At 37.6% G+C, this 57,671-nt stretch carries 47 protein-coding genes, 1 tRNA gene and 1 pseudogene (1 of these 49 running past the window's edge); 23 read left to right on the forward strand and 26 right to left on the reverse strand.

What is annotated here, in order from left to right:
- Window positions 1-432: 432 nt before the first annotated feature.
- A complete protein-coding gene (locus tag AC07U8_RS14555; RefSeq protein WP_494738175.1) occupies window positions 433-753 on the forward strand; it encodes a pyrimidine/purine nucleoside phosphorylase in 321 nt (106 codons plus the stop codon).
- An 80-nt stretch (window positions 754-833) separates the two neighbouring features.
- Window positions 834-1,065: pseudogene (locus AC07U8_RS14560) on the forward strand (hypothetical protein).
- A 36-nt stretch (window positions 1,066-1,101) separates the two neighbouring features.
- Here the strand turns inward: AC07U8_RS14560 and AC07U8_RS14565 are convergent.
- The 4 genes from AC07U8_RS14565 to AC07U8_RS14580 form a co-directional block, all read right to left on the reverse strand.
- On the reverse strand, window positions 1,102-2,004 hold the full coding sequence (locus AC07U8_RS14565; protein ID WP_262781154.1) for a hypothetical protein: 903 nt from the start codon (window positions 2,002-2,004) through the stop codon (window positions 1,102-1,104).
- A gap of 97 nt (window positions 2,005-2,101) precedes the next feature.
- Window positions 2,102-2,335: an AlpA family phage regulatory protein gene (locus tag AC07U8_RS14570; protein ID WP_494738176.1), complete on the reverse strand. Its 234-nt coding sequence runs from the start codon at window positions 2,333-2,335 to the stop codon at window positions 2,102-2,104.
- Between the two features lie 154 nt (window positions 2,336-2,489).
- Window positions 2,490-3,491: a hypothetical protein gene (locus tag AC07U8_RS14575; RefSeq protein ID WP_494738177.1), complete on the reverse strand. Its 1,002-nt coding sequence runs from the start codon at window positions 3,489-3,491 to the stop codon at window positions 2,490-2,492.
- Window positions 3,492-3,796: 305 nt separating this feature from the next.
- Window positions 3,797-6,139 carry a hypothetical protein gene (locus AC07U8_RS14580; protein ID WP_494738178.1) on the reverse strand — a complete coding sequence of 781 codons (2,343 nt, stop codon included), beginning with the start codon at window positions 6,137-6,139 and terminating at the stop codon, window positions 3,797-3,799.
- Window positions 6,140-6,334: 195 nt separating this feature from the next.
- Here AC07U8_RS14580 and AC07U8_RS14585 point away from each other — a divergent pair, with 195 nt between their 5' ends.
- On the forward strand, window positions 6,335-6,697 hold the full coding sequence (locus AC07U8_RS14585) for a hypothetical protein (RefSeq protein ID WP_494738179.1): 363 nt from the start codon (window positions 6,335-6,337) through the stop codon (window positions 6,695-6,697).
- Entirely contained in the window at window positions 6,684-7,136 is a 453-nt protein-coding gene (locus AC07U8_RS14590; RefSeq protein WP_494738180.1) for a hypothetical protein, read from the forward strand. The genes AC07U8_RS14585 and AC07U8_RS14590 overlap by 14 nt, the downstream gene beginning before the upstream one ends.
- A 211-nt stretch (window positions 7,137-7,347) precedes the next feature.
- Here the strand turns inward: AC07U8_RS14590 and AC07U8_RS14595 are convergent.
- Window positions 7,348-7,437: transfer RNA gene (locus AC07U8_RS14595), tRNA-Ser, on the reverse strand.
- A gap of 98 nt (window positions 7,438-7,535) precedes the next feature.
- Window positions 7,536-9,569, reverse strand: a complete 2,034-nt coding sequence (locus tag AC07U8_RS14600) for an NADPH-dependent 2,4-dienoyl-CoA reductase (protein WP_004823046.1) — start codon at window positions 9,567-9,569, stop codon at window positions 7,536-7,538.
- A gap of 263 nt (window positions 9,570-9,832) precedes the next feature.
- On the opposite strand from AC07U8_RS14600, the gene AC07U8_RS14605 reads away from it, so the two are divergent.
- On the forward strand, window positions 9,833-10,657 hold the full coding sequence (locus AC07U8_RS14605) for a hypothetical protein (protein ID WP_494738181.1): 825 nt from the start codon (window positions 9,833-9,835) through the stop codon (window positions 10,655-10,657).
- 127 nt (window positions 10,658-10,784) lie between these two features.
- On the opposite strand, the gene dld is transcribed toward AC07U8_RS14605, so the two are convergent.
- From dld to AC07U8_RS14630, 5 genes are all read right to left on the reverse strand, one after another.
- A complete protein-coding gene (dld, locus tag AC07U8_RS14610; RefSeq protein ID WP_034618112.1) occupies window positions 10,785-12,482 on the reverse strand; it encodes a D-lactate dehydrogenase in 1,698 nt (565 codons plus the stop codon).
- A gap of 321 nt (window positions 12,483-12,803) precedes the next feature.
- Window positions 12,804-13,949 (reverse strand): FMN-dependent L-lactate dehydrogenase LldD, encoded by a 1,146-nt coding sequence (gene lldD / locus AC07U8_RS14615; RefSeq protein WP_494738182.1) that lies wholly within the window; start codon window positions 13,947-13,949, stop codon window positions 12,804-12,806.
- Between the two features lie 2 nt (window positions 13,950-13,951).
- On the reverse strand, window positions 13,952-14,695 hold the full coding sequence (gene lldR, locus AC07U8_RS14620; protein ID WP_034618110.1) for a transcriptional regulator LldR: 744 nt from the start codon (window positions 14,693-14,695) through the stop codon (window positions 13,952-13,954).
- Window positions 14,696-14,725: 30 nt separating this feature from the next.
- The gene (gene lldP / locus AC07U8_RS14625; RefSeq protein WP_171066882.1) at window positions 14,726-16,396 is read right to left on the reverse strand and encodes an L-lactate permease; all 1,671 of its coding nucleotides are present in this window, start codon (window positions 16,394-16,396) and stop codon (window positions 14,726-14,728) included.
- 571 nt (window positions 16,397-16,967) lie between these two features.
- A complete protein-coding gene (locus AC07U8_RS14630) occupies window positions 16,968-17,885 on the reverse strand; it encodes a DMT family transporter (RefSeq protein ID WP_239045254.1) in 918 nt (305 codons plus the stop codon).
- Between the two features lie 152 nt (window positions 17,886-18,037).
- On the opposite strand from AC07U8_RS14630, the gene AC07U8_RS14635 reads away from it, so the two are divergent.
- Together AC07U8_RS14635 and argG are read left to right on the forward strand one after the other, a co-directional pair.
- On the forward strand, window positions 18,038-18,889 hold the full coding sequence (locus AC07U8_RS14635; RefSeq protein WP_004724903.1) for a LysR family transcriptional regulator: 852 nt from the start codon (window positions 18,038-18,040) through the stop codon (window positions 18,887-18,889).
- A gap of 436 nt (window positions 18,890-19,325) precedes the next feature.
- Window positions 19,326-20,669, forward strand: a complete 1,344-nt coding sequence (argG, locus tag AC07U8_RS14640) for an argininosuccinate synthase (protein WP_004724905.1) — start codon at window positions 19,326-19,328, stop codon at window positions 20,667-20,669.
- 80 nt (window positions 20,670-20,749) lie between these two features.
- On the opposite strand, the gene AC07U8_RS14645 is transcribed toward argG, so the two are convergent.
- The 4 genes from AC07U8_RS14645 to icd form a co-directional block, all read right to left on the reverse strand.
- Complete coding sequence (locus AC07U8_RS14645; protein WP_004724907.1) at window positions 20,750-20,980, reverse strand: hypothetical protein; 231 nt, start codon at window positions 20,978-20,980, stop codon at window positions 20,750-20,752.
- 274 nt (window positions 20,981-21,254) lie between these two features.
- The gene (locus AC07U8_RS14650; RefSeq protein ID WP_034616240.1) at window positions 21,255-21,611 is read right to left on the reverse strand and encodes a hypothetical protein; all 357 of its coding nucleotides are present in this window, start codon (window positions 21,609-21,611) and stop codon (window positions 21,255-21,257) included.
- Window positions 21,612-21,777: 166 nt separating this feature from the next.
- Window positions 21,778-22,269, reverse strand: a complete 492-nt coding sequence (locus tag AC07U8_RS14655) for a DUF2867 domain-containing protein (RefSeq protein WP_494738183.1) — start codon at window positions 22,267-22,269, stop codon at window positions 21,778-21,780.
- Between the two features lie 193 nt (window positions 22,270-22,462).
- A complete protein-coding gene (icd, locus tag AC07U8_RS14660; RefSeq protein WP_419263239.1) occupies window positions 22,463-23,719 on the reverse strand; it encodes an NADP-dependent isocitrate dehydrogenase in 1,257 nt (418 codons plus the stop codon).
- Window positions 23,720-24,523: 804 nt separating this feature from the next.
- Here icd and AC07U8_RS14665 point away from each other — a divergent pair.
- Together AC07U8_RS14665 and AC07U8_RS14670 are read left to right on the forward strand one after the other, a co-directional pair.
- Window positions 24,524-25,816 (forward strand): MFS transporter, encoded by a 1,293-nt coding sequence (locus tag AC07U8_RS14665; protein ID WP_419278275.1) that lies wholly within the window; start codon window positions 24,524-24,526, stop codon window positions 25,814-25,816.
- A gap of 373 nt (window positions 25,817-26,189) precedes the next feature.
- The gene (locus AC07U8_RS14670) at window positions 26,190-26,978 is read left to right on the forward strand and encodes a pseudouridine synthase (protein ID WP_004823066.1); all 789 of its coding nucleotides are present in this window, start codon (window positions 26,190-26,192) and stop codon (window positions 26,976-26,978) included.
- Window positions 26,979-27,237: 259 nt separating this feature from the next.
- Here AC07U8_RS14670 and AC07U8_RS14675 read toward each other — a convergent pair whose 3' ends face one another.
- Entirely contained in the window at window positions 27,238-29,469 is a 2,232-nt protein-coding gene (locus AC07U8_RS14675; protein WP_151802745.1) for an NADP-dependent isocitrate dehydrogenase, read from the reverse strand.
- Between the two features lie 685 nt (window positions 29,470-30,154).
- Here AC07U8_RS14675 and AC07U8_RS14680 point away from each other — a divergent pair.
- Window positions 30,155-32,611, forward strand: a complete 2,457-nt coding sequence (locus tag AC07U8_RS14680; RefSeq protein ID WP_494738184.1) for an acyl-CoA dehydrogenase — start codon at window positions 30,155-30,157, stop codon at window positions 32,609-32,611.
- Between the two features lie 158 nt (window positions 32,612-32,769).
- The gene (locus tag AC07U8_RS14685; RefSeq protein WP_004823072.1) at window positions 32,770-33,156 is read left to right on the forward strand and encodes a carboxymuconolactone decarboxylase family protein; all 387 of its coding nucleotides are present in this window, start codon (window positions 32,770-32,772) and stop codon (window positions 33,154-33,156) included.
- Window positions 33,157-33,220: 64 nt separating this feature from the next.
- Here AC07U8_RS14685 and AC07U8_RS14690 read toward each other — a convergent pair whose 3' ends face one another.
- Entirely contained in the window at window positions 33,221-33,475 is a 255-nt protein-coding gene (locus tag AC07U8_RS14690) for a hypothetical protein (protein WP_303576244.1), read from the reverse strand.
- Between the two features lie 305 nt (window positions 33,476-33,780).
- Between AC07U8_RS14690 and AC07U8_RS14695 the strand changes: the two genes are divergently transcribed.
- The 4 genes from AC07U8_RS14695 to AC07U8_RS14710 all read left to right on the forward strand — a co-directional run bounded on the left by AC07U8_RS14695 (window position 33,781) and on the right by AC07U8_RS14710 (window position 36,802).
- Window positions 33,781-34,134: a hypothetical protein gene (locus AC07U8_RS14695; protein ID WP_494738185.1), complete on the forward strand. Its 354-nt coding sequence runs from the start codon at window positions 33,781-33,783 to the stop codon at window positions 34,132-34,134.
- A gap of 1 nt (window position 34,135) precedes the next feature.
- Window positions 34,136-35,854 (forward strand): PepSY-associated TM helix domain-containing protein, encoded by a 1,719-nt coding sequence (locus AC07U8_RS14700; protein WP_494738186.1) that lies wholly within the window; start codon window positions 34,136-34,138, stop codon window positions 35,852-35,854.
- On the forward strand, window positions 35,851-36,189 hold the full coding sequence (locus AC07U8_RS14705) for a DUF3325 domain-containing protein (RefSeq protein WP_034616221.1): 339 nt from the start codon (window positions 35,851-35,853) through the stop codon (window positions 36,187-36,189). Before AC07U8_RS14700 ends, AC07U8_RS14705 begins: the two co-directional genes overlap by 4 nt.
- A gap of 88 nt (window positions 36,190-36,277) precedes the next feature.
- Window positions 36,278-36,802 (forward strand): tetratricopeptide repeat protein, encoded by a 525-nt coding sequence (locus AC07U8_RS14710; protein WP_494738187.1) that lies wholly within the window; start codon window positions 36,278-36,280, stop codon window positions 36,800-36,802.
- Window positions 36,803-36,851: 49 nt separating this feature from the next.
- Here the strand turns inward: AC07U8_RS14710 and AC07U8_RS14715 are convergent, their stop codons facing one another.
- The 3 genes from AC07U8_RS14715 to AC07U8_RS14725 form a co-directional block, all read right to left on the reverse strand.
- Window positions 36,852-37,790, reverse strand: a complete 939-nt coding sequence (locus AC07U8_RS14715) for a DUF4424 family protein (protein ID WP_494738188.1) — start codon at window positions 37,788-37,790, stop codon at window positions 36,852-36,854.
- 176 nt (window positions 37,791-37,966) lie between these two features.
- Window positions 37,967-39,385, reverse strand: a complete 1,419-nt coding sequence (locus AC07U8_RS14720) for an amidase (RefSeq protein WP_494738189.1) — start codon at window positions 39,383-39,385, stop codon at window positions 37,967-37,969.
- Complete coding sequence (locus tag AC07U8_RS14725) at window positions 39,375-39,557, reverse strand: hypothetical protein (protein WP_004823087.1); 183 nt, start codon at window positions 39,555-39,557, stop codon at window positions 39,375-39,377. Before AC07U8_RS14725 ends, AC07U8_RS14720 begins: the two co-directional genes overlap by 11 nt.
- A gap of 1,063 nt (window positions 39,558-40,620) precedes the next feature.
- Here AC07U8_RS14725 and AC07U8_RS14730 point away from each other — a divergent pair.
- Complete coding sequence (locus tag AC07U8_RS14730) at window positions 40,621-41,103, forward strand: AmiS/UreI family transporter (RefSeq protein ID WP_494738190.1); 483 nt, start codon at window positions 40,621-40,623, stop codon at window positions 41,101-41,103.
- Between the two features lie 123 nt (window positions 41,104-41,226).
- On the opposite strand, the gene AC07U8_RS14735 is transcribed toward AC07U8_RS14730, so the two are convergent.
- On the reverse strand, window positions 41,227-41,691 hold the full coding sequence (locus tag AC07U8_RS14735) for a hypothetical protein (RefSeq protein ID WP_494738191.1): 465 nt from the start codon (window positions 41,689-41,691) through the stop codon (window positions 41,227-41,229).
- Between the two features lie 508 nt (window positions 41,692-42,199).
- Between AC07U8_RS14735 and ahcY the strand changes: the two genes are divergently transcribed.
- The 6 genes from ahcY (at window position 42,200) to AC07U8_RS14765 (ending at window position 52,088) form a co-directional block, all read left to right on the forward strand.
- Window positions 42,200-43,582, forward strand: a complete 1,383-nt coding sequence (gene ahcY, locus AC07U8_RS14740; RefSeq protein ID WP_004823092.1) for an adenosylhomocysteinase — start codon at window positions 42,200-42,202, stop codon at window positions 43,580-43,582.
- 152 nt (window positions 43,583-43,734) lie between these two features.
- Window positions 43,735-44,571, forward strand: a complete 837-nt coding sequence (gene metF, locus AC07U8_RS14745; protein ID WP_034616209.1) for a methylenetetrahydrofolate reductase [NAD(P)H] — start codon at window positions 43,735-43,737, stop codon at window positions 44,569-44,571.
- A 36-nt stretch (window positions 44,572-44,607) separates the two neighbouring features.
- Complete coding sequence (locus AC07U8_RS14750) at window positions 44,608-45,327, forward strand: 16S rRNA (uracil(1498)-N(3))-methyltransferase (protein ID WP_209827187.1); 720 nt, start codon at window positions 44,608-44,610, stop codon at window positions 45,325-45,327.
- A gap of 136 nt (window positions 45,328-45,463) precedes the next feature.
- Window positions 45,464-48,325, forward strand: a complete 2,862-nt coding sequence (locus AC07U8_RS14755; RefSeq protein ID WP_494738192.1) for a sensor domain-containing protein — start codon at window positions 45,464-45,466, stop codon at window positions 48,323-48,325.
- Between the two features lie 137 nt (window positions 48,326-48,462).
- Window positions 48,463-50,733: an NADP-dependent malic enzyme gene (locus AC07U8_RS14760; protein ID WP_004717035.1), complete on the forward strand. Its 2,271-nt coding sequence runs from the start codon at window positions 48,463-48,465 to the stop codon at window positions 50,731-50,733.
- A 113-nt stretch (window positions 50,734-50,846) separates the two neighbouring features.
- The gene (locus tag AC07U8_RS14765) at window positions 50,847-52,088 is read left to right on the forward strand and encodes a multifunctional CCA addition/repair protein (protein ID WP_239045241.1); all 1,242 of its coding nucleotides are present in this window, start codon (window positions 50,847-50,849) and stop codon (window positions 52,086-52,088) included.
- A gap of 48 nt (window positions 52,089-52,136) precedes the next feature.
- Here AC07U8_RS14765 and AC07U8_RS14770 read toward each other — a convergent pair whose 3' ends face one another.
- The 5 genes from AC07U8_RS14770 to sthA all read right to left on the reverse strand — a co-directional run bounded on the left by AC07U8_RS14770 (window position 52,137) and on the right by sthA (window position 56,944).
- Entirely contained in the window at window positions 52,137-52,478 is a 342-nt protein-coding gene (locus AC07U8_RS14770) for a hypothetical protein (protein WP_333667684.1), read from the reverse strand.
- A gap of 30 nt (window positions 52,479-52,508) precedes the next feature.
- Window positions 52,509-52,982, reverse strand: a complete 474-nt coding sequence (locus AC07U8_RS14775) for a hypothetical protein (protein WP_494738193.1) — start codon at window positions 52,980-52,982, stop codon at window positions 52,509-52,511.
- 100 nt (window positions 52,983-53,082) lie between these two features.
- Entirely contained in the window at window positions 53,083-54,057 is a 975-nt protein-coding gene (gene epmA, locus AC07U8_RS14780) for an EF-P lysine aminoacylase EpmA (RefSeq protein ID WP_494738194.1), read from the reverse strand.
- Window positions 54,054-55,121: a 4-phosphoerythronate dehydrogenase gene (locus AC07U8_RS14785; RefSeq protein ID WP_239045239.1), complete on the reverse strand. Its 1,068-nt coding sequence runs from the start codon at window positions 55,119-55,121 to the stop codon at window positions 54,054-54,056. The genes epmA and AC07U8_RS14785 overlap by 4 nt, the downstream gene beginning before the upstream one ends.
- 407 nt (window positions 55,122-55,528) lie before the next feature.
- A complete protein-coding gene (gene sthA / locus AC07U8_RS14790; RefSeq protein WP_004717049.1) occupies window positions 55,529-56,944 on the reverse strand; it encodes a Si-specific NAD(P)(+) transhydrogenase in 1,416 nt (471 codons plus the stop codon).
- Between the two features lie 202 nt (window positions 56,945-57,146).
- On the opposite strand from sthA, the gene lipA reads away from it, so the two are divergent.
- A protein-coding gene (gene lipA / locus AC07U8_RS14795) for a lipoyl synthase (protein WP_494738195.1) crosses the window boundary here: on the forward strand, window positions 57,147-57,671 show its 5' portion. It continues 489 nt past the right edge of the window; only the first 525 of its 1,014 coding nucleotides appear in the window; its start codon is at window positions 57,147-57,149; its stop codon lies off the right edge, out of view.

The raw sequence follows: 57,671 nt of genomic DNA on the forward strand, positions 1-57,671 counted from the left end.
AGTACGCATGGCGGACTCCTTGTGTGTATTAAAGAGTTCTACCAAATTACTGTCAAATAATGGTGGCAGAACGAGAAAGGGTTGACAGACTGACACACAAGAATCAGCACGCACAAGGCGTCCCTCCCTCGCCCTACCGCAACGGAGGAGGAACGAACGAGTTCGCCACCAAAAAAATGAATTTTTTGATGTACTTGTGTGTAAACGGTCTGTCAAAACCGACTGGCAAATGTAGACCAGCAAGCCAAGGATAATCAGTGCATTAAAGGGTGTCAATACGTTTAGATACAGATAGACTATTCTACATGCCGCAATACACGTGAAGATCAACAGTAAACTGTTTTAAATTCGCCTAGTTTTAAAATCTTGAAACGAGTGAATGCTATTTATTAAAATAGGCTCAGTCCATTATAAAAATTTAGGAAGCAACCTGTGACAGAAAAATTCGATTTTATTTCGATAAAAAAGAAAGCCAATGTTCATTTTAATGGCGCATCGATTAGCCATGCTATTGAATTAAAAGACGGAACTAAAAAAACTCTAGGTGTAATTCTTCCATCCGAGGATCCCTTAACCTTTAAGTCTCATTTAGCTGAACGTATCGAAATCATCTCTGGAGAATGTAGTGTGCAAATTGGTCATGCGCCTGAGATAAAAATCTATAAATCTGGTGAATCATTTCAAATCCCAGCCCATAGTCAATTCAAGATTAAAACCAGTGAAGTCGTAGATTATATTTGTCATTTTGAATGACGAATAGATTTGATATGTCCAAAATCATAGTCTTCTATTCTGATCTATAATGTACTGCTAGCAAAACTTGATGGAAATAAATGTTGCGACTCAAATGTATTGGTGGTCCACTCTATGGGCAAGAATATTCCCACCCATATAACGAATTGACCTTTCTTGATCAGCATATAGGCAAAAAGATTGTATATCGCAAACACACTTTAGACTTTAAACCACCTCAAGATTTTTTTTGTGGCTGAATCTATTTCCATTAATTTTGCACATCAACTAGCTTTACAAGTATTGCACTCACAATATTTGAGTAAAAATTAAAGGATGGCGGATTGATTCCATCCTTTAATTTCAATGTCATTTCCCTGACGTTCCAATAAAGTGCTTAAAACCTATCGGCCATACTCGAACCCCCATTGAGTCTTTGCTGGTATTGACAATATCGCGCTTGAGTAAACTATCAAGATCATGCTGATCATCAAATTCGGTAAACAATTGATTGACCAATTCATGGCTATAATTACTCTCATTATTTAAGTCAATCACCATTCCCTGAAAACCTGTTGAGAAATTCCATAACGCAATCAATCGATCTACATAATAAGAAGTATCTGAATAAATTCTTGCATTGACCGTAATCGATAAAAGCATGATGTATTGATTGGTTTCTGGAATACGAACTATTCGTCGATACCAATACAAATAATTTACTGGAAAATATTCCTGTTGCTTAAGATGTTTATTGAAGTGTTGAATATGTTTATTCATCTCTAAGATAGAAATTGTTTCTGCAAGTTCAGGTTGATATGCACAAATCAGATTAATTTTATTCAAATCAAAACAGTACTGAGTGACTTTGTCATACTCATCTTGATATCGTTGTACTTGTTTAACATGTCTTTCATTTTGCTCTTTAAGGATTTCCAAAATATCCGCACTTTGGAAAACACGTTCTAATTTTGCTAGTGTTAAAGCTACAAGCTGACTCGCTTGATCTTTGTCACTCACACATAGTATTCCTGATTCAAATTGGCTAGCTCGATAACAATTCATCAAGGTCTCTAGCCAGAAACCATAACGATAGTCATTGGTTGCGAAGATTAAATGCCAATTTTGGATATCTTCTAAGAGTCGTTTGTTCCAGTCATTAACATCATATTCACCACGTTTGCTTCGTATACTCAAAAATAGTTCATGAACATCACGTTCCAGACGTGGGGCAATTAGGTGTTCGAGAGAGGGGAAATTCATTGGTTGCATGTATGTCTTCCTATTGTTAAATTCATAGGAAGACCAATGCAATTATTTTTAATTTTTTTGAAAAAAATATTCCATAGGTTTGATTCATTGTGACAAATCAATTCGCTCTCTGGTTAATTTTTAGTTGAATCCATTCATGAATTTCCTGAGCAATCCAGCCGACTCGATTAGTGGATAAAATGATTTGTTTGGGAAACGTCGCATCATGGTATTTAGATTTAGGATCAAGTATTGAGTAAATTGTTGCTCGACTTAGTCCTGTAATTTGAATCACTTGTTTGATATTTAAGATTTGGTTGATCTGAAAAGTTTGGGGATTTAACGCATTCATCTGATTGGTTCCTATTCGATATGAAGGCGTGCTTTCTGCACATAGCATGTGCAACCCAATAAAAAATAAATGCCGAAGCAAAAATTTAAAGATCTAAAGCATAGTGAGACCAGAGCGCTATAAGCGCCCTAGTCTGTAATAGTGTGGTGTAAGCTTAGAAAGGTAATTCGATCTCATTTGATACCATCCGCGATTGACGTAACATGTAAGGACTGAGTTTAAATTGCCCACATCCAAATGTTCGCATTTTAGGTACTTTCGCCCGCAAACGCTGATCATACTTTTCAGGTTGAGTGAGATACATTGCAAGGTAAAAGGAATTGGCAATTTTACTCACATCCTTTCGCTCAACTAGACCCAATCCATCTCTTCCTGTTGCTTGATAAGTCGCCCTATATTTAGCATCCTGTAGGTTATACGCCGTACCCAATCCATCTGTCATGCTCTCCCATAATGCACAAACCTCACTTGCAATCTTCCACTCACCCTCTCTTAAAGATCCATTGTAAATAAGCAGTAAATGCACATGATAGGCACCAGTTTCACTCCCCTGTTCCAATGCCCAGACAAATCCAACTAAGCCCCTAAAACAGGTATCTTTATCTGATATACGTTTACGAAAGGCTTTGAAATGTCGATCAACATCTAGAATGGAAATTTCATCCAAACTTTCACTAAAATACTTAAGCTCGACCCTCACCCAAAGGGTTTTACGATGCTTTTGAATTAAATTACCTAGATACTCCTCCAGCTTAAATTTGTTGCAACACTCCTGATCGTGGAACTTCTTCTGATCTCGTTGATAGGCGCCAGGTGATACATACATCGCCTGACAAATTTCGATATATTGATCCACATAAGGAATTTCCTGTACAGTTAAACCATATTTGAGATAAAGCCTATTCGCGATATCGAGGACACGCTTAAAACTGTCTATAGGGAACATCAGTTGAATATCTTGGGAAATAAGCTGCTTAAAGGCCGGGATCAAATCACAGCATTGCCGAGCATAAGCGCGTAGTTTGTGTTCATTTCGTCTATGAGTTAAACGCTCACCATCTAGCGTCTGGCTCACTTCCAGAATCAGTTGCTCTATTGCAATTAGAGTTTCGGTTTCATTCATCATTGGATTGTCTACCATGCTATTAAGTTTCATAGGTAGCGCATCCAAATATTTTTTAATTTTTATTATTCTAGTTAATCAATAACTCTATCTATCTTGTAGTGATGAGACTACAAGATAGAAATATTTAATTAATATTATGATTCTATTAAACTTCATAATGTAAATGGATAACGAGAGATAGTATGAATTAAATATCTAATCTAATGATATATATAGTTTAGATAACATCATTTTACCTAGGACCTAATCTAAAAAGTCCTCCCGTATTTCCGACAAGTCTTCAATTCAAAATATCGCCATAGCTTTGATTTCTGTGTATTAGCCCTAAGCGGAAGTTAAGCCTCTTTCTTTTCCTTTTTTTTAGTTCTTTTTTTGTAGCCATTTCTCCCGCGAATCAAAATTTGTTTCTGGAGGATAGCAGTATGCATCCAGTATAAATCACGATGAATCAAGGCAAATAAGTGACTGGAGACATAACGTTTAGGGTGAATTTTTTTAATAAATCGTGACTGAAAAGACTCGATGTACTCAACAATGCCGTCTTGAAAAAGAATTTGTTTCACCTTTATTTCATCAATATTCAATGCATTCATCTTTTTACCCAGACGAGACTCAGCCTGAAGCTTGAGCTTTTCAAACCAACTTTCTGGTCCTATCGTTTCTATATAACGTTCATCCAAATAAAATGTGAGGGTCGCAATATATTTAATCTTCTGCTCATCTACCTGCTGAAAACTCCAATATCCAATATACCCCATAAGCTCCTCATGAGTTTTGTTAAAATAATCAATAACATTTCTCAAAAGGGTATCGATTGGTTTTAAAGATTGAGAATTTTGAACGGTAATCGTAAATTCTACATCTCTGTAAATATTCTGTTTGATTTCCAGTTTTTTTACGTAGCTCTCAACCGCGAGAAATGATCTTTTTTTGACTCGCTCCTGCACCATTAACCAGTCTTGTAATGATTCTGTGTGAAGCCGTCGGCTAGTCAGCAGGCTATCTAATTTGGTAAAAGCAGCAGCGGGCATCAAATGCTCATCTACCAAGCCCTTTATTTGTTCCTTAAACATTTTAAGGGGTAAAGCCATTAGTTCACGAATCTTCTGATGTAATGCAGTTTTATACAAACTAAAACCATAAACATGAGAATCTTGTTTTGGGAGCATTAAAAAAGCAGCGATAAAGCATAGAACCCGTGGACCAATAAAATCAACATACTGAAGTAAAGTTTTAATATTCTTGTGTTCTTGTACATCATCCTGGATTAAACCGCCCCAATCGTTTTCCTTAATTTCTTTACCGACATTCATAACTGGATCTCTTTTCCAGACAGGGGCTAAAAGCACTGCGACTTCCATCCGGATCATTGCCGGTGTGAAGTTCAGAATAATCTGGCTGTATGACTGATCAATATAGGGGATGTGTTCATAACACAGCCCAATATCCAGGATATCCTTTTGCAAAGGCTTAAAAACATTTTTTAATTTTAAAGCTTGTAGAAGAGATTGATTTCCCTGATGATGTTCCATTTTTTTTGGTTTTCTTAGCCTAATGGCCTTTTTAGGGATTTCTCTAGGTTTGTCAGCACAGTCATACGGCTCCTTTTCTATCAAACCATAGTTCCTATAAAATATTTGTAAGAGATGTGGTACGTTAACAATATAAGCAAGTGTTGTTCTTATAAATTGATTATAACTCTGACTCCTTCTAGAAATGACTCCAGCTTGTAAAGTCGCAGTGCGATAAAGCTTCGTATTGAGCAACTCTGACAAATGATCTAAAGGATCAGTTTCTAAACTATGATTTCCCATACATATGGCTTGCCAAACAGTAGCAATATTTTTATATAACTCATCTATCGCAATACTTTTAAAATTTTCAAAAACCACTACACAAAAGTAAAAAAATTGCCCATTAATACCATATTCAAGTTTATAAAACAGACCAAGATAGTGTTCTTGCTTACCCATTTGATTACGAAGTTTTTTTAAAGCTTCATTTAAAAATTGAATTGGAGCTTCACCATAGTGTTCGGGAACAAATAAATTAACACAGAGTATTTTTACACTGTTTTTTGAACCTAACATTTGATCAAACTTAGATTGCAATTCTGTGATCCGTTTATCTCTTAACTTCCAAATGTCTGACTTAAAATTCTCTAGAATAGATAAACTTTTCTGCAAAATAATTTTATTTCTTTTTTTAATGATATCAGTAAAACTTTCTTTGCGAGTCCCTACTGAAATGTTTTCGGGCCATATACAATAAAGTTGATAAAGCGCCTTCGTATAATCGGCGTCAACTATGATCTTAGCAATACAATGAAGTTGACCAAATAGCACAACGTTTTTCGCATCAATCTGAGGCTCTGTCTGTCCCATATTCAAAGTGGATTTTTTTTCTAACTCAAAACGCCCTGGTCCTTGTTTATATATGTCTTTGAGTAAAACAATAATATCTTGCTCTTCTTTATGTTCTAACTTCCCGTTATACACAAATTTTAAAATGATTTTTTCAATCTGAGAAATGAGTTTTAGATAACCCATTACAGAATAATATTCATCATGCAGACACATCTCTTTCATGCTAAGGGGCTTAATCTGCATCTGATAAAAATTCAAAAGAATTTCTAACTCTTGGATACGCTGTGTATACTCAATATTTGATAGCTTCATCTAGTAAATTCTATCCCTAAAGCGATGTTCCATCGTGCTTCAATTTTACAAATAAAAAAATAGCACATTTTTTCATGAAGTATAAAACTAAAAATTATCTTACAAAGCACATTTTATATGTCTTTTAGCTTAAAGTTGAATCACTTTATCTGTATAGTCGCTCAACACAGAAACTCATTTTAAACAGAATTAAACATGGAAAAATTAACAGTACTTCAGCTAAGCAAACGAACAGGTCTCTCCAGAACACAGATTTACTACCTAGAAAGAAACAATAAAATAAATAAAATCAAAGGTAAAATAGATTTAAATGAAGCTATGCCAGCCATTATCGAATTACTCGATAAAAAATCAAACAAAGATAATGAAATAAATTTTAAACAGATTTTAAACTTGCTCATTTCGCAAAATATCTCACTACAAACGCAGTTAAACTTAGCTCATGAGCGCGAAAAAGCATACCTTATGGAGCTTAAGCTATCGACAGAGTTTAGCCCCAAAAACCACCCCACACCCACAAAAAGGCGAAGACGATACACAAGCATTGCTAGAGAATAATGGATTTGACACAGATGAAAACTCTCATAAACCAATTCAATCTAAGAGCGAAAATCAAACTTCTTTAGAGTCATGCCAAAGCATCAATAAAGAAACGAAATTGGTTAGTGAGACTAGTCCCTCCCCACTTCCCACAAAGTCTCTTCAAAATGAAATGATCTTATCCGAATCGAAAAGTTGGGATACTAGACCCAAAAATGAAAGTACTGAGCAAAATGCTGGTGCTCTGATTGACACACATATTCCAACCCAAAATGAAACAAAACTACGGCTAAATAAAATTACAAAGAAAACATCTACAGCCCAAGTAGTAAAACGAACAGCTAAGAATGTTTCTATAATACCCACTCCTTGCAAATCTGACAGGACGCCCATAAACAAATCAATTGAAGATCAAGATAAAATCGATAAAAAGGATCATCACGACTACGAGCAATAAGAATAAGATCAAAAATTAGGCATAAAGTATATTTATATACGAATCTATTCTGCAAGAGTTCAGATTAAACTCAATTTACCTATTTTCCAAAACTGTCTGAATAATTCTTATTTTGATTTTTCCAATCCAAAATTTTATGTGGGTTACAATGTGGGACAAAAACACAAGAAAGAAAAAAGCCCTTGTAATAACAAGGGCTTAATTCAATATTTGGCGGAAGCGGTGAGATTCGAACTCACGGAGGACTCACACCCTCGTCGGTTTTCAAGACCGGTGCATTAAACCGCTCTGCCACGCTTCCATGTGCGCAAGAATACTAAGCTTTTCCAATTCTGACAAGAAAAAAATAGACTTAAACCATTCAAATGCATATTGTTTCATCAAAATAGATGATTTTGATTAAAGTTTAGCTGCTATTTCAGCACCTTCACGAATCGCACGCTTTGCATCAAGCTCACCAGCCAATTTTGCACCACCGATAATATGGTAATTTGCTAAAGTTGACTCACCCTCTTGAGGCATTAAGTCCTTAACGGATTCCTGACCTGCACACACCACAATCGTGTCGACGCGTAACAATTGATCATGACCATTGCTTTCAATCCATAATCCTTCATTGGTGACAGACTTGTATTGCACGCCACGCATCATTCTTACCGCATGTTTTTTCAATTGTGCACGGTGTACCCAACCCGAGGTTTTACCTAAACCAATACCCAGAGGTGTGGTTTTACGTTGCATCAAATATATTTGACGAATTGGTTGCTCTACCTCAGCAGGAACAAAACCACCTTCAGTCATATAGTTGGGATTTGGGTCTACACCCCACTCGCGTTGCCAATCCGCCAAAGGTTGCGGTTGCGGCTGATGCTCAGGTTTTAACAAATATTCCGACACATCAAAACCAATACCACCTGCACCAACAACAGCGACTCTGTTACCAACAGGTGCGCCACGCAAGACTTCCGCATAAGACAATACTTGCGGTGCGTTACTGCCTTCAATATTTAGACCCCGTGGAATCACACCTGTTGCGATCACCACATCATCAAAACCTTCACGTTCTAGTTGCTCACGATTCACCTTGGTATTTAAACGTAAGTCCACACCAGTTTTTTCAATCTGAACCTTAAAATAACGTATGGTTTCATGGAATTCTTCTTTACCTGGTACAACTTTAGCAAGGTTAAACTGCCCACCGACCTCAGTAGAGGCTTCAAACAGAGTCACCTGATGTCCACGACTTGCCGCAATAGTAGCTGCTGACATTCCAGCAACACCACCGCCAACAACCGCAATTTTCTTCGGTTTTTTTGTTTTAAGATAAACCAGTTCAGTTTCATGCGCTGCTCTTGGGTTCACCAAACAACTTGCACGCTTATTTTGAAAACTATGATCTAAACAGGCTTGGTTACATGCAATACAAGTATTGATTTCATCAACACGATTGGTTGCGGTTTTACTTACCCAAAAAGCATCTGCCAATAATGGGCGCGCCATTTGCACCATATCAGCTTTACCTGCTGCCAAAATTTCCTCAGCAGTATCAGGCATATTAATTCGGTTGGAAGCAATGACAGGTACAGCGACATGCTTTTTCACTTCCGCGGTGTAATCTACAAATGCAGCACGCGGGACAGAGGTTACAATCGTGGGTACACGTGCTTCATGCCAACCAATCCCGGTATTGAGTAAAGTAATACCTGCTTTTTCTAATGCCTGTGCAACAGTGATCACTTCATCCATGGTATTACCGTCATGGACCAAATCGAGCATCGACAAACGGAAGCAAATAATAAATTTTTCACCAACTTTGGCACGAATTGCTTTTACAATTTCGACTGCCAAACGCATACGGTTTTCAATTGGCCCGCCCCAACGGTCTTCACGTTGGTTCACATGGCGACTTAAAAATTGATTCAGTAAATAGCCTTCTGAACCCATAATCTCTACGCCATCATAGCCGGCTTTTTTTGCCAGACTAGCTGTTTCAGCATAATCTTGAATGGTTTCAAGAATCAGTTTGTCACTCATCTGACGTGGTTTAAACATCGAAATCGGTGATTTGATTGGGCTTGAAGATACAACAAACGGTTGATAACCATAACGCCCTGCATGCAGAATTTGCATCAGAATTTTTGCACCATGCTTATGTACAGCATGTGTGACTAAACGGTGTGGTGCAATATCACCTAAAGTATTCATCGTACCACCGGCTGGCAACAACCAACCTTGGCGGTTTGGGGAAATCCCCCCTGTAATAATTAGCCCAACACCACCTTTGGCGCGTTCTCCAAAATATGCAGCAAGTTTTGGGTAGTTATAAAAACGATCTTCTAAACCTGTGTGCATTGAACCCATCACGACACGATTTTTAATGGTCGTAAATCCCAGATGGAGTGGTTTTAAGATATTTGCATAGCTATTTGTCATGATGAATCCTTTAAGTTTGGCTTTGCAACTTGTTGCATACTACTTTATCGAGTTTTAATTTTTTTTTGATGGCAATTTTTGATATTTTCATCGTAGATAGTGTCAATTCTATCTGTCTTACCCACAGCAAGAAGCAACACATCTTGATATGACTCAAATAAAAGAAAAGTGTTATACAGTTTTATAACAATCTTCTGTGTCAATTTTCGTTATTTTGCAATATAACTGCTGAATAAAAGTAAATAAGAAAAGGCATCAACCTTATGAGCCACCCGGTATTTTTAACCAGTTCTACCTTTAGCCATATGCCAAGAGGTAGTCAAAATCAATGGGCAGAGTTTTTTCAAAGCGCATCTTTTGAACTCGAAGCAAATGCATTCATTCCGATTTTATGGTTTATGCTGTTTAAGCAAGAAAATATTTTCTGGACAAGATATATAGATGATCTTGATATCAACGATGAACGCAACCAAGTTGATCTAGAAGAACGCCAAGAGGACTTTGGTGAGAGTCAGTATGCTTATTTAGTTATTGATCAACAGCAAGCACTCGTCAATTTAGCAGCGCGTAAACCCTTATTTATAGAAATTTTTGGGGTAGAAAATAGCTACCATTTTGATGACTTTAAATCTTTAATCGAACAACATTATCCTGAGTACATTTTATTACGCACCAGTGGCTTACCCTTAGATTTAAATGATGCCCATTTCTTAACCCAATTGCTACAACACATTGAAAATACAGCACAGGATCATTCACAACAAATTTCTTTTATTGAAATGCAACGTATTGAGCTTGCACGTTTTGATGATCATCCTTATTTCTTTTATGGTGTGAATCTACATGCCCCTATTCACGATTTAAATATTAAAGAAAATCAATCCACACCAGATCAAATTGACCCTGCTCCATCTCAACAAGCTTTAGCAACTTCTGGGTTGGCGATTTGGATTTGTACAGCGATCGTTACGATCTTAACCATTGCAATTTGGTTTACCACACAATCTGCACTCTACACGGTTGTTACCTTCTTTATCAGTGCTTTTGTACTTGGATTTATTTCCTCCAAATTAGGCGAACAGAAATAAAAAATAGCCATGCTTTTGCATGGCTATTTTCATTAAATAAATCAGTCCATTCATCTATTACTTTTTTAACAGACTGTTTATCTGATAAACCACCATAAACAAATCAAATGAATACGACGCAATATCATCACTTCCAATATTTTAATTTACTGGTCTGCCCAATGCCGACATTAAAGCTATTGGTTGGATCAAGCTTTTGATAATGATTTTTTAAAGTAGGTTTCGCAATATATAAATGCCCTACATTGTGTTCCGCAGGATATTCTGCACCACGGTTATCCAGCAAATGCCACATCTGATGTTCCATCGCCAAAGGATCTACCCCTTTTTTGACAATATAATCTTGATGAAACACATGGCAAAGGAAATGTCCGTAATACAATTTATGGGTAATTAAATCATCCATCTCTTGAGGTAAAGTCTCTACCCATTCACGGTCGTTACGGCGTAAAGCAATATCCAGCGCCACAATATCTTCAACTTCCGAACGATGTGTATCACGATAGCGAATTGCTGCACCTGCCACTGCGAAACGATGTAAAAAAGCCTTACGCCCTTCTTCATCCGTACAATGGAAAAAATCACCTGATGTTTTATGTTGAAAATATTCTTTTAAAAAGCGTTCTACTTGCTCAACATCCTGATTTTCGATACGAATCATCAAATGATGTTCATATAAATCACGAAACTCATTCATCCGTTTTGGTAAATGATTCGGCAGCAGCTTTGTCACCATCTGCAACATTTTATCAGACAAACTGCGTAAGCCGATTTTTTCGAGATACCCATCCACCTTATCTTTTAATGCAAATGCAGCAGGCACTTTTGCAGTACCAAATTTCTCGATAAACATAAAGGTATCTTTGCCATATTCAGCACCGATATCATAGGCAACACGATGAATGTATTCACCCGCAATCGGTAATCTTGGCAAATCTTTGAGTAAGAAACGACGGATTTCCGTCAAATCATCATGTGAGTTGGTCCCCACATAAAATACCTGACTTGGAATTTTTTCAAAGGTGTCTAAACGTACTGCAAAGACACAGACTTTACCTGCAGAACCTGAAGCTTCAAATAAACGTGATGGATCCGCATTGAATCGTGCAGGTGTATTTTCATCAACCTGTTTAACATCATGCGCATAACGATGATCAGAAGCACAACAACTGGCATTATTAATAACATCATTGAATTGATAGTTTTTATTTTCGAGTTTTGTCAAAATTTCTTCAGGTGTTTCACCCAGATTCACCCCCAAGTGATTGACTAACTCTAACTCACCTGACGCATTGACCTGTGCATAAAGTGCCAGTTCAGTATATGCAGGACCTCGGCGGACCAATGCTCCACCTGAGTTATTACATATTCCACCTAAAACCGATGCACCAATACAAGATGAACCAATCACTGAATGCGGCTCACGATTATAGTGTGCCAACTCTTTTTCAAGACGATCTAAGGTTGCACCTGGTAAGCAAATCACTTGCTGACCTTGGTTAATCACTTGGATACCCGCCAAACGACGTGTACTCATTAAAATAACGGGTCGGTCGTAATCATCACCAAAAGGTGTTGAACCACCTGTGAGCCCAGTATTTGCAGCTTGCATAATCACAATACAGTCTGCATTTACAGCAGCTTGTAGCACTTGCCATTGTTCAAACAAGGTTCCAGGAACCACAACAGCCAGCACTTGCCCTGAGCCATAACGACGACCCTGACGATACAAGCGGGTAGCATGATCATGAGTTAAAACGTGTTGCTGACCGACGATGTTGATCAATTGCTGAATGGTGTGTTGTGAATCAATATTAGATTGCATTTTCCCTATCCTATTGATGAACCCTTATTCAATCTCATTCAATAAGGCATTCATTCCGACAGCGTTTTTTTCAATATTATTTGTATTGAGGGATCAACGATCAGTTCAAACTACTTTTTTGATGAAAAGTAGCTTGAACCATGCTCATCCGCAAAACTCGTTAAATCACATCTTTTCATTTGATGCTTTGCAAATACATCATGTTATAAGGTCGTTCTGCCTCAAAGCACTACAGATGAAATTTGCATGGATGACATTTGCGTTTATCAAATTGAACACTGTCATTTAGCTTGATGACGTATCAAAAATACATCACGCATCCTATGCTTTGTCTAACTTGACTAAACAATCAGCATTAATGTCTGCAATTGTTTTGGCGCCTGTCAAAGTCATTGCGACACGCATTTCTTTATCAATTAACTCAAGCAGATTAGAAACGCCTGCACCACCTGCTGCTCCTAATGCATAGACAAAAGCACGTCCGAGCATGCAGGTATCTGCGCCCAATGCCAGCATACGAACCACGTCCAAACCATTACGAATACCAGAGTCAGCAAGGATTTTAATATCCCCTTTGACGGCATCTGCAATTGGCGGAAGTGCACGCGCAGACGATAAGACACCATCTAACTGACGACCACCATGGTTTGATACAACAATACCATCGGCACCGAAACGTACCGCATCTTTGGCATCTTCAGGATCAAGGATCCCCTTAATCACCATCGGGCCATCCCAAAATTCACGAATCCACTCAAGGTCTTTCCATGAAATAGACGGGTCAAAGTTATTGCCCAACCAACCGATATAATCTTCAAGTCCAGTCGGCTTTCCTAAGTATTTGGAAATATTGCCTAAATCATGTGGACGCCCCAGCAAACCGACGTTCCAAGCCCAATGCGGATGGAAGCACGACTGCATATAACGACGCATCGCTGCATTTGGACCACTCATACCAGAATGTGCATCACGATAGCGCGCACCGGGTACAGGCATATCAACAGTAAACACCAAAGTTGAGCAACCGGCAGCTTTGGCTCGCTCTAAAGCATTTTTCATAAAGCCACGATCACGCAGCACATATAACTGAAACCACATTGGGCGGTTAATTGCTGGTGCAACTTCCTCAATCGGGCAAACAGATACGGTCGACAAGGTAAAAGGAATGCCCTTTTTATCTGCCGCCACAGCAGCTTGAACCTCACCACGACGTGCATACATCCCTGTTAATCCAACAGGAGACAATGCAACTGGCATAGATAAAGTTTCATCAAACAATTTTGTTTCTAGGCTTAGCTGTGACATGTCATTTAAAACACGTTGCCTTAAAGCGATTTTTGATAAATCTTCTACATTTCGTTTTAGTGTATATTCCGCATACGCACCACCATCAATATAATGAAAAAGAAATGGGGGTAAACGACGTCGCGCGGCTTCACGATAGTCATTCGCAGAAGAAATAATCATGCTCATATCCTGTTTAATCGGCTCGCACGCTGACGACGGGCTTCTTCCTCATCAATCATACGCACTTGCTGTACTACAAATTCTATATGTCCACAGACCGCATCTCTTGCAGCATCTGGATCATGACGTTCAATTGCATCCATCACTTTAAAATGCTGATCATGCAATTGATCAAATCGATGTGTTTCTGAGTACACTTTGCGTCTACCCAAGAGCACGTTAAACTGCAACAGATCAAAAACGCCCCGCATCATCTGTATCAACACTAAATTGTGCGATGCTTCAGCAATCGCCAAATGAAATTTAGCATCGGCAAGTGAAGCTTGCTCATCATCACCAATCGACTGAAAATATGAAATCTGATCATAATATTCGCGAATCTGAGCCAGATCTTTAGGTGTTGCACGTTGTGCCGCATACCAAGCTGAACCACCCTCAAGGATTGTTCGCGCCTCCTGCACATCAAAACGATATGCTGGGTCTTCATCAATCAAATTACTTAAAGATTCAACAATCTGGTTTTGTGACCAATTCACCGGGAATTGTTGTAAATAGGTCCCCGCCCCGCCTTTGCTGACCAGCATTCCAGTACTGGTCAGTTGAGAAATCGCTTCTCTTAAAGAGGAACGGGATACGCCCAGTTGTTCACACAACTTTCGTTCAGCAGGTAAACGTTCTCCGACTTGCATGTTTTTTTCTTCAATTAACATACGAAGGCTTTGTACCACTTTGTCAGAGACTTTCATCTGCTTTCCTCATTCAGTGACGTTTTATGCTCATGGAATCATCCATGGGAACACATAAGCTTGTAGTGTAATAATAATACCGATCATTACAGTAAACGTTATACTGTGTTTAACCGTAAAACGGAACAGATCAGACTCTTTACCTACCAGCCCCACCGCCGCACATGCAATTGCAATCGACTGAGGAGAAATCATTTTCCCAGTGACACCACCACTGGTATTTGCAGCAACCAGTAATACTTCTGGGACACCAATTTGTTGCGCAGTCGTGGCTTGTAATGCCCCGAATAAAGCATTTGCAGAAGTATCCGAACCTGTAAGGAATACACCTAACCATCCTAAGAATGGAGAGAAGAATGTAAATGCTTGACCCGTATGTGCCAATGCCAAAGCCAAGGTTGCAGACATTCCTGAATAGTTAGCAATAAAAGCAAATGCCAACACCATACCAATCGAATAAATTGGAATTTTTAATTCATTAACGGTTTCAGCAAAAGTAACCACTGCTTCTTTTGGCTTCATTTTTAAGAAAATAATGGTAATGATTGCAGCAATAATAATTGCGGTACCCGTCGCTGAGAACCAATCAAATTTATAAATTGCATCATAGTCTTTTACTTCAGCAACAACAGGTGGCATCTTTTGAATCATTTGATGCAAATATGGCACTTTGATAGAAATCACTAAATCATGCAGCGCACCATCTTTGGTAAATAAATCCTTAAATGGTTTTACACTCCAGATCGTAACCATCACAGTTAAAATCGCAAATGGTGACCACGCTTTGGCAATTTGAGCAAGGCTATATTTCTGCTGTTTCTGTTCAGCAAGATTTTCGCTCATGCTGTCATCTTCATTTGCAAAACGGAAGATATGCTTTGGCTGCCAATATTTTAATAAAATCGTTAATGAAACCAAAGACGCAATTGAAGCGGTAATATCGGGTAATTCTGGACCCACAAAGTTTGAAGTCAAATATTGTGCAAGCGCAAAAGAACCACCACCGACAATCACAGCAGGCCAAGTTTCTTTTACACCACGCCAACCGTCCATAATTGCCATGATCCAGAACAGCACAATTGGAACCATAAATGGCAACTGACGTCCAACCATCTGACTGATTTCCATTGTTTCTACACCAGAAACCTGTCCAGCCACAATAATTGGAATCCCCATTGCACCAAATGCTACAGGTGCTGTATTCACAATCAAACATAGACCCGCCGCATAAAGTGGTTTAAAACCAAGCCCCACCAATAACGCTGCGGTAATCGCAACAGGCGCACCAAAGCCAGCAGCACCTTCCAAGAAAGTACCGAAAGCAAAACCAACAAAAAGCATTTGCAGACGTTGATCTTCAGTAATCGACAAAATCGAAGAACGAATAATATCGAACTGCCCTGTTTTTACTGAAACTTTATATAGGAATACTGCGCCAATAATGATCCAAGCAATTGGCCATAAACCATAAAAGAAACCATAGACCAATGATGCCAATGCCATCATCGTTGGCATTTGATAAGCAAATAATGAAACCAGTAAAGCCAATACAACTGTAATTGTCCCCGCAACACTTCCTTTCATGCGGAATACAGCAAGGGCTAAAAAGAAAAAGATAATTGGTATCAGCGCAATGGCACTGGATACCCAGATATTGCCCATCGGATCATAAATCTGTTGCCAATGTTGAAGCATTGTCATCTCCTTGAAATGCTTGCTAGAACGTGGAATGTCATTGAATCATCCATTTATTTCTCAATAATCGGTATGACCAATTTAGTTTTAAATTAAAAAATTTTGCACTAACTGCCACTTAATATTAATTTTTGCTGATTTAAAGATCAATAGTTGGCACTCAATTAATTATTTTGGTATGACCAATATTGCAAGTATTTCAGTTGATTCACAGATCAATCCTTCAGATTTCAGGGTTTCAAATCGAACAACTCATTTGTTTTATATTATATTTTTTTAAATTAAACTAATTTTCTACAACTTTAGTCGTATCCTATTCTTTCATACACTTTTTAGTAACACTGATTTAAGTTTATTATCGGGTTTAGAAATACTGCAAAACCAAAATTAGTCAGACCAATTTAAAAACCAGTTAAAATAAGCTTCAATGCATCGCTTTAAACAAACAAATATCAAGTAAAAATAGAAAAAAAAAAGCAAAACCAATAAATGTTCACTGATTTTGCTTTTTACTTTAATTAAAAATTATATAAATTTAATCAACTATAAATTAATTCAACAATGTCCACTCATTGATTTAACGATGCTCACAACTCAATAAGGTTTCAGGTTTTTTCTTGATTTTAAGATTTAAAGAACTTGAAATAATTCCTGAACAAATAAACGCAGCACCGATAATAATGTTGATTGTAATCGGCTCATGCCAAAGCACATAACCAAAAAATAAACTTAGAATAGGAATACACATGATTGAAATAGACGCAACAAAGGTATCCACCTGACTCACAATCCAATTCCACAAGGCAAAGGCAAAACCTGTCCCAATCACAGCAATATAGAACAGGATTGAATCATTCAGTGGATTCATCCAAACTTTAACATCTACAGGTTCAAAAATTAAAGCACCGATCAGAATCACCACCCCACCCATCAGCAATTGCCAACAGGTCAATTTGATTTTGTCATAAGTTGCAAAATTCTGTTTGATATAAACTGTGGTTAAAGCCCAGAAGAAGCCAGACAAGATTAAGAAAGCTTGACCAATTAACGATAAATTCAAATGAATATGATGTAATTGTGGCCAAAGAATTGCAACCAAGCCCAATGTGCCAAGAACCAACCCAATCATTTTTTGGCTATTTAAACGCTCATTTAAAATATAATGCGCCAATACACCAATAAAAATAGGCATAGTAAACACTAAAACCGCAGACAATCCTGAATCAACAAATTGCATGGCAAAGGTTTGTGTTGCATAAAAACCAATACATATCATCAAACTTGAGATCATCAGTTTTTGCCATTCACCTTTTGCGGGTAAAACAGATTTCCTTAACAGTACTTGAACCAACATAAGGGTAAGCGCAGCTAAGATTAAACGCGTAGAAATAAATAAGAATGGCGGAAATATTTGCAAACTATGTTTGACCAATCCCCACAAAGATCCCCAGACGAGACACAATAATACAATTGCACCAATCACTCGAAGATTCATTTGCTGTACTCAACAGATGGAAAGTACATAGAGTATAGAAAATAAATGACATCATGAATAATGCTATGTTTTAATGTACACATCATTTTTTTTGATGCTAAAGCAGATACTTTAGTGTCAGCACGTATTCAATGCATTATTGAGGAATTGAAATGAATATCGATATGGGTGATATCAAATCATTTGTGACTGTTGCTGAACTAAAAAGCATTACCGCAGCAGCAAATAAACTCAATTATTTACAATCGAATATGACTGCAAAAATAAAAAAGATTGAAAATCACTATAAACGTCAACTATTCATCCGAAAACCCAAAGGTGTTGAGCTGACCGAATCAGGAATGAATTTATATCAACAATATAAAAAAATGATCTTCACGTGGGAAGAAACAGAAAATAAAATCTATCAACAGGAAAAATATTTACGCTTTGGTACCAACACCAGTTTAGGCGGGATGCGTTTCTACCCATCTTTTAGTCAACTTTATGAAACCTACCCTGAGCTTTCAATCACCATGAAAACAGGTGCTACAGGCTATATTGAAGATGAAATTTTACGCGGAAACTTAGATATCGCTTATGTTCTAGGTCACCCAAAACAGAAAAATATTCAGTATATTCAAAAGGCAGATGATCAATTGGTGATTATTGGGAAAAATGTCATCAACCATGACAGCCTTGAAGACTGTCTCAATCATCAAAATATTTTACTTGCCTCTGAAGAATGCTGTTATGCAACCACTTTAGATCATATTTATACAGATTATCATTTAACCAAAGGTGAATTAACCCATATTTATGATCATGAAGCCTTAGTCAATTTCACTCAATTGGGTATGGGAATTTCAATGATTGCAAAGTCACTGATTAAAAAATTTAATATTCAATATTATCGAGAAACACCCGAACAATATCGAGATATTGGATTCTATCTGATTGCACGAAGTGAACATGTATTTACCCCGATTGAAAAGCAGTTTATTGGTTTAAATGATCAGCTATGATCCCGAACAAATCAGATATATTGAGTTAACCCTAAACATCCAATTTATCTTACTTTTAACATAGGTCAATCCGCAGCCTGCCATTTGGCCTTACGCACATTCAGCAAAATCAGCAGCCCTATACAAGTACCTATTGGAAATCCAATCAAAAATAAACATCCAATAATGGTAGACATCAATCTCCCTATTTCACTCCCCTTTTCAACTTCTTATTAAATTTCACACCTCGTTAATTTGACTTTTCTTATAAGTTTTTAAATGGGGTGCATAGGTCATTTAAGTAAATTCATTTCGCTCTATAAATTGTCTTTTTTTCAATGTTAACCTTCAAATCCAATAAAACATTGATTGAAAAAGTGCTACAATAGTGCGTTTATAAAATTCTCTTTGGCCACCCATGTATGTGGTGCCTCTTTCGAAATAGTTAGGACGAGCAATGACTGATAATGCAACGATCTTGCAGAATGTACCAGTAGGCAAAAAAGTGGGTATCGCTTTTTCTGGTGGTCTAGATACTTCAGCAGCTTTATTGTGGATGAAACAAAAAGGCGCAGAACCTTATGCTTATACAGCAAACTTAGGTCAACCTGATGAAGATGACTACGATGCAATTCCGCGTAAAGCTGAAAACTACGGTGCTGTAAAAGCCCGATTGGTTGACTGCCGCTTACAACTTGCATTGGAAGGTATTGCTGCAATTCAATGTGGTGCATTCCATATCAGCACTGGTGGTGTTCCTTATTTCAACACAACACCATTAGGTCGTGCAGTAACAGGTACAATGCTTGTTACAGCAATGAAAGAAGATGATGTTAATATTTGGGGTGATGGTTCAACCTATAAAGGGAACGATATTGAACGTTTCTATCGTTATGGTTTATTAACCAACCCTGCACTTAAAATTTACAAACCTTGGTTAGATCAGCAATTTATTGATGAATTAGGCGGTCGCGCTGAAATGTCACAATTCTTGATCGACAATGGTTTTGATTACAAAATGTCGAAAGAGAAGGCCTATTCAACAGATTCAAACATGTTGGGTGCAACTCACGAAGCAAAAGATCTTGAATACCTCAATGCGGGCATCAAAATCGTTGAGCCAATTATGGGTGTTGCGTTCTGGAAAGAAGACGTAAAAGTTGAAGCTGAAGAAGTTTCTGTAACTTTTGAAGAAGGTTTCCCTGTTGCATTAAATGGCAAACGTATTGAAGACCCTGTTGAATTCATTCTTGAAGCCAATCGCATTGGTGGTCGTCATGGTCTAGGTATGTCTGACCAAATCGAAAACCGTATTATTGAAGCAAAATCTCGTGGCATCTATGAAGCTCCGGGAATGGCACTTCTTCATATTGCTTATGAGCGTCTTGTAACTGGTATTCATAACGAAGACACTATTGAACAATATCGTATCAATGGTTTACGTCTAGGTCGTTTATTGTACCAAGGTCGTTGGTTCGATTCACAAGCATTGATGCTACGTGAAACAGCACAACGCTGGGTTGCTAAAGCAATCTCAGGTACTGTGACTTTAGAACTTCGTCGTGGTAATGACTACACGATTATGAACACTGAATCAGAGAACCTCACTTATGAAGCTGAGCGTTTAACCATGGAAAAAGGTGATTCAATGTTTAGTCCTGCTGACCGTATCGGCCAATTGACTATGCGTAATCTTGATATCACGGACACCCGCGCAAAACTTGGTATTTATACCAATACTGGTTTATTGGCTGTCGGTACAGGATCTGCGATCCCTCAGTTGAAAGACAAAAATAAATAATTTTTGATGAAAAACAAAACCGCCAAATTTGGCGGTTTTTTTAGCTTTAGCCTTAATGACTTTTCACTAAAGATTGCTTATCAAGACACTGCATTCTTAGTTTCAGGCTGCGATAAGTTTTGTTGCTCTAATTTTTGCTGTTGTTTTTGCAACTCAATCTTTTCGGCGTGTTCTTGGCGAATTTGATCATATTCTCGTTTGGTTTCAGCATCACTTTTAGCCGCAAGAAAAGCCATTCCAACTAAAAATACTGGAAATAACAATGCTAATGTCGCAAAGATATAAAATTTTTTCGAACTTGTCTGTGACATAAATTCAAGGCTTTCAATAAATTTAACTGGGCTTGTTAATATAACAGAATATTCCCATCCAATACATTACTCACCTACAGCCATAGGATTACAATCCCCTATTTATTTAAAGCGAAAAATTTAAGTAAAAAGCATATTACCTTGTGATTCAGAAGCCTAATCAATCACTTTCACCAGTACTCTTCATACATCAAGTTATTATTATATTGAGCTTATTCCTAAAGCTATTTCAATAAAAACCAGTTGCCCATAAAACAGCAGATTTAAAAAACAATTAACGATTCTTTGTTTGTTTATAAGCTTCTTGCGCTATAGCCAAACTTTTCTTTTTACCTTCAACTGTATCTGGAATCTCATTAGAAGTTCCATTTCCAGAATGGCGTTGCAAATGTTGTTGTTGAGAATACTGATGCATTTCAGACTGAGTTTTTTGTTGTTGTATCGAAGTTTGATTTGCAGTTCGTTGGGTTAATTTTTGTTGAAGTTGTTGCTGTGGATTTACAGTAGCAGTTCCAGCACAAGGCCTAGATTGGTAAGTTACCGAACCTTTAACTACACATTTGTGTACGTCTTTAGCAAATACATGATGAGAAATCCCTAAAGCTAAGATAACCAACAATACTTTTTTCACAACCAACACTCCATTTAAGTTTCAACAAAATATCAACAAATGATTTAAATTGCTATTTACACAGGAGTTTTCTTATTCACAGGAGTTTTCATCTACAATTAAGGTATAAATATGACTTTTTTTGCCAAGTTTTACAGCATTTTGTCATAGTTCAAATCCTTCAGTTTCAAGCTTTAATTTGAAGGTTTTTAAGTGATTGCTGAACAATAAAACCATGAACCATAGAAACAGGCAGCATATAAATTTTCCCAAAAAGATTATATGTCACTACACTGGTACATATCGTTAATTCATTTCTAAGTTCATCATATTCTTCGATTTGTAAAACCAGCAACACACTCAAATGTTTATCCGTTGACTGTAAAAAAAGCTCACGATCTGAGACTTTAACCACATCAAAAAAATCTGCTTTTCCACCCACTTGAAGTGGTTTAGTTGATCCACCAAAGCCTTGAATAGGTTGCACACCACCTAAATGCCGGCTTAAAAAATCTCTTAGCTTAAACGCAGCCCTCAACCAAACTGGCGGCTTACTGGTCATTAGATAGTAGGCTTGAGTACTGGTGAGATTTTTATCAATATATTGCTTGGCTTCGTGTAAAAAATTTAATTGATCAAGCGGGGCAACCAAAGTTTGTGGATCTCTTTCTACATTCAATCAATCAGCCCCTTAAAATATAATTAATATTTTTCAAATAACCGCTAAAAACAGTCTACAGTAATCAGTTATTGGTGCAATTACTCACAGCCTAAAGTTTAATAAATATACTTAGATTCTAGAATAAAATAGACAAATCATAAATAACAAAAAGGCCTGCACTTGGCAGACCTTTAATTATGTTGTGTTTAGATTAATTATCCATATTTTCAATGATTGCTTGACCAAATTCAGAACAACGAAGCAATGTTGCTCCTGGCATCAAGCGCTCAAAGTCGTAGGTAACAGTTTTCGCAGCAATCGCTCCCGATACACCCTGAATAATCAAATCAGCAGCTTCAATCCACCCCATATCTCGAAGCATCATTTCCGCAGAAAGAATAATAGAGCCTGGGTTGACTTTATCTTGGCCTGCATATTTTGGTGCTGTCCCGTGGGTTGCTTCATATACAGAAATTGCACCGCCAATATTTGCACCCGGCGCAATTCCAATACCACCTACTTCAGCAGCCAAGGCATCAGAAATATAGTCACCATTTAAGTTAAGTGTCGCAATCACAGAGTATTCAGAAGGACGCATTAAGATTTGCTGTAGGAAGGCATCTGCAATCACATCTTTAATAATGATCTCTTTACCCGTTCTTGGATTTTTAATTTTTACCCACGGGCCACCATCAATCAGCTCGCCACCGAAACGATCAATTGCCAGTTCATAGCCCCATTCTTTGAATGCACCTTCGGTATATTTCATAATGTTGCCTTTATGCACTAAAGTTACACTCGGCTTATCATTATCAATCGCAAACTGGATCGCTTTACGTACTAAACGCTGAGTACCTTCTTTTGATACAGGCTTAATACCAATCCCACAATTATCTTCAAAACGAATCTTGGTTACACCCATTTCTTCTTTTAAGAATTTAATGACTTTTTTCGCTTCAGGAGAATCTGCTTTCCATTCGATACCTGCATAGATATCTTCGGAATTTTCACGAAAAATCACCATGTCGGTCAATTCAGGGTGTTGAACAGGTGACGGTACTCCTTCAAACCAACGTACAGGACGTACACAAACATAAAGGTCGAGTTCTTGGCGTAAAGCGACATTCAATGAACGAATACCACCACCCACAGGTGTAGTTAATGGACCCTTAATCGAAACCACAAATTCCCGCAGTGCCTCAAAAGTTTCTTCAGGCATATAGGTCCCGTAGATTTTATCTGCCTTTTCACCACAGTAAACTTCCATCCATTCGATCGAACGTTTGCCAGCATATGCTTTTTGAATTGCGGCATCTACAACAGCTTTCATGGCTGGAGTAATATCAACACCAATACCATCCCCTTCAATAAAAGGAATGATTGGATGATTTGGAACATTCAGTGACAAGTCTGCATTTACAGTAATTTTGCTACCATCAGCAGGCACTACGATCTTCTGATAACCCATTGTTCAGGTTCTCCCTTTTATTATAGTTGGCAAATCCAAAATAATTGCCAAATAGACAATACTTCTAACCATTCTTAGCGCATATCAGTCTAGTCTAATTCGTACATTTTTTGAGATTTATACGAGGAATAACAACATTTCTCTACTGAATAAAGCACAATGTTTCATTATTTAATATCACTCAAACCATCATTTTTTATATAAATCGACAAGCTCAATCATTGCTAATGATTAAAATAAAAATATTAGCCTTGCTTTTCCATACACATAAATTTTCCAAGAGTCAGATCTTTAAAAGTGAGAGCTACTATACATTTTCACTATAAACATGATTTCTAATTTTTTGATTTTATATTCGCCATTTAATTTAAAAATCTATAACATTTTGACAATAGGTTGATGATCAAACCAGCCACCTTAAAACCACAATATATTCATATATTTCATTGTATTAAATTATGCACCACAATAGATCAAAAATAAAATCCAGTAATTTTATTTTTATTATTGGTGTTTTTTGCCATTGCTTTAAATTTTATAAAAATAATTTTTATAAAACCACAATCAAGTTAAGATTAATTACAAAAGTAATTCACTTTTACTATATGTTTTCACATGAATTTTAATGAAAAAATAAATCAAAATTCATTTTTTAATTCTTTCTACCTATCCTATCGCCTCCAATCAAATTAACCATCTTTGCAATTATTATTTAGTCTTAAAATCTTTAACATTATTCCTATTTTTTAAATCGTAATGAATTTTGAATCCATTGCGATTCAACCTATCTCATGGATGTAAATAATGGATAAAACTTACACTAAAGAAGAGAAGCGAGGTCGTATACGCGGTATCGTCGGCGCAGCTTCAGGAAACTTAGTAGAATGGTTTGATTTTTATATTTATGCTGTGTTTGCGGCATATTTCACTAAAGCATTAACTGCACCTGATATGGACTCCGGTACTCAAGCAATTTATGTATGGGGTGTCTTTGCAGCCAGCTTCTTTATGCGACCAATTGGTAGCTGGGTTTTCGGACGAATTGCCGATAAACATGGCCGTAAAAAATCAATGGTCATTTCCATCTGTCTTATGGCAGTAAGCTCTTTCTTATTTGCCGCACTCCCAACCTATGAACAAGTTGGAATGGCAGCACCTTTCCTACTTTTACTTGTTCGCCTGCTACAGGGTTTATCTGTAGGTGGTGAATATGGTGCTGTAGCAACCTATATGAGTGAGCTTGGCTTAAAGGGTCAACGAGGCTTTTTTGCTTCATTCCAATATGTCACCTTGTCGGGCGGTCAATTATTAGCAAGCTTACTCGGTGTTATTATGCTGGCATTCCTATCAGAGCAGCAATTGCTTGATGGTGGCTGGCGTATTCCTTTTGTCATTGGTGGTATTGCTGCAATTATCTCCCTACTTGCACGTAGCCGTTTGGAAGAAACATTATCTAGCGAAGACAGTGATAAAGAAGAATCTGGAAGCTTAAGTGAACTATTCAAGAATCACTGGAAAACCTTCTTATTGGTTGTAGGTTATACCTCTGCGGGTTCCCTCACCTTCTATGTGATTACAGTATATTCAAAGACCTACCTCACCAATATGGGTGTAGATAGTAAAACTGTCGGATTCATTATGACAGCTTCACTCTTTATCTTTATGCTTGCACAACCTGTGTTTGGTGCTATTTCTGACCGCATTGGCCGTCGTGCTGCAATGCTTGCGTTCAGTGGTACTATGGCAATTTTCATCTATCCAGTCATGGTGATCTGGATGCCACATTTCAGTTATTCGCCATTGATGGTTGCTCTGTTACTTATTTTCCTCATGATGTTGCTTAGCTTCTATACCTCTATCAGTGGATTGGTTAAGGCTGAAATGTTCCCACCACATGTTCGTGCATTGGGTGTTGGTTTCTCTTATGCTGTGGGTAATGCAATCTTTGGTGGCTCTGCGCCATCTGTTGCACTACAGTTCAAAGCAGCAGGTATTGAAAGCACCTTCTTCTTCTATGTGATTTTCATGTTAGTGATCTGTTTCTTATGTAGTTTTAAATTACCGAAAGAACCTGAATATCTAAAACATGACCACTAAATAACATGATCAACCAACCAATAGCTTGTGATCACTGATTAAAACTTGAGATCTACGCTATTCAAAAAAGCTGTACTACCCAAAGGGTGGTACAGCTTTTTTATTATAAGGCTTAACTTCAATAGACGTTGCCTTCAAGTTGCCTATCTCAATTTCACGCAATGGTAAATTCTAGCAAGATAAAACCACCAATCTCCCGCCTAAGAAAAATGTATTTACAACTCAGCCTAGGTAAATAAATAAAGTTGAAGAATACAAAGCGTAATCTGATATAGTAGCGCACATATCGTAGTCTTTATCTTTACCCAACTCTCTTCAAACGGGTAACTTTATCAAACTCAAAAATTTTATTGATATTTATTAGTGGTCTAAAGTGAAAATTGTCATTCTTAATAAACCTTATGACGTCCTCTCCCAGTTTCGTAAAGACGAAGCACATATGACGATGTCTGACTTCGTAGATGATTCGACTTTGCGTTTGGCGGGTCGTCTCGATATGGACTCTGAAGGTTTAGTTTTTTTAACTGATCATGGTGGTTTAAATCAATACATTACCAATCCTGCCAATAAGAAATTTAAAACTTATTTGGTGCAAGTTGATGGTGATGTGACTGAAGAAGCCCTAGAACAGTTGCGTAAAGGTGTTGAGCTAAAAGATGGTATGACTTTGCCTGCTCAAGCGAATAAAGTTGAACAACCTGAATGGTTATGGGATCGTGATCCACCAGTACGTTTCCGTGCCAATATTCCAACATCTTGGATTGAAATTTCTATTTGTGAAGGCCGTAACCGTCAAGTCCGTCGTATGACTTCGGCTGTTGGTTTTCCAACTTTACGTTTGATCCGTACCAAGATTGGTGCAATTGATTTGGTGCAAATGGGTTTACAACCTGGTGAAACTAAAGAAATTGAACCATTACTTTATCCAGACTTCCAAAATATTCCAGCAGATGAACCTTACCGCTCACGCTCTTATGTGAAGAAACCTGGCGGTACAGGTGGAAAACCAATCGTTCGCAAAAATAAAGATGGTTCAACAAAGAAATCTGGAACTAAACGTATCTGGCAAATGGAAGATGGTGAAAAACCACGTCGTAAGACCAATGGTACCACCCGCCCAAATACCAAAGCACCACGTGGTCGTGGACGTAATGGTCGCTAGGATTTAGTCCTTCTAAGCCATTAATCGATTGCCACATATTGCAAAAATGCCCAATGAATTTCATTGGGCATTTTTATTTTATAACTAAAAAATTCAAGACCAATTAAAACCAATCTCGCCCTCATCATTTAAATTGATTCATACAAAACCTTGCAAATACATAACTTAAACAAAGATTTATGCCATCAATAAAAAAAGCCGATGCGTATGCATCGGCTTTTCTCACCAACAAGATCGTTGGTTTATAGCATTTTAAAACTTAAACAGTAGCAAGCGTAGCGTTAAGCGTCGCACTTGGACGCATTACAGCTTCAACCTTAGCTGTATCAACTGCATAGTAACCACCGATATCCGCTGGCTTACCTTGAACAGCAGCAAGCTCAGCAAGGATTTTGTCTTCGTTCTCATCCAATGCTTTTGCAAGTGGTGCAAACTTGCCTTTTAATTCAGCATCGTCATTTTGTGCAGCAAGTGCTTCAGCCCAGAACTTCGCAAGGTAGAAATGGCTACCACGGTTGTCAAGCTCACCTGTACGGCGTGATGGAGACTTGTCGTTATCTAACAATTGACCAGTTGCTTGATCCAATGTTTTCGCCAATAACTTAGCACGTGCATTGTCTTCTTTGATACCTAGCTCTTCTAAAGAAACAGCCAAGGCCAAGAATTCACCAAGAGAGTCCCAACGCAAGTGGTTTTCTTCTACAAGCTGTTGTACATGTTTAGGCGCTGAACCACCCGCACCTGTTTCGTACATACCACCGCCCGCCATTAACGGAACGATAGACAACATTTTCGCAGAAGTACCCAATTCCATGATTGGGAACAAGTCAGTTAAGTAATCACGTAAAATGTTACCAGTCACTGAAATTGTATCTAAACCACGAGCAACACGTTCAAGCGTATAACGCATTGCACGTACTTGTGACATGATTTGGATATCAAGACCCGCTGTATCATGATCTTTCAAGTATTTTTGTACTTTCTTGATCAATTCATTTTCATGCGGACGGTATGGGTCAAGCCAGAAGATTGCAGGCATACCTGAGTTACGCGCACGCGTTACTGCAAGTTTTACCCAATCACGAATCGGTGCGTCTTTCACCTGACACATACGCCAGATATCGCCTTCCTCAACGTTTTGTGACATCAACACTTCACCAGTTTCAAGATCTGTGATGTTTGCAACACCCGCTTCAGTGATCTCAAAAGTTTTGTCATGTGAGCCGTATTCTTCAGCTTTTTGCGCCATCAAACCAACGTTTGGCACAGTACCCATAGTACGTGGGTCAAAGTTACCATTCCACTTACAGAAATTGATCATTTCTTGGTAAATACGTGCAAATGTTGACTCTGGCATAACAGCTTTACAATCATACTGCTTACCATCAGCACCCCACATTTTACCACCGCCACGAATCATCGCAGGCATAGATGCATCCACAATCACATCATTTGGTGAATGGAAGTTGGTAATACCTTTCGCTGAATCCACCATTGCAAGTGCAGGACGGTGTTCTTGGCAAGCGTGAAGATCTTCAATGATCTCTTCACGTAATGATGTTGGTAAAGTTGCAATCTTCTCGTAAAGACCAGCCATACCGTTATTGACGTTAATACCTAACTCATCAAATAACTTAGCGTGCTTTTCAAATGCTTCTTTATAGTAAATTTTTACACAGTGACCGAATACGATCGGGTGTGAAACTTTCATCATGGTTGCTTTTACATGCAACGAAAATAAAATGCCCGCTTCACGGCAATCATCAAGTTCTTTCTCATAGAAATCGCAAAGCGCTTTCTTGCTCATAAACATTGAATCGATGATTTCGCCATCAAGTAATGCAACTTTTGGCTTAAGCACAATGCTCTCACCATTTTTGGTGATCAGTTCCATTTTTACGTTACGCGCACGGTCAAGTGTCATTGACTTTTCACCGTGATAGAAATCCCCCTCATCCATATGCGAAACATGTGTTTGTGACCACTGTTTCCATTCGCTCATTGAATGTGGATGTTTCTTTGCATAGTTTTTCACTGCTGCAGGTGCACGACGGTCAGAGTTACCTTCACGTAACACTGGATTCACCGCTGAACCAAGGCACTTGCTATAACGTACCTTAATTGCTTTTTCTTCTTCAGTTGTTGGATTTTCAGGATAGTCTGGGATTGCATAACCCTTTGACTGAAGTTCCTTAATACATGCGCTCAACTGAGCAACAGATGCACTGATATTTGGGAGTTTGATAATGTTAGTGTCTGGATCTTGAGTAAGACGCCCTAAATGCGCAAGGTTGTCAGATACTTTCTGTTCATCGCTTAAGTATTCCGCGAATTCTGCAAGAACACGAGCGGCTACAGAAATATCAGTTTTGACAATCTCTACGCCAGCTGGCTTAGTAAAGGTCTCAATGATCGGCAGTAGCGAATAAGTCGCCAACAATGGCGCCTCGTCAGTCAGTGTGTAAATGATTGTTGACTTTCCACCAGCCATATATAGCCCCTTGCTTTAAATTGTGTTTTGAGAACCGAGCTTGTGACCCAGCCCTTACGAACCGACTTGCTTAAATTTAACCCCAAGAGTATCAGCCTTCCTGGTATTACAGTCAACGTAAGATCTGTGATAACGACATTTCGTAAAAAAATGGTACATCACAAATATTGCATTAATATCAATATTTGCACAAAAATTAAGCATTTTCTTGTAAAAATAGTCATTCCGACCAAGAGCAACAACAATCCATGCCGTCTTGTGCTGTATTGTTTTAAACATTAAAAATTTTATCTTGCTGATTCTTACAGACTGAGCAGCAAATTGAAAGCCATTGAAAACACATCGACGCGCTTCAGCGATATAAAACAAGCCAAACAGCACAAACAAAAATCAGCTAAATACTGTTTAAATTTTAAATCATTCAAGTCTGTCTAAAAAGTGAATACGCAAATGAATGGAAAGTTTATTTACCCCCCAATACTCTGGTCACGATATGACAATAAATATGCTTTGGTTAACTTATACTCACAAAACAACAATACTTTTACCTTGAATAGTAAGTGAAAAAATCGTTATTAATAAATTACATGTTTAATTTTTCATCACATCTTTGATGAAAGAATAAGCTTCAATGATGTATTTCCGATCCCAAAATTAATATTAAAACTGTAGAGGTAATATGTTAATGCTATTACTCATCGCAATACTTATTCAAATCATCTCACTCTGGGCCGTGTTCTTTTTTGCACTTCATCGAACAGTCGGAAGTATCACTACGATTATCATTGCAATTCTGAGTGCAGTGATCAGCCCATGGTCTCTCATCCTTGGTCTTCCGCTTATTCTTATCAGTTTAGTATTACTGATTGAACCACTGCGAATGCAAGTTTTGACTAAACCGGCCTATAAAACATTAGCCAATGCAATGCCAAGCATGAGTACCACTGAACGTGAAGCATTGGATGCGGGTACCAGTTGGTGGGAAAAAGAATTATTTATGGGGGCGCCAGATTGGGAAAAATTTAACAATTATCCCTACCCGACGCTTAGCAATGAAGAGCAATCTTTTTTAGATCATGAGGTTGAACAACTCTGTCAGTTGCTAGATGAATGGGAAATTCATCAAAATAAAGACCTGAACGCTGAGACATGGCAATTTATTAAAGACAATGGCTTTTTTGGACTCATCATCCCTAAAACTTATGGTGGTCGTGAATTTAGCTCTTTTGCACAAAGTCGCATTATGAGCAAAATTGCCTCTCGTTCATTAACCACTGCTGTAACCTGTATGGTGCCTAACTCATTAGGACCGGGTGAGCTCTTACTGAATTATGGTACAGACGAACAAAAGAATCGTTATTTGCCCGGCTTAGCCAAGGGTCAAGAAATTCCTTGTTTTGGACTCACCAGTCCTGAAGCGGGTTCTGATGCTGGGGCGATTCCTGACACTGGCGTGGTTTGTTATGGAGAGTTCGAAGGTCAACAAGTGCTTGGCTTAAAGATGAATTTCTCAAAACGCTGGATTACCCTAGCGCCCGTCGCAACAGTAGTCGGTCTCGCCTTCAAACTGTATGACCCAGATGGTTTATTGGGAGATAAAACTAAAACTGAGTATGGTATTACCTGTGCACTTATACCCGCCTCTCATGCAGGCGTAGAGGTTGGACCAAGACACCATCCAGGTGGTTCTCCTTTTATGAATGGTACAGTTGAAGGTAAGAACGTCTTTATTCCAATTGACTGGATTATTGGTGGCGCAAAAAATGCCGGGAATGGCTGGCGTATGCTGATGGAATGTCTGGCTGTTGGACGTGGTATTTCCCTTCCTGCACTTTCTACAGCCGCAGGTGAAATGACATATTTATCTGTAGGTGCATTCGCTAAAATTCGTCAACAATTTAAATTATCGGTAGGTAAATTTGAAGGGGTGCAAGAAGTTAGTAGTGATATCGTCAGCCATACTTATATGCTAGAAGCTTTCCGCTATTTAGTCACTTGTGGTTTAAATCAAGGTGGCAAACCTGCTGTTATGACCGCGATGGCAAAATACTATGCCACTGAAACGATGCGAAAAATCGTCAATCATGGTATGGACATCACAGGAGGTCGTGGTATTCAACAAGGTCCGCGTAACTTTCTTGCCAATATGTATCAAGCTATTCCGATCTCGATAACAGTTGAAGGGGCAAATATCTTAAGCCGTTCGTTAATGATCTTTGGTCAAGGTTCAATGCGTTGCCATCCTTATTTATTTGAGGAATTACAACTGTTACAGGCCGAAGATAAAGCCTCTGCCTTAAATACATTTAACACCATGTTATATCAACATTTAGGCTACACCTTAAACCGTGGCGCGCGTGCGTTTACTTATGGATGGTTTGGGGCAAGTAGTCAACGACCTGACTCATCAGATGCTTTTACTCAACCTTATTATAAAATCATCAATCGATTCAGTACTGACTTCGCCCTAACCGCAGATATGTGTCTTGGACTATTAGCCGGTGATATTAAACGTAAAGAAATGCTCTCAGGGCGATTAGCTGACATTCACTCCAAAATGTTTATTGCGACAGCCATTCTCAAATTTTATGAAAATGGTCAAAGATCCTCACAAGAACAGGTACATGCCAAACTTGCATTAGACGAAACGCTTTATGATGCCCAAGAAGCATTTTATGGCTTATTTGATAATTTTCCGATTCAAATTGCATCAAGTCTGGTTAAATTTGTTTGTTTCCCATTTGGTCGACCAATCAAGAAACCAAGCGATCGTCAAAAGAGTGAAGCAGCGGAACTGATCATGCAAGATAACCCGTTCCGAGATTATTTAAAAACGCAGGTTTATTATACTGTTGATCCGAATGATGCTTTTGGACGAATGGAAGCCACCTTTAATCTACTCACAACCGTTGAAGATGATTGGAACAGCTTTAAAAAAGCAGAATCTAAAGGTGAATATCAAGGGCTAACATTTGAAGAGCGCATACAGGATGCAGTTACTCGTGGCTTAATCAGCGATGATTTAGCCACAAAATTAACCCAATATAATGCACTTCGTTATGACAGTATGCTCACAGATATTTTTGATGAAAAATTAGAGCAGGTGTTGGTATTAGAAAATCCTCATCTTCACTCAACTTAAATCGATTTGGCAAATGCCATTTAACAGATAAGGCGATATAAAACGTTGACCATAAACAGCGATTCAGCATCGCTGTTTTTTATCATAGACATATTGCCAATGGGTTATTTGCCTATTTCGGTATAGTGTTAAAAATATAACAGCTGAGGAAAAAAACGATGTCTCAACAAGATTATGAAAATGGCTTAAAAGTCCGTACAGAAGTGATGGGAGAAAGCTTTGTAAAACGCGCTCAAGACAATACTGTTGCTTTTACAAGACCTTTGCAAGACTGGATCAATGAGCATGCATGGGGTTCAACTTGGCAACGTGAGGGTGTTTTACCACGTAAATACCGCTCTTTGATTACCATTGCATTTTTAGTTGCACAAAAAAGCCCAACCGAACTAAAAGGTCATATTCGTGGTGCATTGAATAATGGCGCAACAGTTGAAGAAATTCAGGAAGTGTTATTACACAGTTTACCTTACTGTGGCGCACCCACAACCCAAGAAGCATTTCGTGCAGCGCTTGAAGTCATCAATGAATACCAAAAAGAATCATAGACAAGCAATACCGGCTAATTCTTCAATATAGGTCATGCTCAAAACTATGGCCTATATTGCCGAGTTAATTCCAAAACACATTAAAGCTATAGAAAAACTCATCCACTTCAAAACGGATATGATATCCCAATTGAGTTAACTCAGAAGAAAGCCCACGAATATCCTCTAAAGCTAGATGTTTAGGTAAAACTGTAAAAACAGCAGTATTACCCTGCTTGGCATTCTCTTCAATCATTTGGGCTAAACGACCTTTATATAGCTCTATATTTAAGTTTGAATTGGCTGCCAATCGTTTTGCGTCTTCAGCATGAATAAACATTATTTAATTTCCATATTATTGTTTTCCAAGATGTCACTACAAGATATAAATAAATATCGAAATACGCTGTATGCTTTATGTTCGAAGGCATACACTCAAAAATATAGTCACGATAAAATCGTGTAACCATCTAAAATTATAAAAATTTTTTCAATTATTCTGGATAAACTTGTAGCCAAGCCTGTACATAAAAATTGAAATAAATCCAGTGCTTTATTTTAATCAAATTTAACTTTTGTATTTAAAAAGTAAATGATAATTGTTATTATTTACTTAATTTTTAACCTTTCCGTATTTGATTGCCTATGAATAGCCAGACTGAACTCGATGTACTAAACGCATCAGTTTCAACTCCGACTGTATCTACACGAGCTAAATCCGCACCCTCTCTCATACAATATCGTGTCATGATTTTCTATCGTTTTGCTCTGGCAATTCTTGGTGGTTATCTGCTTGCGTCCTTGTCCGCTATAGTGATTGCAAAAACATTTGCTGATTATCGTGCCGCGGCTGCGATGAGTGCAACGCTACTTGCTTTCTGTATTCACTGCGCTGCATTCATTTGGGTTTTTATGGTCAATAAGACATTAAAAGCCAGCTTAGGCATACTTCTTCCAAGTATCATTTTATTTGCCATTTATAAAATGATGGGGAATTAAGATGCGCGTAGATGCAAAAGTTGAAGGTCCACGCCAATCCATGTCATGGTTACATACATGGGCAAGCTTAATTCTTGGTTGGTTACTCTATGCAATTTTTTTGACAGGAACATTGAGTTTCTTTCAGTCTGAAATAACGGCTTGGATGAAACCAGAAATACATCAATCCGTTCCAAGTGATTCTCAAGTACAGCAAACCCAAGTTGCCTTAGATTATCTACAAAAGAACTATCCTGATGCTGGTAGTTGGACGATTCAATTACCCAATTCTAGACAGACCACAACTGAATTAAATATTCGTAAACAAGGTGAAGATCTACAAGCGCGTCGTGGTGGGGAAAGAATCACCATAGACAGTGCAACTGGACAAGTTATTGAAGCACGAGACACCCGTGGTGGTGGTTTTCTATATCGCTTTCACTTTGAACTGTATGGATTTGATCGTATTTGGGCACGTTGGATCGTCGGTTTAGCCACGATGCTGATGTTTGTGGCAATTATCAGCGGCATTATTACCCATAAAAAAATTTTTAAAGATTTCTTTACGTTCCGTTCAGGTAAAGGACAACGCTCTTGGTTAGATGCACATAATGCCACAGCTGTTTTTGCCCTCCCCTTTCATATCATGATCACCTTCAGTGGTTTGTTATTACTAATGTTTATGTTTATGCCTTGGGGAATCAACCAAGTCTATAAAGATCGACAAGAGTTTTTTCAAGAGATGCGCGGAGGTGCAGTTCAGCAAAATAATGCTCGCAATAGAAATGCTGAAAACCGCACTGGTTCTGCAAATACAAGTCAAACTCAAGGTCAAAATGAACAACGCTCGCGAGGTGAAAGAGGCAAAAAACATCAACAAGATGTTGGTCATCCTGCGCCACTCACCGACTTAACCCCGCTTATTACCACTGCTCAGACGCAGTGGAAAGAAAATCCGATTGCTTCTATTCAAATCATTGCGCCAAATACATCCAATGCGACCATTGAACTTCGCGCTTTATATGCGAAAAGTGTGGTTCAGCGTGGTGTTTACCCCATTTTAAAATTCGATGGCGTGACTGGCAAAGACATCAGCGAAACGGCTCAAGCAAACAATGCCTCTATCCCAATGGGGATTTACAATGTGGTGACTGTATTGCATGAAGCTCGTGGTCTTGATTTAACCTTCCGCTGGTTATTGTTCTTCTCTGGTGTAATGGGCACCTTAATGGTTGCAACGGGGCTGATCTTATGGTGCGTCAAACGTGCACCGCAACAACAAAAACAAGGCTATAAATCATTTGGTTATCGTTTTGTTGAAGTAATGAATATTGCCGCTGTGATTGGATTACCTATTGCATGTGCCGCCTACTTCTACGCCAATCGTTTCATTCCATTTGAAATAGAAACACGTTTAAATTGGGAAATTAGAGCCTTCTTTATTGTATGGTTAGCTACGTTAATTTATGCAGCGATTCGCCCACATCGCCAAGCTTGGTTAGAACTTCTATTGTTCTCTGGTGCAGCTTTTGCCCTATTGCCTATTGTCAATTTTATCACGGGTGGTCAAGCACTTTGGAACAGTATTGCCAATGGCCAATGGATGATTGCGTCTTTTGATTTAATGACATGGGTGCTCGCGATTTTGTTTTTCTACTCATTTTATAAAGTTAAAAAACATAAAGGGCTTCCTGTCAAAAAAGCCAGAAATGTACCTTCAAATAAGGAGATTTCAGCGTGATTTTCTTCTTACTGGTTTGGTCTTTGTCTAGCTTGGCTTTTATCGCGCTTGCCAGCGCAATGTCAAAGCATCAAAAACAGATCTATGGACATGAACTAAGCCCCAAACAAACCCAACTTGCTTCTATTTCTGGTTGGGCTTTACTGCTGATTTCACTGATCATTTGTGTCATGTCAGGGCAGCTGAGCAGCATGCTCAGCATTTGGGTTGGAGTACTGACCTTTTCAGCATTATTTGTTGGGGTGTTATTAAGCTATTACAGTTTAAAAATGAAATTGGCTGCCAGCTTTTGTGTGGGTATCAGCTTAATCACAAGTGTGATGCTACTCATTTAAACTGTTTCACAAAAATCAGTTATAATCATAAGCCAATCTGCGGATTGGCTTTTTTCTATCAAATTTATTGCCTTGTATTGGTATTTTTATGTCTAAACCACTTTCAATCCCTTCAGAATTACTCAATCGTGCTGCAATGGGCAATCCAGCTGCACAATTTGAACTTGCTGAAATATATATGCAAAGTGAAGATGAAGATAACAATCAACTTGCAGAAGAATGGGCACTCAAAGCAGCACAATTAGGCCATGTTGAAGCCATGTATTGGTTAGGTGAAGGCTATGCTTATTATGCAAAAGATATCCTTGAAGAAGATCCTAAAGAAGCCAAGGCTTATTTTGAACATGCCCATCGCTGGTTAGAGCAAGCGGCCAAACTTCAACATCCTGCTGCGATTTTAGAGTTATCCAATTTCTATCGCCGTGGTGATGTGGTTGAAAAAGATCTGCTGAAATCAGTAGAGCTGGTTGAGCAAGCAGCAAAACTGGGTGAAGTTCAAGCCATGCGTGATCTTGTTTGTATTTATGAACACGGGATGGGCGTTGAGGTTGATGAAGAAAAAGCTGATTTTTGGGCTGAAAAAGCCAAGTCAGCTGAAGGCACTTCGGTATAATTTATAAATTTAAGCCCATATAAAATGGGCTTAAATTTGATTCACTTATTTAATTACGTAAATGCACAAAAATTACATCTAAATCTTGTTTAGGTACAAAGTTTTTCTCAACCATTTCGAACTGTGTCGGGCTAATTTTATTGACTTTACCTTTCCAACAAAACGATACCAACTCTCCCGGATCACGTTCAATGGTCAATTTAAAGTTTTCAATCGGTTTTGCCCAATTTGCCCCAGTAGTCAAAATATAACTCAGTGCATTAAAAGGCGAATGTTCCGACTGTGCTTTTTTCAAGCCTTTCTTAAAATTACTGTCCATACAAAATTGTTGATTATATTCATCTGGATATAGTGCAACCGAACCACCCACTAAAGGTTTATATTGATGTTTTACCTGTGTAATTGAATTGGCTTTAAAAGTTTGCTTCCAGCTATAAACCACTTGTGATGACCAGTTGATGACTTCATCTGGATTTTTAGGCAAAATGCTTTTTACTTTAGGATTTGAGCAGCTTTTTAGTTTCTTTTCAAATACCCCATATTCATCACTTTTGCGATTCCAAGGATTTAACATTTCAGTTTGTGAAAAACCACATTGTTTAAATAACTCAGTGACATCAATCGCTTTAGACTTTTCATCTCTTTGTATAAATGTCTGCACATGCATTGTCGGTTGAACCGCTTTTCCATTAACCTGAATTTTAAAACTTTTTAATAAATCCTCAGTGTGGGCAAAATCGGATTCAAAAGTATTATCAACTCGTGGTAAAGGGAACAAAACAGTTTCAGCAATATCCTGATTACTGAGGTTTTTAAATTGATAATCGACCTTTATTAATTTTTTACTAATAAATAAGTCTTCACGTTGCATGGCAATATTTTTATTTTTAAGGTACTCAATTCCCCCTGTTCCCACATAACCTGTAGAATCATTGGCGAAAGCTGATGTCGCTGTCAGAATCGATGTGATCAATACGATTTTTTTCATTATATCAACATTATTTTTGCATAAAAATTAGAAACCAATATAATTTAATTCACTTTTATTACGCAAGTATTTGAGATTTTGATGACGACAAGAAATCTACTGATTATTTCACATAATAAAGGAATACAAGCTTAAGCTCATATTCCCCTTTTATCATTTAAATCCAATAATTTAGTTTAAATGCGATCTAGCACTGGTTGCTGATAGTTAAATTTTACCTGTTCTTCAACAGCTAAGGCTATGTTGAATACTTTCTGTTCTTGAAAAGCAGGGCCAATAATTTGCAATCCTACTGGTTGCCCCTCTACCAAACCACAAGGAATGCTTAGTGCAGGTAAACCAGTTAAATTACTCGGCCCAGTAAAACGAATAATATGATTCAATAGATCGACCTCTTCTCCATTAAGTTTCACAACAGAACTACCTATATTAGGTGGCAAAATCGGGAGCGTTGGAGCAATCAAAACATCAACTTCCTTAAATATTTCACTAAACTGTTGTTTAAGCTCTCTTCTTAACTGCTGAGCTTGTAAATATTCAACTGCTGTTGGTAATTCACCCAGTTCAAACAATAAACGAATATCATCACCAAAATCATCTGGACGTTGCTGTAGATCATCATGATGGATTGTAGAAGCTTCAGGCAGACTAGTGGCTAATACTGCATATTCAGCATTTCTCAATGCTGGGATGGTTACTTTTTTAATAATTGCACCGCGTTGTTCAAGCAGATCAAGTTGTCCACGAACTAATTTTTCAATCGGTGCATCAACTTGATGAAAGAAATAGTCTTCGTTTATACCAATGACTTTGCCTTTAACATCACTATCAAGTAATGCAACATAATCTGGAATTTCAACGCGTTTAGAAGTTGGATCTCGTTCATCAAAACCAGCGATTACCTTAAGCATCGCAGCAGCATCACTAACAGTTTTCGCCATTGGTCCGATATGGTCTAAAGTCCATGCCAAGGGGAAACAACCATATTTTGCCACTAAACCATGCGTTGGTTTTAGTCCAACTAAGCCACATGCTGATGAAGGAATACGGATAGAACCTGCTGTATCTGTTCCCAATGTAATGGTTGACATTCCTGAAGCGACTGATGCACCTGAACCACCACTTGATCCTCCTGGAATTTTATCAAGGTTCCAAGGATTATGGCATGGGCCAAAGTGTGGATTGTTATTGGAGACTCCCCATGCATACTCATGCATGTTTAACTTACCAATGATGATTGCTCCAGCAGCTTTAAGCTTGGAAATGACAGTTGCATCATCATTAGCCACAAAATTTGCATGAATTTTGGAAGCCATGGTCGTCACTTCACCACCAATGTAAATATTGTCTTTAATCCCCATCGGAATACCATGAAAGGTACCTTTATAGTTTCCTTGTGCAATCTCTGCATCTGCTTGAGCAGCTTCTGCTAAAGCTTTATCAGCACGAAAAGAAATATAGGCATTAATTTCTGTATTGTAATCTTGGGCATGTTGTAACACCAGTTGGGTTAATCCCACAGAACTGATACTACGGTCTTGAATAAGTTTGGCCAATTCAACAACTGGAAGACTCAATAAAGCTTTATTTAACATGATCACCCCCAGCTGTATTAATCACACAAATATCATCATCATTTTTAGTTTGAGTTTGGATTGCACTTTTGAGAGCTTTCATTCCCTTCCAACGGTGTTCTAGTTCTGCTTGAGTTTTTGGATTAACAGGTATAGCAAGGCGGTCCAATATTTTTACTGCACTCGTATCCATCATTTTCTCCTTCCCTTTGGAAAAATTATATTTTATATTGATTATCTAATTGTTTTATAGTTCAGACTATAATAATATATTATTCATTTTATAATATGATGCTACAAAATTTCATAGGCAATCAATTCAAATTTAAATGAACAAAAAAAATATAATATTAGACCTAAGTAGAATTGACAACTTAAATAAAACCTAAAACCTCATATTATTCTTCGTTAAAATTCTCCAACTCTATTAAATCAGATAAATTAAAACGCTTTTACCACCAATAAAATCACAGATACCGCCTGCATAAAAACATTATTTTTAGTGTTATTAGTATTGATTAAAAAGAGATGAAAATTATTTCCTGCATCAATAACAGCAAATAGTTTTTAAATAAAACATATATAAATTAACATTTCAATCAGCCAACTCAAAAATGATGCAAACACACATTGTGATTTTGTTTTTCAAGTTTAATATCAAAATTTTTAAATATTATTATAATTTGCAATATATCCATTATGTTAAAAATAAACATTTAAGCATTTTATTAAAATTTAATCAGGCACACTATTTTACCATACAACTAAAAACATCTTCACCAAACCAAACCAAACCAAACCAAACCAAACCAAACCAAACCATTAAAAATTTTACTGTAAAAATATTATAAACACAACAAACACCACACTAACCTAAATAAATTTAGTCAATTTCAAAAAAAACAACCAAAACATATGATTTAAAACATTTTATTTAAATAAAAAGCATTCAAGAAATTACATCCAGAATAGACACCATATAATACTATTGTAAATCATAAATAAATATTGTAACTTATAATAGTGATCAAGGATTTAATCGCTTAGTTCTTTAAGGAATAAAAAATGAAGGATTGCTATATTTTAAACCATCCAACTTACAACCTTGGCTCTTAATTCCAAATTAAAACCCAAATAAACCAAGTAAAATAAATGATATACAGTGATTTCACACCATAACAAAATCACTGTAGGCACAACTTTAAATTAATCAATTATCAATCACGACTACTTTAATATAAAAATTGGAGAAAATCATGCTTGGAATCTCTCTTTTATTCATAGGATCAGTATTGTTAGTTAATGGTATTGGACTTAATGGCCGAATGGACAGCAGGGAGTCTGCACCATTTAATTTATTGATAGGGTTACTCGTCTTTGTGATTAACTGTATTGCGCTATATAGATCAACGGTATCCATTGATTATTTAGGTGTAGCTGCAAGTCTACTATTCACATTCACCTATTTATATCTAGCAATTGTTCAATGGTTTCACTTAAAAGGAATTGGATTAGGTTGGTATTGTCTCTTTGTTTCGATTAATGCATTAGTTTTGGCTACACTTTCAGATGAATATCGTGTAATGATTATGTGGCTATTTTGGGCAAGTTTATGGTTTTTATTTTTCCTCGTTTTAGGTCTTGAGAAACAACTTAAATTTTTAGGTAATTATACAATTTTTATAGGCATTTTTACTTGTTGGATTCCGGGTCTTTTGATGCTAGTTGATTATTGGTAATATCAAACATTGTTCATTTTAAAAACCTCGTGAATTATGAAAACAAAGGATTAAAGCTCAATGTTTTAGACAATAGCACTAAAATAAAGTAAGTCTTTATTTATTATATGTTTTTCAACCGATTCAATCCAAATCAGGAAATTCTATTGTTTGATAATGCACATAATAAATGGATTCATCAAAAATAATATGTGTAGCAATCTGTTTGATAATCTGCTCTTGTAAAAGAATTTCTTTTTCTAAAACTTCATTCCAATAGATTGAGTTTTCTGAAAAATTCTCATAATAATCCAGTACTTCAATCATCGCATTAAACAAAGCCACTAAATGCTGGCTTTTGTTTTGATTTGATACCATTAAGAAAAAGGCATCCAAAGAAATCACCTCAATGGCCGCTAATTCCTCATAATCATCGGCATATTCATCTACGCAAGCATTTGATTGTCGAATTCGCTTTTGATAATCAATTAAATTTTCTTGATCAATATCCTGAAACAATTGTTTTTTATCAATTTTAATTTGATAATTTTGTTCGATAGCAGATTGAAAGTTCGGTAATTTTTCATAAAAAGCAAAAACAGCTTTCACCAAACTTTTCCGCTGTTCAAGCGAAGCCTGCTCAATGGCTTGTCGCAATGCAAAGCTATGCTGATCAATTATTTTTACAATATCCATCAATTTAATCTCCCCGATATTCACTTTTTTAAACCAAAAAACCCAGAGATAAAAAAAGCAAAGCACGCAGCATAATCACAAATACAGCAATCATCGTGGCACAGCTCTAGCACTTGGCAAACGCTTAAATGCATCATCTTGATTTTATTTCTGTTTATAGATCAGTAAATACTGATCATATTTTTGCATAGCTTAGCGATTCAAAAACAATTCTATCTTTTAGTTGAATATTAACCAACTACATTTGAACTCTATTAAAATCTAGGTACAATAGTCGCCAGTCGAGGGATGCTGCGACTTTTTCACAGGCACATAAATGTGAAATCGCTAGGCTCGACGATTCGGTCAGACTTTCGTGCTGATCAACAACGGCATCCGCGAACTGAATGATCAATATTTTTTTAATATAAAGGAGATCGTGATGAACGCGGTTAATGCTTCATTTACAGATTATAAAGTTGCAGATATTTCCCTCGCTGACTACGGTCGTAAAGAAATCAAACTTGCTGAAGCAGAAATGCCAGCGTTGATGGGCTTACGTAAACGTTATTCAGCAGCAAAACCTCTTGCTGGCGCAAAAATTCTGGGTTGTATTCATATGACCATTCAAACTGCTGTTTTAATTGAAACACTGGTTGAATTAGGCGCAGAAGTACGTTGGACTTCATGTAACATCTTCTCAACTCAAGACCATGCAGCAGCAGCAATTGCAGCATCTGGTGTTCCAGTATTCGCTTGGAAAGGTGAAACTGAAGAAGAATACATGTGGTGTCTTGAACAACAAATCAATGTTAATGGCACGCCTTGGGATGCCAACATGATTCTTGATGATGGTGGTGATTTAACTGCTGTTGTTCATGAAAAATATCCTGAACTTATTGCTAAAATTCATGGTATTACAGAAGAAACGACTACGGGTGTTCAACGTCTAAACGAAATGTTCCGTGATGGTACTTTAAAAGTTCCTGCAATTAACGTGAATGATTCAATCACAAAATCTAAAAACGACAATAAATATGGCTGCCGTCATTCATTAAATGACGCCATCAAACGCGGTACAGATATGTTGTTATCTGGTCGTCGTGCGCTAGTAATTGGTTATGGTGATGTTGGTAAAGGTTCTGCTCAATCTCTTCGCCAAGAAGGTATGATTGTACGTGTAACTGAAATTGACCCAATCTGTGCAATGCAAGCATGTATGGACGGTTATGAAGTTGTTTCTCCATATAAAAATGGTGTGCAAACAGGTAAAAAAGAAGACATTAACCTAGACCTTCTTCAAAATACTGATTTGATCGTAACAACAACTGGTAACTACCACGTATGTGATTCTGCAATGTTAGATACATTAAAAGCAGGTTCAGTGGTGTGTAATATCGGACACTTTGATACTGAAATCGATACAAACTATTTACGTGGTTATAAGTGGGTTGAAGTTAAGCCTCAAGTACACCAAGTGTATCGTACAGAAAATGAAAATGATTACCTGATTCTTCTTTCAGAAGGTCGCTTGGTTAACCTTGGTAATGCAACAGGTCACCCTTCACGCGTGATGGATGGTTCTTTTGCAAACCAAGTTTTAGGTCAAATGCACTTATTCGCAGAAAAATTTGCTGATCTTCCAGAAGATCAAAAAGCAGCACAGATCCGTGTTGAACTGATTCCTAAGAAATTAGATGAAGAAGTTGCTGCTGCAATGGTAGTTGGTTTTGGTGGTGTATTGACGCAATTGACTCAAGTTCAAGCTGATTACTTGGGCGTTGCAGTTGAAGGTCCATTTAAATCTGAGGCTTATAAGTACTAAGTTTTAATCCCCTCTCCTTCGCTTTCTCCCTTAAGGAGAAAGAATATTCATTTACAGATTAATGAATATAAAGGCGAAGTCCTCTCCTTTTAGGAAAGGACTTCGAAGAGGTTAGAACAAATTAAAAAGTATGAATAAAAAAGGATTTAACCATGACCAAACGTGTTCCAATTTCGTTTGAGTTTTTCCCGACCAAAACTGATGCAGGGGCGGAAAAACTTAAGCTTGTTCATCAAGAATTACAGCTTTTAAATCCAGAGTTTTTCTCGATTACTTATGGGGCTGGTGGTTCGACGCGTGAACGTACATTAGCCGCAATTGCTGACTTTAATGGTAAAGGCACACCTGTTGCCCCTCACCTTTCATGTATTGGTGATGACAAAGTACGTATTGCTGAATTACTCGACATCTATAAAGCTCAAGGGATTGATCGTATTGTCGCGCTTAGAGGTGATTTACCTTCTGGTCAAGTCGGCCTAGGTGAACTGCCTTATGCAACTGATTTGGTCCGTTTTATTCGTGAACACTCAGGTGATCATTTTAAAATTGAAGTTGCGGCATATCCTGAAATGCATCCACAAGCTGACAACTTTGATGCAGACATTAAGCACTTTGCAGAAAAAGTCAAAGCTGGTGCAAATGCAGCCATCACTCAATTTTTCTTTAATCCAGATGCCTATTTCTATTTTGTAGAGCGTATCCAAAAACAAGGAATTGATATTCCTGTTGCGCCAGGAATTATGCCAATTACCAATGCAAGCAATTTAATCCGCTTTGCAGATGGGACAGGTGCAGAAATTCCACGCTGGATTCGTAAGCAACTTGCGACCTATGGTGATGACACTGCAAGTATCAAAGCTTTTGGACATGAAGTTGTGATCAAACTGTGTGAACGCCTTATTGCAGGAGGTGCACCAAGTTTGCATTTCTATAGCATGAATCATACTGAGCCAAACCGCCAATTGGTACTTGATCTCGGTTTAGCTTAAATCAAAATTGCATCATCAACTTGTGAGTAATACTGCATGCCCCGTTTTTATATTGAAACTGATTTAGCTGTCGAAACTACGGTTGAACTCACTGAAACAGTATTTCATCATTGGGTCAAAGTATTGCGTGCACAAGTGGGTGAAAAAGCCACCTTGTTCAATGGACAAGGGGGTGAATATGAAGTGACTTTAACAGCAGTCGCTAAAAAATCTGCTTCTGTTTTAGTCAATTCATTTAATCCAGATAACCGTACCCCTGCTTTTACAGCGCTACTTGGACAAGTCATGAGTAAGGGCGATCGTATGGATTATGCGATTCAAAAAGCTGTGGAATTGGGCGTAGCTCAAATTCAACTGCTCACATCAGAACGTTGTGAAATGCGTTTAAAATATGATCGAGATCAAAAAAAATTAGATCATTGGCAAGGTATAGCGATTGCAGCTTGTGAACAGTGTGGTATGAATCTTGTTCCGCAGATTTTAGCGCCATTAAGTCTAAATGAATGGATCAAAACTGAATTACCGCAGAGTAAATTTGTCCTTGCGCCTGAAAAAGAGCAGACAGATGTACTGAAAGACATAAGCCCAGATATTGCCCTTTTAATTGGCCCTGAAGGTGGTTTAAATGAAGCTGAAATTGATCAGGCCAACCAATATGGATTTAAAAATTGGTGCATCGGTGATCGTATTTTAAGAACTGAAACAGCACCTGTAGTTGCATTATCAATTTTGAATTATCAAAGCTTTAAAAAGTGATGTATGTCATGTAAAATAATTGCAAATTGGATGATTTCACAGTATTTTAATTCCAAAGAAACTATTAATTAGCAAATTTTAAATAGTTGCTCCGTTAAACCTACACATTCTAAAAATAGCAGAGGTGCAAGCGCTAATGAATGATGTTCAGGAAGAGCTTCTTTCATATGATGTGAATTCGTCGAACATCAGAAAGATAACCAAAGATATCCGGATATTTTTTATTTGGGTATTTTTTACGTGTATCTGTGACGCTTTAATTTATCTTTACTTATTTAAAACCTCCTCTGAATTATTAAGCGGTTGGTTTATTCTGACTGTTTTATTTATATTATCGGGATTTTTGTCTTCTACCTATCTGTTACAACAAAATAAAGTTCAAGTATTTAAAAATATTGATCTTTTCTTTCAGTTTTCTTGTTTGATCTTAGGAAGCTTATTTGGGATTGGCGTTTATATCATTAATTTAGAATTTATGATGATGCCAAATGTGGTTGACCCATTTTTTTCATTTCTGTTATCTAGCTTTTTGCTGAGTTTTTCATATGTTTTAGCAATGAATTTTCTCAACCAAAGATTTAGTTATTTTATTGCTTTATTTGTGCCTTCTGCAATTCCGGTGCTCACGCTCCCTCTGCTTTTCCCTCAAAATACCAATGAAATCTATAGCACTATTTTCATTGTTTGGTTCTCTTTATTATTCTTTAGCACATATGCTTCACATAAAATTTATATTAATTCTGAAATATTAGACCTGAAAAATAAGTTTTTATTTAAGCAATCACAAGAACAACTTGCAAATTATAAAGGCTTAGAAATACAACTCAAAAATGAGATCTCAAAAACACAGGTCATGAAAAGTGAATTGCAGCTACATAATCATTTATTAGAACAAAAAGTAAAAGAACGAATTTTCGATTTTAAACAGATGAATGACCGTTTAGAAAATCATCAAGCCAATTTAGCTTTTGCCCATGAAACAGCGGGTATTCATTCTTGGGTCTGGAATATTGAAAAAAGAACTTTTGAGATTTCCGACTCAAAAAGCGGTGCAGAATTCAAACAACTCAATTTAAAACACAATAGCGTAGATGAATATGTTCATCCTGATGATATTGTCAATTATAAAACCATCCTGAAACAACATCTCAAAGGCCAAACTGAGCGCTTTGAGGCAATCTACCGTGTTAAGCGAGATGGTCAATGGTGCTGGATTCAAGACATTGGCAAAGTGGTTTCTAAGAATACCAATAACAAACCGCTTAGAATGGTGGGAATCCAACGCGATATTCAAAAAGAAAAGACCGACCAAGAAAAGTTAAAACTCGCTGCAAATGTATTAGCACAAGTGGCTGAAGGTGTTTTCATTTTAGATAATAATTTATGCTACTTAGAAGTAAACCCTTATTTTGAAAAGCTCTTAGATTACAAACAACACAATATCGTTGGAAATCATCTATTTGATATCACGATTAACAATAATTCTCGTACCCAACAAATGTATAATATGATTACCCAAAGTTTAATTCAAAAAGGAGAATTTGAGTCTGAATTACAGATTGATTTTACCTCTGGGAAAAAACTTGCACTCTGGGTACACATCAATGCAATTTATGATGAAAAAAATAAATTTTCCAACTATGTCGGGATTATTACCGATTTAACTGATCGTAAAAAACAAGAACAACGACTCTCGTATTTAGAACATTATGACATCCTAACCGATTTGCCAAATCGCTTTTATTTCAAACAACAACTGCATAATTATTTAATTCACTATTCTGATTCATTTAAAAATTTTGCGGTTTTACGCATCAACATTGACCGTTTTAAATTATTCAATGAATTTATGAGCCATAAAGAAGGTGATGAATTATTAAAACAAGTCGCTCACAGATTAAGATTATGTTGTCCAAATGCCTCTTTGATCGCTTATTTAAATAATGATGATTTTGCAGTGATCTATAATTTAAGTAGCAATAACATCAATATTCATCAACATACACAACATATTTTAGATGCCTTTAAACAACCTTTTGATGTTAAAGAACAAGAACAAACCATCACCATTTCTATTGGCGTTGCGCTATATCCAGAGCATGGCTTACAGCTCGACAGTCTCAATGGTCATGCAGAATCAGCATTACACGAAGCCAAGCGTTTAGGTGGAAATACCGTATATTTTTATTCAAACAAAAAAACGCCGTTGCTCAATCAAGGGATCAACTTAGAAAACGAATTAAGAAAAGCCATAAAGCACAAAGAACTGACCGTACATTATCAACCTAAAATCTGTGTTAAAACTCAACGTATTTATGGTTTTGAAGCATTAGTCCGTTGGCAACATCCAACTTTGGGTTATATCTTGCCAGACATTTTTATCCCGCTTGCCGAAGAAACCAGCCTCATTTCAGATATTGGTTTAATTGTATTGCATGAAACCTGTAAGCAAATACAGCAGTGGCAATCCCTTGGTTTTGATCATTTTAGGGTATCGATCAATATTGTGGCACAACAAATTTACCGCGGACAGTTGGTTAAAGATATCGATTATGCCCTTAAAAAATATAATATTTCAGGTGATATGCTTGAACTGGAACTTACTGAATCGTCTTTGTTTGATAAATCAGAAGAAGTTAATTTTCTCCTACAACAATTAAAAGATCGCCATATTTCTATTTCTTTGGATGATTTTGGAACAGGCTACTCATCTTTAGCTTATCTAACCAGTTACCCTTTTGATATCTTAAAAATAGATCGTGCTTTTATTTCAAAAATTGGACAAGAAAAAGACGAAGCGATCGTCAATGCGATTATTGCTATGGGCAATGCAATCGGCATTACCTTAGTGGCTGAAGGCGTTGAAACTAAAGAGCAAGCGTTATTTTTACAAAAACACGGTTGTTATATTTTACAAGGCTTTTACTTTTCCAAAGCATTGTCATCTGCGGACAGCACAAAATATTTGGAACAGCATAAACTTATAAAGATTTGTTAATTTTTTTAGACTTTATATCTATTACTTTGTTTGAAATAACTATTTTTTGACTGTCGGTATCGCTCAACAAATGTTATATTCGATGAAATTTAGTCAAACCACCAGCCTCGCTGGAACATGTAATAATCGAGATTCAGATGGATGATCAATCTTTAAAACAGCAAGCCCTTTACTATCACGAATTTCCAACACCAGGAAAAATTAGCGTTACGCCAAGTAAGCAACTCGTCAATCAACATGACCTTGCGCTTGCTTACTCACCAGGTGTGGCAGCGCCTTGTTTAGAAATTGAAAAAGACCCTTCAAAAGCAGCGCTTTATACTGCTCGTGGCAACTTGGTTGCAGTGGTCAGTAATGGTACAGCCGTTTTAGGTCTAGGTAATATTGGTCCATTAGCATCTAAGCCTGTAATGGAAGGCAAAGGCGTATTATTTAAAAAGTTTGCTGGTGTAGACGTTTTTGATATTGAAATTGCTGAAAATGATCCTGACAAAATTGTGGATATCGTAGCGGCTTTAGAACCTACTTTTGGTGGTATTAACCTCGAAGATATTAAAGCACCAGAGTGTTTTTATATTGAGCAAAAGCTTCGTGAACGCATGAAAATCCCTGTGTTCCATGATGACCAACACGGTACCTCAATTATCGTAGGTTCAGCCCTTCTCAATGCTTTGCAATTGAATGGCAAAAAAATTGACGAAATCAAAATTGTTGCTTCAGGTGCAGGTGCTGCGGCACTTTCTTGTTTAGACTTGCTGTGTGCAATTGGTGCTAAAAAAGAAAATATCGTGGTTGCTGATTCACGCGGTTTATTGACCACTAAACGTGAAGGCTTGGATGAGTCTAAAAAGCGTTATGTGCAAGATATTGAGGGAACTCAACTTGCAGATGTGATTGCAGATGCAGATATGTTCCTTGGTCTTTCTGCGGCAGGCATTTTAACCAAAGAAATGGTTAAAGTCATGGCGGCTGATCCAATCATCTTTGCATTGGCAAACCCAGATCCAGAGATTTTACCTGAACATGCGCATGAAGTACGTCCAGATGTAATCATGGCAACTGGTCGTTCAGATTATCCGAACCAAGTAAACAATGCGCTTTGCTTCCCTTATATCTTCCGTGGTGCGCTAGATGTTGGCGCTACGACGATTAATGAAGAAATGAAAATTGCTTGTGTACATGCAATTGCACGTATGGCACATGTTGAAGCGGATGCTGCATCTTACGGTGAAAAATCTGCATCATTTGGTCGTGATTACTTAATTCCACGTCCACTTGATCAACGCCTAATTCTTGAAATTGCTCCGGCTGTTGCACAAGCTGCAATGGATTCAGGTGTTGCAAGTCGTCCAATTGCGGATTTCTCGGCTTATCGTCAACGTCTATCTGAATTTGTTTATAATTCAGCATTGATGATGAAACCAATTTTTGCACAAGCGAAAACAGCGCCTAAACGTATTGCTTACGCGGAAGGTGAAGATCTTCGTGTATTACGTGCGATTCAAATCGCAGTTGATGAAGGTTTGGCACAACCTATTCTGGTTGGCCGTACTGCAGTCATTGAAGCGAATATCAAGAAATTAGGTTTACGTCTTGAACATGGTGTAAATATTACCATCGTAGATCAAGAAAAGAATCCTGATTACGATAAGTTTGCAGATGACTATTACAACTTGATGCAACGTAAAGGTGTAACGCCTGAGTATGCACAACGTGAAACACGTCGTCGTTCTACCTTGATCGCAGCAATGTTGGTTCGTCATGGTCTTGCAGATGGTATGCTATGCGGTACTTATGCAAGTTATGATATCCATTTAGACTTTGTGAGAAATGTGATTGGTTTAAAAGAAGGTCGTAATAACTTCTTTACGCTTAATGCATTGATGCTTGAAGATCGCAATATCTTTATGGCTGATACTTATGTAAATACCAACCCGACTGCTGAACAGCTGGCTGAAATGACTATTTTAGCGGCTGAAGAAGTTCGTCGTTTTGGTATGACGCCAAAAGTTGCATTACTTTCGCATTCTAGCTTTGGTTCAGATCAAAATGATCCAAGTGCACAAAAAATGCGTAAAGTATTTGAAATTTTGACTGAAATCGCACCTGAATTAGAAGTAGATGGTGAAATGCATGCAGATGCTGCACTTGATGAAAATATTCGTCATTTTGCATTCCCAAATTCACGCTTCAAAGGTTCAGCGAACTTGTTGATTATGCCAAATCTTGATGCGGCAAATATTTCATTCAACTTGTTAAAATCAACATCAGGCAATAATGTGACTATTGGTCCTATCTTGCTTGGTGCTGCTAAACCTGTGCATATTTTAACACCTACAGCGACAACACGTCGTTTAGTTAATATGACAGCTTTAACCGTTGCTGAGATTCAACAAGCTGAAGGCTAAGCTGGAAGTCAATTTAACATCAATACCGCAGAACTTTAGTCAATCACTCAAGTTCTGTACTTGAGAAAACCTCTATTCTGTTGCATGATGGCAGTAAGAATAGAGGTTTTTTCATGCAAGTTTATTTAGTAGGCGGTGCCGTTAGAGATCATTTACTCGGTCATCCCTATCACGAAAAGGATTATGTTGTTGTTGGCGCTACGCCAGAGCAACTTCTTGCCCAAGGTTATCAACCCGTTGGGAAAGATTTCCCTGTGTTTTTACATCCCCAAACAAAAGAAGAATATGCCCTAGCCCGTACTGAGCGTAAATCAGGACACGGTTATCATGGATTTGAGTTTTTTACCGATCCAGATGTCACCTTGGAAGAGGATTTAATTCGTCGTGACTTAACCATCAATGCCATCGCGATGGATGAAGCAGGTCAAGTGTACGATCCCTATCATGGACAAGATGATTTAGCACATAAAATCCTACGTCATGTTTCAGACGCTTTTGCAGAAGATCCTTTACGGGTACTGCGTGTGGCTCGTTTTGCTGCTCGTTATGCACAATATGGTTTTCGTATTGCCGATGAAACACTTGCATTGATGCGTCAACTGGCTGAATCTGGTGAGTTAGAAGCATTGACACCTGAACGTGTTTGGAAAGAAACCTCTCGTGCTTTAATGGAACGTCATGCCGATGTTTACTTTGAAGTGTTACGTGAGTGTGGTGCATTAAAAGTGCTCTTTCCTGAAATAGATGCCCTGTTTGGCGTTCCACAACGACCTGAATATCATCCTGAGATTGATTGCGGTATTCATACACTGATGTCTTTACAGCAAGCATGTAAAGCCAATTATTCTTTAGATGTTCGTTTTGCCGTATTGGTACATGACTTGGGCAAAGCTTTAACACCGAAAGATGAATTACCTCGTCATATCATGCATGAAGAACGTGGGATTCAGCCTGTCACAGATGTATGTGATCGTTTACGTGTGCCCACTCAAACGAAACAACTTGCTCTAGCAGTATGTAAAGAACATTTAAAATGTCATCAGGCTTTTACCTTAAAACCAGGCACCTTATGGCGTTTGTTACAGCGATTAGATGTGCTACGTCGTCCTGAGCGTGTTGAAGCTTTTGCACAAGCCTGTGAATGTGATGCTAAAGGCCGTTTAGGTTTAGAAAATCGCGAATACCCACAAGCGCATTACCTATTAGATGCAATGAAAACTGTACGCACGATTAAAGCATCGGATTTACCCTCAGACATTCAAGGTCCAGATATCGGTGAAATGTTGATTCAAAAACGTATTGAAGCGATTGCTGATTTAAAGCATGAGTTAGGTCATCATCATCATACGGTATAAAAAAATGCCTCTCAGTAATGAGAGGCGTTTTTTATAAATTCAAAATGCTTAGCTAAAAGGGTTTGGGGTATTCCACGGCTCATTTCTATAAATAATTTTTCCGTCTTCGACACAGAGTATCCATGTGAAAAAGAATTCTTCACCTAAACCTCGACTTTCAAAACTTGCTTGAGGTAATAGCGGTACAATTTTCACTAATAATTCAAATAGATAAAGTGAATGAACTGCAAAATCTGCTTTTCCCTCGCTAAAAGCATTCAGTAAATCAACATACACATCCTCATGAATAGCATCTTCTTTTAAAATTTCAAGAATTTTCTGCTTATGCTTAGAAATATCAATTTCTTCAAAGTCATTATTGTGTATATGTAATTCTGTATAAAAGCTCATAAACCTCTCCTTTAATCATTTTACTGATATTTAAATAATCACAAAATTCTCATTTATCCAAGCTTGTGCTAATTCTTCTGATTCAAATTCTCTGATAGTAGCTTGATCAGAATCTATATAGATGATCTCAAAATACTTAAAAATATTGTTTTCATAAATAGAGTTGATATGTGAAATTTTATCCCTATCCAATGCTGTATGTAATTCTGTATGGATTAGATCAGACATTGCAAAAGATTTTAAGTTTAAATTTTCACAACTATAACTATTCAACTCTTCTTCAAAATCAGGGAATATTTTATGAAAACTTTCCATCCAACTATGAACATTATACGTTTCAATGTTTTTAAAACTTGGTAAATCTGGACTACTCGTTTTTGCTTTTTTTATAGTCTCAAATGCAAATAATGAGCCTAAATTACAAAATCTAATAACTTGAATATTAAATATATAATTTGGATTTAAGTAATTTCCATCATCATCTTGTATAAAATATGGTTTCATTCAGTCACTCTTTAATTATCTGTTTTATTTAAATAATATTATTTTAATCAACGTATTATTGCATACCTAATTAAAAAACTAACTAGGTATGCTAAATTAACTACGACACATCCGCAGGAAATGTAATCACCTTTTCCAACTTCATTTGGTTCATCACCACCATTAACAAACGGTCAATTCCCAAAGCTATACCCGCACATTCCGACATATTCGGTAAAGCAGCGAGCAAATACTCATCGATTGGCATCACATGTAAGCCCAGCTTTTCACGCTCAGCATTATCTGCTTGAAAACGACTAAGCAAAACCTCAGCATCAATTAACTCATCATAGGCATTGGCAAGTTCTAACCCTTCAATATAGAGCTCAAAACGCGCAGCAACGAACTCACCATCCTCATCCAATTTGGTCTTTGCCAAAGAGGCCAATTCTGGGGGAAAATCGGTTAAAAATACCGGCGTATCAAAACCTAAACTTGGCTCAACCATATGAGAAAATAACAAATCAATATAGGCTAAACGATCATCACCCAAATCAAGATTGAGTCCTACACGGTGTGCCGCATCTTTTAATTGTTGCAAAGTTGCTTGCAGTGGATTCAAGTCCAAACGATCAATAAATGCATGCTTATAACTGAGTACGGTTGGTCGAACTTCACCAAAACGTTCAGCCAAAACCACATTCAATAAATCAGTGACTTCTAGCATCAAATCTTTCAAGCTGAATTGCGGACGATACCATTCCAACATGGTAAATTCACTATTGTGCTTACGCCCATGTTCATCATCTCGAAAAACTTTACAAATTTGATAAATCGCACCACTACCACTCGCCAATAAACGCTTCATGGCAAACTCTGGTGAAGTTTGTAAATAATGCGTTTGTTTTTTGCCATGTACATGACGCTGAGCCTGTACGGAAGCCAGATGGACATCAGTTACACCCGCTTGAGACAAGATCGGAGTTTCAACCTCTAAAACATCATGCTCAATAAAAAATTGGCGAATTTTCCTATAGAGTTTTGCTCGTGCTTTAAGCGCCTGAATATCACATGTTGGTTTAAAATCTATGCTCATGCTTTTGGCCCTCCATGAGCAGCCCATTCACGGCGCAAAGGATAAGTTTTACGAAGGTAATCAAAGGCTTTTTGATCCACCTTGCCGTCCTTTAAGCAATCTCTTAAATTTTCATCATCTCGCTGAATATTGTAAATTTCAGCTAAGTATTTTTTTAGCGTTTGTTTAATGTTATTGCCATAAAAATATTGTTCACATGCAGGTAATTGTGATTCAAATTTCTTATGTGCGGTATAGGCAAATGTTTTACAAAATGCGTCATAAATCATCTGAGTACCACGCGCTTTACCTTCCAGACTGTAACCCGCAATATGTGGCGTCACAATTGTAATTAAATCCAATAGACGTTGTGAAATCTCAGGCTCATGTTCAAATACATCCAACACCACTTTACGACGTGTTTTTAATATATCGGCCATTAATGCCGCTTCTTCAACAACAGCACCACGCGCAGAATTAATTAAGATGGTTTCTGGCTGCATCAGCGCCAATGCATCAGCATTGATTAAATGATGTGTTGCAAACGGCCCTGTTTGGGTTAAAGGCACATGTATGCTGATCGCATCGGCTTTCTTTAATAAAGCGTCAAATTCAACTTGCTGAACATTTTCTCGTTGTACCAAGGGATCATAGCCAATTACATTCCAGCCCAACAACTGAGCCATATATGCTAATCGTGTTCCCACATTGCCTAGCCCAATAATGCCTAAAGTAAACTTTTTCCCTAAATCTAGAAAATCCTGATTGAGATACAGTAAAGCCGTGATGACATATTCTGCAACGGCTTGTGCATTGCAACCAGCTGCATTTGACCATGCAATTTGATGCTTTTCTAATGCTGGAATATCTAAATGGTCTGTCCCTATGGTTGCACTACCGACAAATTTTAGTGCTGTATCTTGGATCAACTGTTCATTGACTTTTGTTATAGAGCGTACCAATAACGCATCTGCATCATTCACATCATGATGAGTCAAATTGCGTCCTGCTGCTTGATGAATGGTTCCGAATTCTGAAAAGAAATATTCAGTAAATGCTAGATTTTCATCTGCAACAATTTTCATAGCGTCATCCACAAGTTTAACTGCCGCTATGATAAACCTTTGAACCACTTAAGACTATGCAGTTCACACATCAAATCTTTAGGGTCTATTGATAATTCGTCTAAGTTTGCGACTACGTGTGTTTTTTAGGCGATACTAGGCACGAAATACGAAATTTAGTCATTCTAAATAAGTAGTTCGTAACGACGTAGCGGCAAAAAACACGCTAGTCCCGAAGGGTTGTGGTTAAAATTATCTCAGTCTGCGTTATGAAACTCGAAAATAGTCTCGCTATTCTCTTCGTTTCATGCCTTGCCTGCTCAATTTTAACCTACAACGCAAGCCATTTATGAAATGTCAACAGACCCTAAATATGGCATAAAAAAACCCGCAAGATGACTTACGGGTTTTTAATTCTGAATATTTGTTTAGAACAAGCGATTCATACCATTCAATGTTGCAACACGATAGGCTTCTGCCATTGTTGGATAGTTAAATGTCGTTTCAACAAAATACTTAATGGTATTGTTTCCACTTTGCATCACCGCCTGTCCAATATGGATAATTTCAGCCGCATTATTACCGAAACAATGCACACCTAATAACTCTAAGGTATCACGATGGAATAACAGTTTAAGTTCACCAACTGTATCCCCTGTAATTTGCGCACGCGCCAAATGACGGAATGATGCTTGTCCAACTTCATATGGAATTTTTTCAGCAGTTAACTGACTTTCAGTTTTACCAAAGAATGAAATTTCAGGGATGGTATAAATCCCCGTTGGAATATCTTTCACTGGTTTAACATTTTCTTCGCCGCTCATATTTGAACCAGCGCAACGACCTTGGTCATATGCTGCAGAAGCGAGGGATGGCCAACCCACCACATCACCTGCCGCATAGATATTTTCAACTTCAGTTTGATATTGGTCATTTACCGCAAGTTGCCCACGGCTGTTTGGTGTAATGCCAACATTTTCAAGACCTAAACCATCGGTATTCCCTGAACGGCCATTACACCACAGAATGGCATCAGCTTTAATTTTTTTACCGCTTTGCAAATACAAGACCACATGATCATCAAACGTTTCTAAATGATCAATTTGCTCATTGTGACGCATTAACACGCCTTGTTCACGTAAGTGATAAGACAACGCGTCTGCAATTTCATCATCAAGATAACTGAGCAGTTGATGCTGTGTATTGATCAAGTCAACTTTATGGTCTAAACCAATAAAGATAGATGCATATTCACAACCAATTACACCCGCGCCATAAATAATAATTTTATGAATTGGATAATCCAGATCTAAAATTTTATCTGAATCAAATACACGCGGATGATTAAAGTCTAAACCTTGTGGGTGATAAGGACGGCTACCTGTGGCAACCACAAGCTGTTTGAAAACTAAAGTTTCTTTAACACCATCTTCGCTAAAAATAATCACCGTATTTTTATCTTGGATATATGCGCGACCGTGAAATACATCAATATGGTTACGGTCATAAAAACGTGAATGGGTATCAACTTGCTGTTGAATCACTTTATGCGCATTACGCAAAACTTGCTTCATAGTGAATTGTTTCCAATCCCCTACTTTTTTAAACATTGGATCACGTTGGTAACGGATAATACTTGAAACTGTTTGACGTAAAGCCTTACTTGGGATGGTGCCGACATGGGTACAGTTACCACCAAGTTGCTCACGAATATCTACAATTGCAACACGCTTACCCGATTTAGCAAGCTTCATTGCCGCGCCTTCACCAGCAGGACCAGAGCCAAGTACGACCGCATCGTATTTCACAAATTTCCCACTAACGACTTCTTTCTTACGTGGCATTCAAAGCTCCTTATAGTAAATTCAGTCTATATCTTGTCTTATGCGATATTATGACCTAAACCAAAACAATTTTCTGTATTTCGCATGCATATATTCTGTGATAACGACATTTAGTATATGAATAGTGTTTTTGCCCTATCTTTTTGCATTTCCGCTATAATGAGCATAATCTCCCCCGTAGAAAACAGTGGAAAAGTTGAATATGTCAGAGAACCGTAAACCAGAACAGGGTGTCAAATTACGTGGCGCGGAAAAAGTTGCTCGTATACCTGTAAAAGTTATTCCCACGGTTGAAGCACCACGAAAGCCGGACTGGATTCGTGTCAAAATGGCTGCGCCTGATGAAGTTCAACGAATCAAAACCACTTTACGTGCACAAAAATTACATACTGTGTGTGAAGAAGCAGCTTGTCCTAACCTTCCAGAATGTTTCGGTGGTGGTACTGCAACCTTTATGATCATGGGTGATATTTGTACCCGTCGCTGTCCGTTCTGCGATGTTGCACATGGTCGTCCAAATGCACTTGATCCTGATGAACCTCGTCATATGGCAGAAACCATCGCCAATCTCGGTTTAAAGTATGCAGTGATTACCTCTGTAGACCGTGATGATCTTTTAGATGGTGGTGCGCAACATTTCGTTGATTGTATTCAAGAAGCACGTCAACTCAGTCCAAAAACATTATTAGAAATATTGGTTCCTGATTTCCGTGGTCGTATGGATATT

It is taken from the genome of Acinetobacter sp. GW821-FHT01E09 (genome assembly GCF_059422385.1).

Coding starts and splice junctions, on each gene's coding strand:
- AC07U8_RS14770 (WP_333667684.1), bottom strand. CDS start 52,478: ATGAGCTTTTATACAGAATTACATATACACAATAATGACTTTGAAGAA.
- AC07U8_RS14685 (WP_004823072.1), top strand. CDS start 32,770: ATGTCTCAACAAGATTATGAAAATGGCTTAAAAGTCCGTACAGAAGTG.
- dld (WP_034618112.1), bottom strand. CDS start 12,482: ATGCAATCTAATATTGATTCACAACACACCATTCAGCAATTGATCAAC.
- AC07U8_RS14700 (WP_494738186.1), top strand. CDS start 34,136: ATGCGCGTAGATGCAAAAGTTGAAGGTCCACGCCAATCCATGTCATGG.
- AC07U8_RS14750 (WP_209827187.1), top strand. CDS start 44,608: ATGCCCCGTTTTTATATTGAAACTGATTTAGCTGTCGAAACTACGGTT.
- lldD (WP_494738182.1), bottom strand. CDS start 13,949: ATGATTATTTCTTCTGCGAATGACTATCGTGAAGCCGCGCGACGTCGT.
- AC07U8_RS14630 (WP_239045254.1), bottom strand. CDS start 17,885: ATGAATCTTCGAGTGATTGGTGCAATTGTATTATTGTGTCTCGTCTGG.
- AC07U8_RS14715 (WP_494738188.1), bottom strand. CDS start 37,790: ATGAAAAAAATCGTATTGATCACATCGATTCTGACAGCGACATCAGCT.
- AC07U8_RS14710 (WP_494738187.1), top strand. CDS start 36,278: ATGTCTAAACCACTTTCAATCCCTTCAGAATTACTCAATCGTGCTGCA.
- icd (WP_419263239.1), bottom strand. CDS start 23,719: ATGGGTTATCAGAAGATCGTAGTGCCTGCTGATGGTAGCAAAATTACT.
- AC07U8_RS14665 (WP_419278275.1), top strand. CDS start 24,524: ATGGATAAAACTTACACTAAAGAAGAGAAGCGAGGTCGTATACGCGGT.
- AC07U8_RS14730 (WP_494738190.1), top strand. CDS start 40,621: ATGCTTGGAATCTCTCTTTTATTCATAGGATCAGTATTGTTAGTTAAT.
- AC07U8_RS14570 (WP_494738176.1), bottom strand. CDS start 2,335: ATGAATGCGTTAAATCCCCAAACTTTTCAGATCAACCAAATCTTAAAT.
- AC07U8_RS14695 (WP_494738185.1), top strand. CDS start 33,781: ATGAATAGCCAGACTGAACTCGATGTACTAAACGCATCAGTTTCAACT.
- AC07U8_RS14765 (WP_239045241.1), top strand. CDS start 50,847: ATGCAAGTTTATTTAGTAGGCGGTGCCGTTAGAGATCATTTACTCGGT.
- AC07U8_RS14600 (WP_004823046.1), bottom strand. CDS start 9,569: ATGACAAATAGCTATGCAAATATCTTAAAACCACTCCATCTGGGATTT.
- AC07U8_RS14690 (WP_303576244.1), bottom strand. CDS start 33,475: ATGTTTATTCATGCTGAAGACGCAAAACGATTGGCAGCCAATTCAAAC.
- metF (WP_034616209.1), top strand. CDS start 43,735: ATGACCAAACGTGTTCCAATTTCGTTTGAGTTTTTCCCGACCAAAACT.
- AC07U8_RS14760 (WP_004717035.1), top strand. CDS start 48,463: ATGGATGATCAATCTTTAAAACAGCAAGCCCTTTACTATCACGAATTT.
- lldP (WP_171066882.1), bottom strand. CDS start 16,396: ATGACAATGCTTCAACATTGGCAACAGATTTATGATCCGATGGGCAAT.
- epmA (WP_494738194.1), bottom strand. CDS start 54,057: ATGAGCATAGATTTTAAACCAACATGTGATATTCAGGCGCTTAAAGCA.
- AC07U8_RS14585 (WP_494738179.1), top strand. CDS start 6,335: ATGGAAAAATTAACAGTACTTCAGCTAAGCAAACGAACAGGTCTCTCC.
- AC07U8_RS14725 (WP_004823087.1), bottom strand. CDS start 39,557: ATGGATACGAGTGCAGTAAAAATATTGGACCGCCTTGCTATACCTGTT.
- AC07U8_RS14755 (WP_494738192.1), top strand. CDS start 45,464: ATGAATGATGTTCAGGAAGAGCTTCTTTCATATGATGTGAATTCGTCG.
- AC07U8_RS14580 (WP_494738178.1), bottom strand. CDS start 6,139: ATGAAGCTATCAAATATTGAGTATACACAGCGTATCCAAGAGTTAGAA.
- AC07U8_RS14785 (WP_239045239.1), bottom strand. CDS start 55,121: ATGAAAATTGTTGCAGATGAAAATCTAGCATTTACTGAATATTTCTTT.
- AC07U8_RS14680 (WP_494738184.1), top strand. CDS start 30,155: ATGCTATTACTCATCGCAATACTTATTCAAATCATCTCACTCTGGGCC.
- ahcY (WP_004823092.1), top strand. CDS start 42,200: ATGAACGCGGTTAATGCTTCATTTACAGATTATAAAGTTGCAGATATT.
- AC07U8_RS14775 (WP_494738193.1), bottom strand. CDS start 52,982: ATGAAACCATATTTTATACAAGATGATGATGGAAATTACTTAAATCCA.
- AC07U8_RS14645 (WP_004724907.1), bottom strand. CDS start 20,980: ATGTCACAGACAAGTTCGAAAAAATTTTATATCTTTGCGACATTAGCA.
- AC07U8_RS14720 (WP_494738189.1), bottom strand. CDS start 39,385: ATGTTAAATAAAGCTTTATTGAGTCTTCCAGTTGTTGAATTGGCCAAA.
- AC07U8_RS14565 (WP_262781154.1), bottom strand. CDS start 2,004: ATGCAACCAATGAATTTCCCCTCTCTCGAACACCTAATTGCCCCACGT.
- AC07U8_RS14635 (WP_004724903.1), top strand. CDS start 18,038: ATGAATATCGATATGGGTGATATCAAATCATTTGTGACTGTTGCTGAA.
- lldR (WP_034618110.1), bottom strand. CDS start 14,695: ATGAAAGTCTCTGACAAAGTGGTACAAAGCCTTCGTATGTTAATTGAA.
- AC07U8_RS14575 (WP_494738177.1), bottom strand. CDS start 3,491: ATGAAACTTAATAGCATGGTAGACAATCCAATGATGAATGAAACCGAA.
- sthA (WP_004717049.1), bottom strand. CDS start 56,944: ATGCCACGTAAGAAAGAAGTCGTTAGTGGGAAATTTGTGAAATACGAT.
- AC07U8_RS14675 (WP_151802745.1), bottom strand. CDS start 29,469: ATGGCTGGTGGAAAGTCAACAATCATTTACACACTGACTGACGAGGCG.
- AC07U8_RS14605 (WP_494738181.1), top strand. CDS start 9,833: ATGAGCCACCCGGTATTTTTAACCAGTTCTACCTTTAGCCATATGCCA.
- argG (WP_004724905.1), top strand. CDS start 19,326: ATGACTGATAATGCAACGATCTTGCAGAATGTACCAGTAGGCAAAAAA.